The sequence below is a fragment of the Enterobacter cloacae complex sp. ECC445 genome, from assembly GCF_021892025.1.
GTDB classification, from domain to species: domain Bacteria; phylum Pseudomonadota; class Gammaproteobacteria; order Enterobacterales; family Enterobacteriaceae; genus Enterobacter; species Enterobacter chengduensis.
The window spans coordinates 1-57,262 of record NZ_JAKLRZ010000027.1 but is presented as its reverse complement, the minus strand read 5'-3'; the positions used below and the strand labels follow the sequence as shown (position 1 = coordinate 57,262).

53 protein-coding genes and 1 pseudogene (1 of these 54 cut by a window edge) are annotated in these 57,262 nt (G+C 57.2%); 25 read left to right on the top strand and 29 right to left on the bottom strand.

Annotation, left to right across the window (positions count from 1 at the left end):
• The 5 genes from L6R44_RS19480 to cysE form a co-directional block, all read left to right on the top strand.
• Positions 1-217 carry the 3' portion of a rhodanese-like domain-containing protein gene (locus L6R44_RS19480; RefSeq protein ID WP_023309913.1) on the top strand. The gene continues 215 nt to the left of window position 1, outside the view, so only the last 217 of its 432 coding nucleotides appear in the window; its start codon lies beyond the left edge, outside the window; it ends in the stop codon at positions 215-217.
• An 11-nt stretch (positions 218-228) separates the two neighbouring features.
• Positions 229-480, top strand: coding sequence for a glutaredoxin 3 (gene grxC, locus L6R44_RS19475; protein WP_032644430.1), 252 nt, complete (start codon positions 229-231; stop codon positions 478-480).
• A 32-nt stretch (positions 481-512) separates the two neighbouring features.
• The gene (gene secB, locus L6R44_RS19470; RefSeq protein WP_003860835.1) at positions 513-980 is read left to right on the top strand and encodes a protein-export chaperone SecB; all 468 of its coding nucleotides are present in this window, start codon (positions 513-515) and stop codon (positions 978-980) included.
• Complete coding sequence (gene gpsA / locus L6R44_RS19465) at positions 980-1,999, top strand: NAD(P)H-dependent glycerol-3-phosphate dehydrogenase (RefSeq protein ID WP_032644431.1); 1,020 nt, start codon at positions 980-982, stop codon at positions 1,997-1,999. Before secB ends, gpsA begins: the two co-directional genes overlap by 1 nt.
• 74 nt (positions 2,000-2,073) lie before the next feature.
• Positions 2,074-2,895: a serine O-acetyltransferase gene (gene cysE, locus L6R44_RS19460; protein ID WP_008502718.1), complete on the top strand. Its 822-nt coding sequence runs from the start codon at positions 2,074-2,076 to the stop codon at positions 2,893-2,895.
• A gap of 32 nt (positions 2,896-2,927) precedes the next feature.
• Here the strand turns inward: cysE and trmL are convergent, their stop codons facing one another.
• The 9 genes from trmL to L6R44_RS19415 form a co-directional block, all read right to left on the bottom strand.
• On the bottom strand, positions 2,928-3,398 hold the full coding sequence (trmL, locus tag L6R44_RS19455) for a tRNA (uridine(34)/cytosine(34)/5-carboxymethylaminomethyluridine(34)-2'-O)-methyltransferase TrmL (RefSeq protein ID WP_237425156.1): 471 nt from the start codon (positions 3,396-3,398) through the stop codon (positions 2,928-2,930).
• Between the two features lie 45 nt (positions 3,399-3,443).
• Positions 3,444-4,784, bottom strand: a complete 1,341-nt coding sequence (locus tag L6R44_RS19450) for an MFS transporter (protein WP_237425155.1) — start codon at positions 4,782-4,784, stop codon at positions 3,444-3,446.
• Between the two features lie 182 nt (positions 4,785-4,966).
• A complete protein-coding gene (gene lldD / locus L6R44_RS19445; protein ID WP_237425154.1) occupies positions 4,967-6,154 on the bottom strand; it encodes an FMN-dependent L-lactate dehydrogenase LldD in 1,188 nt (395 codons plus the stop codon).
• Positions 6,151-6,924, bottom strand: a complete 774-nt coding sequence (gene lldR / locus L6R44_RS19440) for a transcriptional regulator LldR (RefSeq protein WP_237425153.1) — start codon at positions 6,922-6,924, stop codon at positions 6,151-6,153. Before lldR ends, lldD begins: the two co-directional genes overlap by 4 nt.
• A complete protein-coding gene (gene lldP, locus L6R44_RS19435) occupies positions 6,921-8,576 on the bottom strand; it encodes an L-lactate permease (RefSeq protein ID WP_237425152.1) in 1,656 nt (551 codons plus the stop codon). Before lldP ends, lldR begins: the two co-directional genes overlap by 4 nt.
• A 275-nt stretch (positions 8,577-8,851) precedes the next feature.
• Complete coding sequence (locus tag L6R44_RS19430; RefSeq protein ID WP_237425151.1) at positions 8,852-9,214, bottom strand: YibL family ribosome-associated protein; 363 nt, start codon at positions 9,212-9,214, stop codon at positions 8,852-8,854.
• Between the two features lie 58 nt (positions 9,215-9,272).
• On the bottom strand, positions 9,273-9,863 hold the full coding sequence (gene mtlR / locus L6R44_RS19425; protein WP_032644438.1) for a mannitol operon repressor MtlR: 591 nt from the start codon (positions 9,861-9,863) through the stop codon (positions 9,273-9,275).
• A complete protein-coding gene (gene mtlD / locus L6R44_RS19420) occupies positions 9,860-11,023 on the bottom strand; it encodes a mannitol-1-phosphate 5-dehydrogenase (RefSeq protein WP_237425150.1) in 1,164 nt (387 codons plus the stop codon). The genes mtlR and mtlD overlap by 4 nt, the downstream gene beginning before the upstream one ends.
• 89 nt (positions 11,024-11,112) lie before the next feature.
• A complete protein-coding gene (locus L6R44_RS19415) occupies positions 11,113-13,020 on the bottom strand; it encodes a PTS mannitol transporter subunit IICBA (protein ID WP_047716359.1) in 1,908 nt (635 codons plus the stop codon).
• 652 nt (positions 13,021-13,672) lie between these two features.
• On the opposite strand from L6R44_RS19415, the gene L6R44_RS19410 reads away from it, so the two are divergent.
• The 6 genes from L6R44_RS19410 (at position 13,673) to aldB (ending at position 20,825) form a co-directional block, all read left to right on the top strand.
• Positions 13,673-14,029 carry a DUF3302 domain-containing protein gene (locus L6R44_RS19410; protein WP_032644441.1) on the top strand — a complete coding sequence of 119 codons (357 nt, stop codon included), beginning with the start codon at positions 13,673-13,675 and terminating at the stop codon, positions 14,027-14,029.
• Between the two features lie 2 nt (positions 14,030-14,031).
• Entirely contained in the window at positions 14,032-15,168 is a 1,137-nt protein-coding gene (locus L6R44_RS19405) for an HlyD family secretion protein (protein ID WP_077064254.1), read from the top strand.
• 90 nt (positions 15,169-15,258) lie between these two features.
• Positions 15,259-15,867 carry a glutathione S-transferase gene (locus tag L6R44_RS19400; RefSeq protein ID WP_237425149.1) on the top strand — a complete coding sequence of 203 codons (609 nt, stop codon included), beginning with the start codon at positions 15,259-15,261 and terminating at the stop codon, positions 15,865-15,867.
• 103 nt (positions 15,868-15,970) lie between these two features.
• A complete protein-coding gene (selA, locus tag L6R44_RS19395; RefSeq protein WP_237425148.1) occupies positions 15,971-17,356 on the top strand; it encodes an L-seryl-tRNA(Sec) selenium transferase in 1,386 nt (461 codons plus the stop codon).
• Entirely contained in the window at positions 17,353-19,200 is a 1,848-nt protein-coding gene (selB, locus tag L6R44_RS19390; protein ID WP_237425147.1) for a selenocysteine-specific translation elongation factor, read from the top strand. The genes selA and selB overlap by 4 nt, the downstream gene beginning before the upstream one ends.
• Positions 19,201-19,286: 86 nt before the next feature.
• Positions 19,287-20,825 (top strand): aldehyde dehydrogenase AldB, encoded by a 1,539-nt coding sequence (gene aldB, locus L6R44_RS19385; protein WP_237425146.1) that lies wholly within the window; start codon positions 19,287-19,289, stop codon positions 20,823-20,825.
• On the opposite strand, the gene L6R44_RS19380 is transcribed toward aldB, so the two are convergent.
• On the bottom strand, positions 20,822-21,784 hold the full coding sequence (locus L6R44_RS19380; protein WP_032644448.1) for a LysR family transcriptional regulator: 963 nt from the start codon (positions 21,782-21,784) through the stop codon (positions 20,822-20,824). The two genes, aldB and L6R44_RS19380, sit on opposite strands and share 4 nt — an antisense overlap.
• A 120-nt stretch (positions 21,785-21,904) precedes the next feature.
• On the opposite strand from L6R44_RS19380, the gene L6R44_RS19375 reads away from it, so the two are divergent.
• The 3 genes from L6R44_RS19375 to L6R44_RS19365 all read left to right on the top strand — a co-directional run bounded on the left by L6R44_RS19375 (position 21,905) and on the right by L6R44_RS19365 (position 23,459).
• Positions 21,905-22,645, top strand: coding sequence for a MipA/OmpV family protein (locus L6R44_RS19375; RefSeq protein ID WP_032644449.1), 741 nt, complete (start codon positions 21,905-21,907; stop codon positions 22,643-22,645).
• Positions 22,646-22,854: 209 nt separating this feature from the next.
• Entirely contained in the window at positions 22,855-23,040 is a 186-nt protein-coding gene (locus tag L6R44_RS19370; protein WP_072001253.1) for a type II toxin-antitoxin system HicA family toxin, read from the top strand.
• Positions 23,041-23,054: 14 nt separating this feature from the next.
• Positions 23,055-23,459 (top strand): type II toxin-antitoxin system HicB family antitoxin, encoded by a 405-nt coding sequence (locus L6R44_RS19365; protein ID WP_032644451.1) that lies wholly within the window; start codon positions 23,055-23,057, stop codon positions 23,457-23,459.
• Between the two features lie 55 nt (positions 23,460-23,514).
• On the opposite strand, the gene L6R44_RS19360 is transcribed toward L6R44_RS19365, so the two are convergent.
• Both L6R44_RS19360 and L6R44_RS19355 read right to left on the bottom strand, forming a co-directional pair.
• Positions 23,515-25,464 carry a glycoside hydrolase family 127 protein gene (locus tag L6R44_RS19360; RefSeq protein WP_237425145.1) on the bottom strand — a complete coding sequence of 650 codons (1,950 nt, stop codon included), beginning with the start codon at positions 25,462-25,464 and terminating at the stop codon, positions 23,515-23,517.
• Between the two features lie 10 nt (positions 25,465-25,474).
• The gene (locus L6R44_RS19355) at positions 25,475-26,875 is read right to left on the bottom strand and encodes an MFS transporter (protein WP_237425144.1); all 1,401 of its coding nucleotides are present in this window, start codon (positions 26,873-26,875) and stop codon (positions 25,475-25,477) included.
• Between the two features lie 225 nt (positions 26,876-27,100).
• Here L6R44_RS19355 and L6R44_RS19350 point away from each other — a divergent pair, with 225 nt between their 5' ends.
• Positions 27,101-27,910 (top strand): helix-turn-helix domain-containing protein, encoded by an 810-nt coding sequence (locus L6R44_RS19350; RefSeq protein WP_032644454.1) that lies wholly within the window; start codon positions 27,101-27,103, stop codon positions 27,908-27,910.
• Here the strand turns inward: L6R44_RS19350 and araD are convergent, their stop codons facing one another.
• The 8 genes from araD to yiaK all read right to left on the bottom strand — a co-directional run bounded on the left by araD (position 27,911) and on the right by yiaK (position 35,506).
• Positions 27,911-28,606, bottom strand: a complete 696-nt coding sequence (gene araD / locus L6R44_RS19345; protein ID WP_032644455.1) for an L-ribulose-5-phosphate 4-epimerase — start codon at positions 28,604-28,606, stop codon at positions 27,911-27,913. It abuts the gene before it with no gap.
• Positions 28,600-29,460: an L-ribulose-5-phosphate 3-epimerase gene (locus L6R44_RS19340; protein WP_237425143.1), complete on the bottom strand. Its 861-nt coding sequence runs from the start codon at positions 29,458-29,460 to the stop codon at positions 28,600-28,602. Before L6R44_RS19340 ends, araD begins: the two co-directional genes overlap by 7 nt.
• Before the next feature lie 2 nt (positions 29,461-29,462).
• Positions 29,463-30,116 (bottom strand): 3-keto-L-gulonate-6-phosphate decarboxylase UlaD, encoded by a 654-nt coding sequence (gene ulaD / locus L6R44_RS19335; RefSeq protein WP_237425142.1) that lies wholly within the window; start codon positions 30,114-30,116, stop codon positions 29,463-29,465.
• Positions 30,113-31,618 carry an FGGY-family carbohydrate kinase gene (locus tag L6R44_RS19330; RefSeq protein ID WP_237425141.1) on the bottom strand — a complete coding sequence of 502 codons (1,506 nt, stop codon included), beginning with the start codon at positions 31,616-31,618 and terminating at the stop codon, positions 30,113-30,115. The genes ulaD and L6R44_RS19330 overlap by 4 nt, the downstream gene beginning before the upstream one ends.
• A 95-nt stretch (positions 31,619-31,713) precedes the next feature.
• The gene (locus tag L6R44_RS19325; RefSeq protein WP_237425140.1) at positions 31,714-33,033 is read right to left on the bottom strand and encodes an MFS transporter; all 1,320 of its coding nucleotides are present in this window, start codon (positions 33,031-33,033) and stop codon (positions 31,714-31,716) included.
• Positions 33,034-33,077: 44 nt separating this feature from the next.
• Positions 33,078-34,004 (bottom strand): DUF4862 family protein, encoded by a 927-nt coding sequence (locus L6R44_RS19320; RefSeq protein WP_237425139.1) that lies wholly within the window; start codon positions 34,002-34,004, stop codon positions 33,078-33,080.
• Positions 34,005-34,030: 26 nt separating this feature from the next.
• On the bottom strand, positions 34,031-34,498 hold the full coding sequence (locus tag L6R44_RS19315; RefSeq protein ID WP_237425138.1) for a YhcH/YjgK/YiaL family protein: 468 nt from the start codon (positions 34,496-34,498) through the stop codon (positions 34,031-34,033).
• A 9-nt stretch (positions 34,499-34,507) separates the two neighbouring features.
• Entirely contained in the window at positions 34,508-35,506 is a 999-nt protein-coding gene (gene yiaK, locus L6R44_RS19310) for a 3-dehydro-L-gulonate 2-dehydrogenase (protein WP_237425137.1), read from the bottom strand.
• 224 nt (positions 35,507-35,730) lie between these two features.
• Between yiaK and yiaJ the strand changes: the two genes are divergently transcribed.
• Together yiaJ and L6R44_RS19300 are read left to right on the top strand one after the other, a co-directional pair.
• Positions 35,731-36,549, top strand: coding sequence for an IclR family transcriptional regulator YiaJ (yiaJ, locus tag L6R44_RS19305; RefSeq protein WP_021242452.1), 819 nt, complete (start codon positions 35,731-35,733; stop codon positions 36,547-36,549).
• Positions 36,550-36,552: 3 nt separating this feature from the next.
• Entirely contained in the window at positions 36,553-37,008 is a 456-nt protein-coding gene (locus tag L6R44_RS19300) for a 4Fe-4S dicluster domain-containing protein (protein WP_237425136.1), read from the top strand.
• Between the two features lie 4 nt (positions 37,009-37,012).
• Here L6R44_RS19300 and avtA read toward each other — a convergent pair whose 3' ends face one another.
• Both avtA and L6R44_RS19290 read right to left on the bottom strand, forming a co-directional pair.
• Positions 37,013-38,269 carry a valine--pyruvate transaminase gene (gene avtA / locus L6R44_RS19295; protein ID WP_032644464.1) on the bottom strand — a complete coding sequence of 419 codons (1,257 nt, stop codon included), beginning with the start codon at positions 38,267-38,269 and terminating at the stop codon, positions 37,013-37,015.
• Positions 38,270-38,458: 189 nt separating this feature from the next.
• Positions 38,459-40,489 carry an alpha-amylase gene (locus L6R44_RS19290; protein WP_237425135.1) on the bottom strand — a complete coding sequence of 677 codons (2,031 nt, stop codon included), beginning with the start codon at positions 40,487-40,489 and terminating at the stop codon, positions 38,459-38,461.
• 315 nt (positions 40,490-40,804) lie between these two features.
• Between L6R44_RS19290 and L6R44_RS19285 the strand changes: the two genes are divergently transcribed.
• A complete protein-coding gene (locus L6R44_RS19285; protein WP_032644466.1) occupies positions 40,805-41,629 on the top strand; it encodes a protein bax in 825 nt (274 codons plus the stop codon).
• A gap of 39 nt (positions 41,630-41,668) precedes the next feature.
• On the opposite strand, the gene xylR is transcribed toward L6R44_RS19285, so the two are convergent.
• The 4 genes from xylR to xylF all read right to left on the bottom strand — a co-directional run bounded on the left by xylR (position 41,669) and on the right by xylF (position 46,646).
• Positions 41,669-42,847, bottom strand: a complete 1,179-nt coding sequence (gene xylR, locus L6R44_RS19280) for a D-xylose utilization transcriptional activator XylR (protein ID WP_237425134.1) — start codon at positions 42,845-42,847, stop codon at positions 41,669-41,671.
• Between the two features lie 33 nt (positions 42,848-42,880).
• On the bottom strand, positions 42,881-44,062 hold the full coding sequence (gene xylH / locus L6R44_RS19275) for a xylose ABC transporter permease XylH (protein ID WP_032644467.1): 1,182 nt from the start codon (positions 44,060-44,062) through the stop codon (positions 42,881-42,883).
• Positions 44,040-45,581 carry a xylose ABC transporter ATP-binding protein gene (locus tag L6R44_RS19270; RefSeq protein WP_237425133.1) on the bottom strand — a complete coding sequence of 514 codons (1,542 nt, stop codon included), beginning with the start codon at positions 45,579-45,581 and terminating at the stop codon, positions 44,040-44,042. Before L6R44_RS19270 ends, xylH begins: the two co-directional genes overlap by 23 nt.
• A gap of 72 nt (positions 45,582-45,653) precedes the next feature.
• Positions 45,654-46,646, bottom strand: a complete 993-nt coding sequence (xylF, locus tag L6R44_RS19265; protein ID WP_237425132.1) for a D-xylose ABC transporter substrate-binding protein — start codon at positions 46,644-46,646, stop codon at positions 45,654-45,656.
• 371 nt (positions 46,647-47,017) lie between these two features.
• Between xylF and xylA the strand changes: the two genes are divergently transcribed.
• From xylA to L6R44_RS19245, 4 genes are all read left to right on the top strand, one after another.
• Positions 47,018-48,340, top strand: coding sequence for a xylose isomerase (gene xylA, locus L6R44_RS19260; RefSeq protein ID WP_086379673.1), 1,323 nt, complete (start codon positions 47,018-47,020; stop codon positions 48,338-48,340).
• A gap of 60 nt (positions 48,341-48,400) precedes the next feature.
• Entirely contained in the window at positions 48,401-49,855 is a 1,455-nt protein-coding gene (gene xylB, locus L6R44_RS19255; protein ID WP_237425131.1) for a xylulokinase, read from the top strand.
• 103 nt (positions 49,856-49,958) lie between these two features.
• Positions 49,959-50,498, top strand: a complete 540-nt coding sequence (locus L6R44_RS19250; RefSeq protein WP_237425130.1) for an isochorismatase family protein — start codon at positions 49,959-49,961, stop codon at positions 50,496-50,498.
• The gene (locus L6R44_RS19245) at positions 50,498-51,418 is read left to right on the top strand and encodes a GlxA family transcriptional regulator (RefSeq protein ID WP_237425129.1); all 921 of its coding nucleotides are present in this window, start codon (positions 50,498-50,500) and stop codon (positions 51,416-51,418) included. Before L6R44_RS19250 ends, L6R44_RS19245 begins: the two co-directional genes overlap by 1 nt.
• Here the strand turns inward: L6R44_RS19245 and L6R44_RS19240 are convergent.
• Positions 51,411-52,406, bottom strand: coding sequence for an acyltransferase (locus L6R44_RS19240; RefSeq protein WP_237425128.1), 996 nt, complete (start codon positions 52,404-52,406; stop codon positions 51,411-51,413). The two genes, L6R44_RS19245 and L6R44_RS19240, sit on opposite strands and share 8 nt — an antisense overlap.
• Positions 52,407-52,589: 183 nt before the next feature.
• On the opposite strand from L6R44_RS19240, the gene L6R44_RS19235 reads away from it, so the two are divergent.
• From L6R44_RS19235 to glyS, 3 genes are all read left to right on the top strand, one after another.
• Entirely contained in the window at positions 52,590-52,895 is a 306-nt protein-coding gene (locus L6R44_RS19235) for a YsaB family lipoprotein (RefSeq protein ID WP_237425127.1), read from the top strand.
• Between the two features lie 160 nt (positions 52,896-53,055).
• Positions 53,056-53,967: a glycine--tRNA ligase subunit alpha gene (gene glyQ / locus L6R44_RS19230; protein ID WP_003860141.1), complete on the top strand. Its 912-nt coding sequence runs from the start codon at positions 53,056-53,058 to the stop codon at positions 53,965-53,967.
• Positions 53,968-53,976: 9 nt separating this feature from the next.
• Complete coding sequence (glyS, locus tag L6R44_RS19225; RefSeq protein WP_237425126.1) at positions 53,977-56,046, top strand: glycine--tRNA ligase subunit beta; 2,070 nt, start codon at positions 53,977-53,979, stop codon at positions 56,044-56,046.
• Positions 56,047-56,139: 93 nt separating this feature from the next.
• Here glyS and L6R44_RS19220 read toward each other — a convergent pair whose 3' ends face one another.
• Together L6R44_RS19220 and L6R44_RS19215 are read right to left on the bottom strand one after the other, a co-directional pair.
• The gene (locus tag L6R44_RS19220) at positions 56,140-56,589 is read right to left on the bottom strand and encodes a hypothetical protein (protein WP_237425125.1); all 450 of its coding nucleotides are present in this window, start codon (positions 56,587-56,589) and stop codon (positions 56,140-56,142) included.
• Positions 56,556-56,702: pseudogene (locus L6R44_RS19215) on the bottom strand (ash family protein); the annotation flags it as partial. The pseudogene L6R44_RS19215 and the gene L6R44_RS19220, both read right to left, overlap by 34 nt.
• Between the last annotated feature and the right edge of the window lie 560 nt (positions 56,703-57,262).

The window sequence follows — 57,262 nt, the reverse complement described above, 5'->3', positions numbered from 1 at the left end:
CGCAATCAACCTGCTGCCAGCGGAAATCAAAGCGAACAACGTCGGTGAGCTTGAAAAGCACAAAGCCCAGCCGATTATCGTTGTGGATGCGACCGGCATGCAGGCACAGGAATCTGCCAGCGCGCTTCATAAAGCAGGCTTCGAAAACGTAACGGTGCTGAAAGAAGGTATTTCCGGCTGGAGCGGGGAAAATCTTCCTTTGGTGCGCGGTAAATAAGGAGTTCAGTCATGGCCCATATTGAGATCTATACCAAAGCGACGTGCCCGTTCTGCCATCGTGCGAAAGCGCTTCTGAACAGCAAAGGCGTTACGTTCCAGGAGCTGCCGATCGACGGTGACGCGATCAAACGCGAAGAGATGATTCAACGTAGTGGTCGTACGACGGTTCCACAGATTTTTATTGATGCGCAGCACATTGGCGGCTGTGATGACTTGTATGCGCTCGACGCCCGTGGTGGACTCGATCCGCTGCTGGGCTAAGAGACTTTAGGACAATTAAAAAGGGTATTTCCATGTCAGAACAAAACAACACCGAGATGACTTTCCAGATCCAGCGTATCTACACCAAAGATGTCTCTTTCGAAGCGCCAAATGCGCCACACGTTTTCCAGAAAGATTGGCAGCCAGAGGTTAAACTTGATCTGGATACCGCATCTACCCAACTGGCGGATGACGTGTATGAAGTCGTGCTGCGTGTGACCGTCACCGCTTCTCTGGGCGAAGAAACGGCTTTCCTGTGTGAAGTTCAGCAGGGCGGTATCTTCTCTATCGGCGGTATTGAAGGCAACCAGATGGCGCATTGCCTGGGCGCGTACTGCCCGAACATTCTGTTCCCGTATGCGCGTGAATGCATCACCAGCCTGGTTTCTCGCGGTACATTCCCGCAACTGAACCTTGCGCCAGTGAACTTTGATGCACTGTTCATGAACTATCTGCAGCAGCAGGCTGGCGAAGGTGCTGAACAACATCAGGATGCCTGATGAGCACTGTTAATGCGTCAATGACTGTGATCGGTGCCGGTTCATACGGCACCGCTCTTGCCATCACGCTGGCAAGAAATGGTCACGACGTGGTCCTGTGGGGCCACGACCCAAAACATATCGCCACGCTGCAGCGCGATCGTTGCAACGTCGCGTTTCTCCCGGACGTTCCGTTCCCTGACTCCCTGCACCTTGAAAGCGACCTCGCGACCGCGCTGGCGGCCAGCCGCAACATTCTGATTGTGGTGCCGAGCCATGTTTTTGGCGACGTGCTCCGTCAGATTAAGCCGCTGATGCGCCCGGATGCGCGCATTGTCTGGGCGACAAAAGGACTGGAAGCCGAAACCGGACGCCTGCTGCAGGACGTTGCCCGCGAAGCGCTGGGCGATGCGATCCCGCTGGCAGTCATTTCCGGCCCGACCTTTGCCAAAGAGCTGGCCGCTGGCCTGCCGACGGCAATTTCACTGGCCTCAACCGATCCGGCTTTCTCCGACGATCTCCAGCAGTTGCTGCACTGCGGCAAGAGCTTCCGCGTTTACAGCAACCCCGATTTTATCGGCGTGCAGCTGGGCGGCGCGGTGAAGAACGTGATTGCGATTGGCGCCGGGATGTCCGACGGCATTGGTTTTGGTGCCAACGCCCGTACGGCGCTGATCACTCGAGGGCTGACCGAAATGTCGCGCCTGGGCGAAGCGCTGGGTGCCGATCCGTCCACCTTTATGGGGATGGCGGGCCTGGGCGATCTGGTGCTGACCTGTACCGACAACCAGTCTCGTAACCGCCGCTTTGGCATGATGCTCGGACAGGGCAGCGATGTAAAAGGCGCGCAGGAGAAGATTGGTCAGGTGGTTGAAGGCTACCGCAATACCAAAGAAGTCCGCGAGCTGGCGCACCGTTTTGGTGTCGAAATGCCAATAACCGAGGAAATTTATCAGGTATTGTATTGCGGAAAAAATGCGCGCGAGGCAGCATTGACCTTATTAGGTCGTGCGCGCAAGGACGAGCGCAGCAGTAACTAGTCGGAAACGTTGTCACCTGAATGACCCAGCCAGCGCAGAACTGGCTGGTCATTAACTATCGTCTGGAGTAAGCAATGCCGTGTGAAGAACTGGATATCGTCTGGAACAATATAAAAGCCGAAGCCCGGGCGCTGGCCGACTGCGAGCCTATGCTGGCCAGTTTCTACCACGCAACGCTACTCAAGCACGAAAACCTCGGCAGCGCGCTAAGCTACATGCTTGCCAACAAGCTGGCGTCCTCAATCATGCCTGCTATCGCCATTCGTGAAGTGGTGGAAGAGGCTTACGCCGCTGACCCGGAAATGATCGCCTCTGCCGCCTGTGATATCCAGGCCGTACGCACCCGTGACCCGGCGGTCGATAAATATTCTACGCCGCTGCTGTACCTGAAAGGCTTCCACGCCCTGCAGGCTTACCGCATCGGCCACTGGCTGTGGAATGAAGGCCGCCGCGCGCTGGCGATCTTCCTGCAAAACCAGGTTTCCGTGACCTTCCAGGTCGATATTCACCCGGCGGCGAAAATTGGCCGTGGGATCATGCTCGACCACGCCACCGGCATTGTTGTGGGTGAAACGGCGGTGATTGAAGATGACGTCTCGATCCTGCAGTCGGTTACCCTTGGCGGTACCGGTAAAACCAGCGGCGATCGCCATCCGAAAATTCGTGAAGGGGTGATGATTGGCGCGGGAGCCAAAATCCTCGGCAATATCGAAGTCGGACGCGGCGCGAAGATTGGCGCAGGGTCGGTTGTGCTCCAGCCGGTGCCGCCGCACACCACCGCCGCTGGCGTACCGGCGCGCATCGTCGGTAAGCCAGACAGCGATAAGCCGTCCATGGATATGGATCAGCACTTCAACGGCATTCACCATACCTTTGAGTATGGTGACGGCATCTGAGATTTTGCCCGGTGGCGCTGCGCTTACCGGGCCTACCTTAATACGGCGCCGGGATACCCCAGCTGGCGCCAGGCTTCATACACCACCACCGACACCGCGTTCGACAGGTTCATGCTGCGGCTGTCCGGCATCATCGGAATACGAATTTTCTGCTCGGCGGGCAGGGCATCCAGAATCGTGGCCGGCAGGCCGCGGGTTTCCGGGCCAAACATCAGATAATCACCTGCCTGATAGCTTACGGCGCTGTGCGCTGGCGTGCCTTTGGTAGTCAGGGCGAACATGCGCTGCGGCTGCTCGGCTTCCAGAAACGCGGCGTAATCGCGGTGGCGAACCACGGCGGTAAATTCATGATAATCCAGCCCCGCGCGGCGCAGGCGCTTGTCGTCCCACGTAAAGCCCATCGGCTCAATGATGTGCAGGCGAAAGCCGGTGTTGGCGCACAGGCGGATGATGTTGCCGGTGTTCGGCGGAATTTCTGGTTCGAATAAAACGATGTTAAGCATGCTGCCCCCTTAATTGCGGGGGCAGAATAGCAGAAAAGAGCGGAACTACGCGACGCCGGGCTCCTGCGAGCGGCTGTACAGCATTTTGTAGACGGTTGCCGCTGCGGCCACAAGAGCGGGTACGCTGAGGATCATTAAAATACTGTCTGCCTGCCACTGCATGGAAAGCAGCTGGGCGCTGGTCATGGTGCCCGCCACGCCGCCAAAGCGGCCGATCCCCTGCATCCAGGCGATGCCCGTCGCGCGGCACTCGGTAGGGTAGAAGGTGGCGGCCAGGGTCTGCATGCCCGACTGCGCGCCGTTCATCGCGATCCCCATCAGGAAGATCAGCCCGCCAAACAGGGCGATATGATTATGCTCAATGCCCAGTAGCAGGATAAGGCCCATCGTTAGCACAAAGCCACCCGCGACCACTTTGTGTGCCTCCCAGCGATCCATCATCCAGCCCGCGAGCAGAATGCCTGCGGTACCGCCGAAGGTGAACAGCGAGGTGAGCCAGGCGGATTCCGCCAGGGCATAGCCCATCCCCTGCATCAGCGTCGGCATCCAGCTCAGCAGGACGTAGTAAATGACCAGCCCCATAAAGTAGGTTACCCACAGCATCAGGGTACCGGGCAGCCAGGGCATGGAAAACAGCTGCGACACGCTCCCTTTTTTAGAGGCGACCTTCTCCTCCGCCAGGAAAAAGCCCGTGACGCTCTCCAGGGTGCTGCGGGCGAAGCGGCTGGCAATTCGGCGGACCTGCATGACGTCCTTCCCGCGCTGCACCAGAAACTTCACCGACTCCGGCAACAGCAGCGCCAGCAGCAGCGTTAAAATCAGCGGGGCAATCGCGCCGGTCAGCAGCACGCTTCGCCAGCCGTGGTGGGGGATAAGCCAGGACGAGATCGCCCCGCCGCCCGCCGCACCGAGAGGGAAGCCGCAGTACATGGTATTAATCGCCATGGCGCGGCAGCGCTGGGGGGCGAACTCGGAGATAAGCGTGATGGCGTTCGGCATGGCGGCACCGAGCCCCAGGCCCGTCAGAAACCGCCACAGCGTCAGGGTATTCAGGCTTTGCGCCCAGGCCGTCCCCAGGCTTGCAAGACCGAAGAACAGGCAGGAAAAGACCAGCACGCGCTTGCGTCCGATCCGGTCCGATACCGGACCGGCGACCAGCGCACCCAGCGACAGCCCCAGCAGCGCCGCGCTCAGCACCGGGCCCAGATCCTGTTTGTGGATCCCCCATTCCGCCGACAGCGTAGGCGCGATGTAGCCCATTGCCGCCGTATCAAAGCCGTCGATCGCCAGAACCAGAAAGCCCAGCACAATGAGCAGCCAGTGAAACCCCGAAAAGGGGCTCTCATCGATTACCTGCTGAATATCCACCTTGCCTGAATACGTCATACGCTCCCCTTCGATGTGATGTTGTTTTTGTGTTCTTGTATTTGCTTGTCTATACAATTGCGGACGGCAGGTGGATGTCAAATTTTCTTATCTAATATGTTATCTGGATGTTATTTTCGACATAAAAAAAGCGCCCGAGGGGAGATCGGACGCGTAAGAAAGAGGGGTTAACGAGGGGAGATTTAAGCCGCGTTTCCCTGAGCAAGCGGGGCCAGCGCCGCCGGTAATTTGCTTAACTCCTGCACCAGAGAGTCTTTGCTGATTTCGCTAATCGTCTTCGCGCCGGTCAGCGTCATCGCCACCTTCATCTCTTTTTCGATCAGGTTAAGCAGGTTCGCCACGCCTGCCTGACCCGCCGTCGCCAGCGCGTACAGATACGCGCGTCCCAGCAGCACGCTGTCGGCGCCGAGCGCAATCATGCGCACCACGTCCAGTCCGCTGCGGATCCCGCTGTCGGCCAGGATGGCGATATCGCCTTTCACCGCATCGGCGATGGCCGGCAGGGCGCATGCGGAGGAGAGTACCCCGTCAAGCTGGCGTCCGCCGTGGTTTGAGACCACAATCCCGTCTGCGCCAAAGCGTACCGCGTCGCGGGCATCTTCCGGATCGAGGATCCCTTTGATCACCATCGGGCCGTCCCAGAATTCGCGGATCCACTCCAGGTCTTTCCAGGAGATGGACGGATCGAAGTTGTTCGCCAGCCAGCCGATGTAATCTTCCAGCCCGGTCGGTTTACCGAGGTAAGCCGAGATATTGCCCAGATCGTGCGGACGTCCGTTCAGACCCACATCCCACGCCCACTGCGGATGCGTCACCGCCTGCCAGTAGCGGCGCAGGGCGGCGTTCGGGCCGCTCATGCCGGAGTGCGCGTCGCGATAGCGCGCGCCGGGGGTTGGCATATCAACGGTAAAGACCAGCGTGGAGCAGCCCGCGGCTTTGGCGCGCTCGAGCGCGTTACGCATAAAGCCGCGATCGCGCAGCACGTACAGCTGGAACCACATTGGCCGCTTGATGGTCGGGGCGACCTCTTCAATCGGGCAAACCGAGACGGTAGAGAGGGTAAACGGAATGCCTTTGGCATCTGCCGCCGCTGCCGCCTGAACTTCCCCTCTGCGGGCATACATGCCGCACAGGCCTACGGGCGCGAGCGCCACGGGCATGGCAAGCGTTTCGTTAAACAGTTTCGTCTCAAGGCTCAGGTCAGACATATTCTTCAGCACGCGCTGGCGCAGAGCCACCTCAGACAGATCTTCCACGTTGCGGCGCAGGGTGTATTCGGCATACGCCCCGCCGTCGATGTAGTGGAACAGGAACGGCGGCAAAATGCGCTGCGCCGCGGCGCGATAGTCACTGGCTGCTGAAATAATCATGCTTTGTTCTCCCTGGAAATATCACTGTCGCCAGGCAGACGGGTAATACGCGCCTGTCGGGCCTGGTCTTCATCGAATCGTTTAATGGTGGTGTGCACGAAGCCGAGATGCGCCATCATCGCTTTGCGCGCGGCCTCAGTATCACCGGCCAGAATGGCGTTGAGCACCGCCTCGTGCTGTTCGGTCAGCTGGGCAAACACCGGCGGAACCAGATACATGCGCTGGCGGCTCTGCTTCACGGAGGATTGCAGCAGGTCGAAGAACCCGCGCATGGTCTGGAGCAGCACCACGTTGTGCGACGCCTCGGCAATCGCCAGGTGAAAACGGACGTCCGCCTGGGAGGCGATATCCGGGTCGCTGCTTTGCGTGGCCTCAAAGCAGGCGATGAGTTTCTCCTTGTCGGCGTCGGTTGCCCGCATGGCCGCGTGCCAGGCGGTGCTGGTTTCGATGGCGTGACGCGCTTCAAGGATGTCGAAGCTGTAGTCCGGGTCGTTCTCCATCAGCGTTTTCAGCGGCTGAACGATGTTTTGCTCGGACCAGTCGTCATGCTGCCAGCGCACAAAGGTGCCGCCGCCGCGACGGCTTACCAGTACCCCTTCACTGACCAGCGTCGCCAGCGCCTCACGCAGGGAATTGCGCGACACGCCAAGCTGGGCGGCGAGCTGGCGTTCGGCGGGCAGCTTCATGCCCGCTTCCAGCTGTTGTTCTTCAATCAGCGCCCGCACGCGAGAGGCAATCTCGTCGGACAGGCGTCTGGGCATCACTATCATGGGATCATCCAGGTTAAGACATAGGCCTGCAGGGTGGTGATCGCCCCGACCATGCAGGTGAATATCAGGCTGTGCTTCACGGTAAAGCGGAACAGATCCGACTCTTTACCGACCAGTCCCACCGCCGCGCAGGCAATGGCGATGGATTGAGGAGAGATCATTTTTCCGGTCACGCCGCCGGTGGTGTTCGCGGCCACCAGCAGGACGTCCGACACGCCAATCTGCTGGGCCGCCGTGGCCTGCAGCGCGGTAAACAGGGCGTTAGACGAGGTATCGGAACCGGTCAGGAACACCCCCAGCCAGCCGAGGAACGGCGAGAAGAAGGTGAAGGCGTGGCTGGTATGCGCCAGCGCCAGTGCCAGCGTCGATGACAGGCCGGAGTAGTTGGAGATAAACGCGAACGCCAGCACCATGCCGATGGAGTAAATCGGCAGCATCAGCTCTTTAACGGTCGCCGCAAAGGTCTGCACCGCGGCGGCAGGCTTCATGCGCAGCCACACTACGGAAAGGATCGCGGCAAACAGGATGGCGGTCCCGGTGGCGGAGAACCAGTCGAATTTATAGACCGCGGCATACGGCGTGGCGGCGTGCACCACCGGCGGCATGCGGGCAACCATCTTGTCGAGGAACGGCACGGAAATATTAATCACCATGTCGTACAGCGCCCCGCCCGGCGCAAACAGGGCCTTAAACGGCGGGATGCTCCACAGGGTGACCGTTGCGGTCAGGAACAGGAACGGCGACCAGGCGCGGATCACCTGCCTAGCGGTATAGCCCGTGCGCGCCAGGGTTTGATCGACCTGCGAGGCGCCCATGTCGGCGAAGCGGAAAATACGCACCGGCTGCCAGCGCTTCAGGAACAGCGTCAGACAGACCAGCGAGACCAGCGAAGAGATAATGTCCGGCAGCTCCGGGCCGAGGAAGTTTGAACTCAGGTACTGGGCAATCGCGAACGAACCGCCCGCCACCATCACCGCAGGCCAGGTCTCCTTCACGCCGCGCCAGCCGTCCATAATCGCCATGATCCAGAACAGCACGATAATGGTCAGGAACGGCAGCTGACGGCCAACCATCTGGCCGATCTCGAAGCTGTCCAGCCCGGTAACCTGTCCGGCCACCAGAATCGGAATACCCATCGCGCCAAACGCCACCGGGGCGGTGTTCACAATCAGGCACAGGCCCGCGGCATACAGCGGGTTAAAGCCCAGGCCCACCAGCAGCGCGGCGGTGATCGCCACCGGTGCGCCAAAGCCTGCCGCCCCTTCCAGAAACGCCCCAAAGGAGAAGCCGACAATCAGCATCTGCAGGCGCTGGTCCGGCGTGATGGAGAGAATCGACGAGCGGATGATGTCGAACTGCCCGGTTTTCACCGAGATTTTATAGACAAAGACCGCCGCGATGATGATCCACGCAATCGGCCACAGGCCGTAGAAGAAACCGTAGACGACGGAGGCCAGCGCGCGATCGACCGGCATTTTGTAGAAGAACAGCGCCACCAGCAGGGCGATGGCAACGGTATACGTCGCGGCGAGATAGCCCTTCAGCTTGAGCTTAATCAGCGCAAAGAAGAAGAACAGGATCGGAAGCGATGCGATCAGGCTCGACAGCCAGATATTACCGGCCGGGTCGTAGTTTTGTTGCCAGAGGCTCATGCAGGTCTCCTGGGGACCAGACAGCCTGCGCTGCGGGTGAGTCTCCGCTCAACTCTGCGTCACAGTCTGTGTAAAAGTGGTCCTGCCAATGTTGTGTTGTAGGGTTAATGACAATGAATGGTTAATCAGATGTTATGGGCTGGCAATGGTTTTGTGAGCGGAAATAATGGAATTGTGAACAAGGGAAGGATTGGTTGTGCTATTGGTTGGACCAATTAACGTGAAGGTACAAGAGGAAGGTAGGCCGGGTAAGCGCAGCGCCACCCGGCATGAAATCAGAACGCGGTCTTACAAAAGCCCGTCATCTCTTTCAGGCCCATTTCGCGGCCAAGCTCGGTCATCGGGTGTACCACCACCAGGCCACGGACGCTTTTCTTCAGCTTGCCCATGTCGGCCTGCTCTTTTTTGGTGATCGCACGGCGGTGCGGCATGCCCATCAGCTTCTGCGCTTCTTTGCTCAGCTTCTGGCCTTTCACCTCGCGCAGGCGCTCGATTTCTGTTTCCAGCGTGGCAACCTCTTTTTCCAGCTCGGCGTACTTCTCGGCGGAATCGACCAGCGACAGGCCCGCCATCTGGTGACGGATCAGATCCAGGCGGTCGCTCAGGCGTTTAATTTCGTTCTTTTCGACTTCATTCATGACAAATAACTCTGAAAACGGGGAATTTACAGGGAAGGATACACCAATGTGAGCAGGCTTACTTCTGAAACGCTTTTTTTAAGCTGATTCGTGAAATCAGCTCGGTCAGGGAGAGAACCATCGTGGAGCGGACAACCTGCTGATAACGCAGCTTTTGCATCGCGTACAGCTCAGGATCGCTATTATCAAAATGCGGAGCAGGGGGCAGCGCGGTAACGCAGTGCAGCTCGCCAAACGGCCCCAGGATCTCATCGTCGGTAAACGTGTACTCGTTGCCGTCATGATTGAGCTCTTCGCGCAGCGCCATTAACAGCTCAGCGTCTTCATACTCTTGTCGGTTCAGCACGCCAAGACCATAAATCAGCTTCAGACGCACGGAGAGATCGCCCAGCGGTCCATCGCCGTCCAGTAACGGTTCTACAGCATATTTTACCGCGTAGTCGTCTTTGCGAAACACCTGAAGCACCAGGATATTCACCGCCTCGGTTAACAGCTCGACAGCGGCAATCAGGAAGCTTCGTACGGTTTTGCCAGCATTCAGACGCTCAAGCACACGATTTTCAAAGGCCTGGGTTTGTTCCATTATTGCCTGCATATCTGACAATCTATAATCTGGGCGCAGGTTAACCTGCGCCGCACTGTGCATCATTTGGTTGCGTTGTATGCGTTAACCGCCTCCACAACCACGTCGCTGTTGGCGTCCAGACCGGAAATCTGCGCCAGCGCAGCCTGCGCGCCTTTGGTGTCAATCAGCTGAGCCAGCTCAATCGCCTGCGGATCCTGCTCGCTGCGGTAGTGCATGGCAGCGGCAATGCCTTTCACCAGGTTGGCGTGCGGCAGGCCGTATTCCAGCGTGCCGAGCAGCGGCTTAATCAGACGGTCGCCCGCGCTCAGCTTACGCAGCGGCTGACGGCCCACGCGCTCAACGTCATCTTTCAGATACGGGTTTTCAAAGCGACCGAGGATTTTCTGGATGTATGCTGCGTGTTTATCCGCATCAAAACCGTAGCGTTTGATCAGCACCGCGCCGCTCTCTTCCATTGCCCCTTTTACCACCGCGCGGATCTTCTCATCGAGGATCGCGTCACGAATGGTCTGATGACCGGCCAATTTTCCGAGGTACGCGGTTATAGCATGCCCGGTGTTCAGCGTGAAGAGTTTGCGTTCGACAAATGCCATCAGGTTATCGGTTAATTCCATGCCCGGAATGGTCGGCAGCGCGCCCTTAAACTGGGTCTTATCGACGATCCACTCGCTGAAGGTTTCCACGGTCACTTCCAGCGGGTCGCTGGTGGCGGATTCTGACGGCGGCACGATGCGATCGACAGCGGAATCCACGAACCCGACGTGCGCTTCAACCCAGGCTTTGTCTTCTTCAGCGACCGCGTTGAGTACGTGGCCTTTCAGCTGCGTGGTGCCGCGCACCATGTTTTCGCAGGCGATGATGTTCAGCGGGGTGTCGATACCCTGCGCTTTACGTTTTGCCAGGCCTTTCGCGACCGCAGGGGCGATACGCTCGAGTACAACCGGGCCCACGGCGGTGGTGATGAGATCGACGCTGGCGATCAGGTCAATCACGTCGTCACCGATGCTGCTGACCGCGCTGACGCCGGATACCGTCTCAACCTGCTCGTTTTCGCCCACCACGTGCACCTGATAGCTATGACGGGCATTCAGGGCATCCAGTACGACCTGATTCACATCGGCGAACGTCAGCGTAATGCCCGCGTCTGCCAGCAGTTTGCCGATAAAGCCACGACCAATGTTACCTGCGCCAAAATGTAATGCTTTCATAGTGTTAACCTTCATCAATGTTTTTACCCGAGAGGGCTGGGGTGAGGAGCTTTCTCCCCCTCACCCTAGCCCTCTCCCCGGAGGGGAGAGGGAAGAGAGCGGACTTACTTGTTCAACAGCGCCAGCACTTCTTCTACGCTGGTGGTATTGGCCAGACGCTCAATAACCGTTTCGTCATCCAGCGCGTTGGTCAGGCTGGTAATCACCTGAATGTGCTCGTTATTGCGAGCGGCGATACCAATCACCAGGCGGGCGATGTCGTCTTCTTCTTCACCGAAGCGCACGCCCTGCGGATACTGACAGAATACGACGCCGGTTTTCAGAACGCGATCTTTCGCTTCAACCGTACCGTGCGGCACCGCGATGGATTCGCCAAGGTAGGTTGGCGTCAGTTTTTCACGTTCCAGCATCGCGTCGACGTATTCAGGCTGAACGTAGCCGCCTTTTACCAGCTGCTCACCGGCAAAGCGAATCGCCTCTTCTTTGGTAGCCGCGGTACGACCGAGGAAGATGTTTTCCGCACCCAGCTTGAACAGGTGGGCATTGCTCTCGTCAAAACTGTCCTGCAGGCTGGAGCGCACCTTCACTTCGTTTTCTTCGTGACGCTGTGCGGCAACCAGACGTTCGGTCAGGCTGCTGTACAGACCGCTGTCGAGGAAGTTGGTCAGCGAAATGTGCTGTGCCTGCGGCACCTGGCGCATGGCGCGCTCGGTCAGATCGCGGTGCGTGATGACCAGGTCAACGTCCGGCGGCAGGCTGTTAATGGCGCTGTTGGTGACGGAGATGTTGGTCAGGCCCGCATCCTGCACTTTCTTACGCAGCACGCCTGCACCCATCGCGCTGGAACCCATACCGGCATCGCAGGCAACGATAATTTTACGCACGTGGCTCAGGTCGTTAGACACTTCACCCGCCGCCAGCGGGGTTGCGCCCTTGGATTCGGCTTTCATGTCGTGCATACGGCGGGTTGCCGCTTCGATATCGTCATCTTCTTTCACTTTGCTGGTTTTCAGCAGGATAGAAGAGACCACGAAGGAGACCGCCATGGCCGCACAGATGGCCGCGATGTTCGCGAAGTACGCCCCTTTTGGCGTCATCGCCAGTACCGCAAGGATAGAACCCGGAGAAGCAGGGGAGACCAGACCGCCGCCCAGCACGCTCAGGGTGAACACGCCGGTCATACCGCCAAGGATAACGGCCAGAATCAGACGCGGGTTCATCAGCACGTACGGGAAGTAAATTTCGTGGATACCGCCCAGGAAGTGGATGATCGCCGCACCGCCAGCAGACTGTTTCGCGCTGCCGCGACCAAAGAACATATACGCCAGCAGGACGCCCATACCCGGACCCGGGTTCGCTTCAATCAGGAAGAAGATGGACTTGCCGAGATCGTGAGACTGCTGAATGCCCAGCGGCGAGAAGATACCGTGGTTGATGGCGTTGTTGAGGAACAGGATTTTCGCCGGTTCAACGAAGATAGAGGCCAGCGGCAGCATGTCGTGCGCCACCATGAAGTTAACGCCCGCCGCCAGAATTTTGGACAGGACTTCAACCGCAGGGCCAATGCCGAGGAACGCCAGAATCGCGAGGATCATCCCGATGATGCCCGCAGAGAAGTTGTTCACCAGCATTTCGAAGCCGGATTTGATCTTACCGTCAACCCAGACGTCGAATTTCTTAATCGCCCAGCCGCCCAGAGGGCCGGCAATCATGGCGCCGAGGAACATCGGCATATCCGCACCGACGATCACACCCATTGTGGTGATGGCACCCACAACGCCACCACGGTCACCGCCTACCAGACGACCACCGGTGAAACCGATCAGCAGCGGCAGGAGATAGGTAATCATTGGGCCAACAAGTTTCGCCAGCGTTTCGTTAGGCAACCACCCTGTCGGAATGAACAATGCGGTGATAATACCCCACGCGATAAACGCGCCGATATTTGGCATCACCATGTTGCTGAGGAAACGACCAAAGCTTTGAACTTTGATCTTGAAATCGGATGACATAAAACACCCCTTCTTCTGTTTACGCTTAGGCTTGCGGCCCGAGGTTTATTGTTAATGAGGCGGCAGAGGTAGCCGGACCCTGTTCTGATGCTGTGAAATCTGGCACTGAATCGTTCAACTGTCCAGACGGGGGAAAATTGTGTGATGCACGTCACGTAAAGGTAGGGGGTGCGGATATCAATGAGGTGATCTCAATCACAAAATTGGTGGGCAAAAAAAATACGATGGCGAGAAAAAAAGCAAAATCCACCCTTTTGTGTGACTGTTGTCACGTTTTTCTCTGGTGTGTTTGTTTCTGGATTGTGACTGATTTCACAAAATATTTTTATGCAGATTTCTCTGGCTGCGATCGCCAGCAAACTCTGCATTGCGGACATGGGCCAGGATTAACGTCACACGAAAAGCTAAAAAAATGCGTCACGAATGTCGTATGGCAAAAAGGATAAACCTGGATTACGCTCATATTGTAAGGTTACGTCTTTTATTATTCAGGATATATTTTGACACGCTTATAAACTTGCGCGGAGATATTATTAAAAACGATACTCCCCGGCTCTGAAATAGTAAGCACAAATTCGTGTTTATATAAATTAATTAGGCTGCATACCATTCTATTAATTTAATGAGTTGACGTTGTTTAAGTGAGGAGAATATGTTTCTCAACTATTTTGCGCTGGGCGTATTGATTTTTGTATTTCTGGTTCTCTTTTACGGAATCATCGCTATTCATGACATTCCTTATAACATGGCCAAAAAGCGTAACCATCCGCATGCCGATGCCATTCATACGGCAGGCTGGATTAGCCTGTTTACGCTCCATGCCATCTGGCCGTTTCTGTGGATCTGGGCCACGCTGTACCGCGAAGATCGCGGCTGGGGTATGCAGAACCACATCACAAAGCCTGATGAGGTTCCGGGTATGGATGCGCTGGCCAAACGCGTGGCCGAACTCGAACAAAAGCTGGCAGCGGCACAGCCCGCTGCTGATAAAAACACGCTGGAGCGCTAATCATGGATCTGTTGATTATTTTGACCTATGTGGCGTTTGCCTGGGTAATTTTTAAAATATTCCGCATTCCGGTAAACCAGTGGACGCTTGCCACCGCAACGCTAGGCGGGGTATTTATTGTTGCCGGACTGATTCTGTTAATGAACTATAACCACCCGTATACCTTTACGGCGCAAAAAGCGGTTATTTCTATTCCGATTACGCCGCAGGTGACCGGAATAGTTAGTGAAGTGACCGATAAAAATAACCAGCTTATTAAAAAAGGCGACGTGTTATTTAAACTGGATCCGGGCCGCTACCAGGCGCGTGTCGACAGACTCCAGGCCGACCTGGTCACCGCGACGCACAATATTGACAGCTTGAAGGCGCAGCTTGCAGAAGCCGTCGCCAATACCACCCGCGTCTCCGCCGAGCGTGACCGCCTGTACAAAGATTATCAGCGCTACCTGAAAGGCAGCCAGGCAAAGGTGAATCCGTTCTCTGAAAGCGATATCGACAACGCGCGGCAGAACTATCTGGCTCAGGATGCGCTGGTGAAAGGCTCCGTGGCTGAACAGACGCAAATTCAAAGCCAGCTGGACAGCATGGTGAACGGCGAACAGTCGCAGATTGCCTCCTTACGCGCCCAGCTTGCCGAAGCGAAATACAATCTGGATCAGACCGTGGTGCGTGCGCCGAGCAATGGCTATATCACTCAGGTGCTGATTCGTCCGGGAACCTACGCCGCCGCGCTGCCGCTGCGTCCGGTGATGGTCTTTATTCCGGAACAGAAGCGCCAGATCGTGGCCCAGTTCCGCCAGAACTCGCTGCTGCGTCTGAAGCCGGGCGATGAGGCGGAAGTGGTGTTTAACGCGCTGCCGGGCCAGGTGTTCTCCGGTAAGCTCACCAGCGTTCTGCCGGTGGTGCCTGGCGGGTCGTATCAGGCGCAGGGGGCGTTGCAGGCATTGACCGTCACGCCGGGTACGGATGGCGTCCAGGCGCTGATTGAGCTGGAGCCTAACGCCGACGTCGATGCGCTGCCGGACGGCATCTATGCCCAGGTGGCGGTCTATTCAGACCATTTCGCCCACGTCTCGGTGATGCGTAAAGTGCTGCTGCGCATGACCAGCTGGATGCACTACCTCTACCTCGATCACTAATCTTCCAGGGGCAGGAATGCGACACGCATACCTGCCCTTTTTTCATCGCCTGATCCATACTGACCTTTTTCCGGCATCAAGGATCAGGCAATGAAACTCATCGGTAGCTACACCAGTCCCTTCGTGCGAAAAATCTCGATTCTCCTGCTGGAGAAAGGGATTGAATTTGAATTCGTCAATGAACAGCCCTACAGCGCCGAAAACGGCGTCGCGCAGTACAACCCGCTGGGGAAAGTCCCGGCGCTGGTGACGGACGAGGGGGAATACTGGTTCGATTCTCCGATTATTGCGGAGTATATCGAGCTGCTGGGCGTGGCCCCGGCGATGCTTCCGGCCGACCCAAAAGCGGCGCTGGCGGTGAAGCAAATTGAAGCCCTGGCCGACGGCATTATGGATGCGGCGCTGACTTCCGTGCGCGAGCAGGCCAGGCCCGCCGCACAGCAGTCAGAAAACGAACTGCTGCGCCAGCGGGAAAAAATCAGCCGCAGTCTGGATATGTGCGAAAAGCGCATCCGGGAAGGAAAAATTCACACCGACAGCCTGAACCTGGCCACCATCGCCATCGCCTGCGCCATCGGCTATCTCAACTTCCGCCGCGTCTCCCCGGGCTGGTGCGTTGACCGTCCGCTGCTGGTGAAGCTTGCTGACACGCTGTTTAGCCGCGAGAGCTTTGCCCGTACCGAACCGCCAAAGGCTTGACGCGGGTTATAACACTTCGTTGCAGGAGGCGGTACAATCCCTCCACATGTTAACTCCCTCTCCCGTCGGGAGGGGGGAAGATATTTACTCGCCAGGCGCTTTCATGACTACTCATCATTCGCTCTACAGCCAGATCCCCGCTACCGACCGCCTTCTTCGCGATCCCCGCATTCACGCTGTTGTGGAGCGTTTCGGCCATACCGCGACGGTTGCGATGTTACGCCTGCTTCAGGACGAAGCACGATGCGCCATTCAGGCAGAAAATAGCTTGCCCGACTGGTGTACCGCGTGGGAGCTGGAAGTGGAACATCGGCTGGACAAGAACGCGCAGAGCGCGTTACGCCCGGTGATCAACCTGACCGGTACCGTGCTGCATACCAATCTGGGCCGCGCGCAGCAGGCGGAAGAGGCGGTTGCTGCGGTCGCGCAGGCTATGCGTGCGCCGGTCACGCTGGAGTACGATCTGGACGGCGCCGGACGCGGGCATCGCGATCGTGCCCTGGCGGATCTGCTGTGCCGGCTCACCGGCGCGGAAGATGCCTGTATTGTGAATAACAACGCCGCAGCGGTGCTGCTAATGCTGGCGGCCACCGCCAGCGGCAAAGAGGTGGTGGTTTCCCGCGGCGAGCTGGTGGAAATTGGTGGGGCGTTTCGCATCCCGGACGTGATGCGCCAGGCGGGCTGCACGCTGCATGAGGTGGGCACCACCAACCGTACCCACGCGAAAGATTATCGCGCAGCGGTGAACGAAAACACCGCCCTGCTGATGAAGGTCCACACCAGCAATTATCAGATTGAAGGCTTCACCAAAACGGTTGATGAGGCCGAGCTGGCGGCGATGGGGCGCGAGCTCGATATTCCGGTGATTGCCGATCTCGGCAGCGGTTCGCTGGTCGATCTGAGCCAGTACGGCCTGCCAAAAGAACCGATGCCGCAGGAGATGATTGCGGCGGGCGTCAGCCTGGTCAGCTTTTCCGGCGACAAGCTGCTGGGCGGGCCGCAGGCCGGGATTATCGTCGGCAAGCGCGAGCTGATTGCGAAGCTGCAGCAGCATCCGCTCAAGCGCGCCCTGCGCGCCGATAAAATGACCCTTGCCGCGCTGGACGCCACGCTGCGGCTCTATCTCCATCCGGAGAAGCTGGCCGACCGCCTGCCTGCGCTGCGCCTGTTAACCCGCGATGCCGCCTCGATTCGCGCCCAGGCCGAACTGCTGCTGCCGCGCATTGCCCCGCATTACCCCGATTTTGTCGTTCGCATTGAGCCCTGCCAGTCCCAGATTGGCAGCGGTTCGCTGCCGGTGGACAGGCTGCCGAGCGAAGCGCTCACCTTGACCCCGCGCGACGGGCGCGGCAGCCACCTGGAAGCCCTGTCGTTGCGCTGGCGCGGCCTGGCAACGCCGGTTATCGGGCGGATTTACGATGGCCGAATGTGGCTGGATCTGCGCTGCCTTGAAGATGAAGCGCGATTTCTGGAGATGTTGTTGAAATGATTATTGCCACCGCCGGTCATGTCGACCACGGAAAAACCACGTTGCTGCAGGCCATTACCGGGATAAACGCCGACCGCCTGCCGGAAGAGAAAAAGCGCGGGATGACCATCGATCTGGGCTATGCCTACTGGCCCCAGCCCGATGGCCGCGTGCTGGGCTTTATTGATGTTCCAGGGCATGAAAAGTTTCTGTCCAACATGCTGGCGGGCGTCGGCGGCATCGATCATGCCCTGCTGGTGGTGGCCTGCGATGACGGCGTGATGGCGCAAACCCGTGAGCACCTGGCGATCCTGCAGCTGACCGGCAGCCCGCAGCTGACCGTGGCGCTGACCAAAGCCGATCGCGTGGATGAAGCCCGCGTCAGCGAGGTGCGCGAAACGGTACAGGCGACCCTGCGCGAGTATGGCTTTGTCGACGCACCGCTATTTGTCACCGTGGCGACGGAAGGCCGCGGTATCGACGAACTTCGCCACCACTTGCAGCAACTTTCACCGCGTGACCATGCCAGCCATCACCGCTTCCGTCTGGCGATTGACCGCGCATTTACCGTTAAAGGCGCGGGTCTGGTGGTCACCGGTACCGCCTTGAGCGGTGAAGTGAAGGTGGGAGATAGCCTGTGGCTGACGGGGGTGAACAAGCCGATGCGCGTGCGCGGGCTGCACGCGCAAAACCAGCCCGCAGAGCGCGCTCATGCCGGGCAGCGTATCGCGCTGAACATCGCCGGGGATGCAGAAAAAGAGCAGCTTAACCGCGGCGACTGGCTGCTGGCCGACGCCCCGCCTGAACCGTCTGAACGCGTGATTGTCTCCCTGCAGGCCAACGTGCCCCTGACCCAGTGGCAGCCGCTGCATATTCACCACGCGGCCAGCCATATCACCGGGCGCGTGTCGCTGCTGGAAAACGATCTCGCCGAGCTGGTATTCGATTCACCGCTCTGGCTGGCAGACAACGACCGTCTGGTCCTGCGGGATATCTCCGCGCGGGAAACGCTGGCCGGGGCGCGGGTGGTGGCGCTTAACCCGCCGCGGCGCGGCAAGCGTAAGCCGGAATATCTGCAGTGGCTGGCCGCGCTGGCACAGGCGCCGGATGATAGCGCCGCGCTGCGGGTGCATCTCGATCGCGGTGCGGTAAGCCTGAGTGATTTTGCCTGGGCACGCCAGCTGAGCGGGGAAGGGCTGCGTCAGTTAACCGGAGAACCGGGCTTTATTCAGGCCGGGAACAGCCTGCTCAACGCTCCGGTTGCCGCACGCTGGCAGCGTAAGATACTGAACACGCTGGCGACGTATCATGAACAGCATCAGGATGAGCCAGGCCCGGGCCGCGAGCGCCTGCGCCGCATGGCCCTGCCGATGGAAGACGACGCGCTGGTGCTGCTGCTGATCGAAAACATGCGTGAAAGCGGGGTGATTAAAAGCCACCACGGCTGGCTGCACCTGCCGGATCACAAGGCCGGGTTCACCGCAGAGCAAGAGGCGATATGGCAAAAAGCGGCCCCGCTGTTTGGCGATGAGCCGTGGTGGGTTCGCGATCTGGCTCGGGAAACGAACACCGACGAGCAGGTGATGCGTCAGGTATTGCGGCACGCGGCGCAGCAGGGGCTGATAGTCGCGATCGTGAAAGATCGTTATTACCGTAACGATCGTATTGTGGCGTTTGCCAGCCTGATCCGCGAGCTGGATCAGGCGCGCGGCTCAACCTGCGCCGCCGATTTCCGCGACCGGCTGAACGTCGGCCGCAAGCTGGCGATCCAGATCCTGGAGTATTTCAACCGCATCGGCTTTACCCGCCGTCGCGGCAACGATCACCTTCTGCGAGATTCGCTATTATTTCCTGAAACTCCGTGACCCCCGTCGTAAACGCCGTTACCGGCTGGCGAGAAAATCGCCAGCCGGAACTACCCTTGTTGTACACCAACAGCAAGGAGACGGTCATGACAAACAATCCTCCCTCATCGCGTATCCAGCCCGGCGAGTATGGTTTTCCCCTCAAGCTGAAGCCCCGTTATGACAATTTTATTGGCGGCGACTGGGTCGCTCCCGTCGACGGCGAATACTATCCCAACCTGACCCCGGTTACCGGCCAGCCGCTGTGCGAGATTGCCAGCTCCGGCAAGCGTGACATCGACCTGGCGCTGGATGCGGCCCACAACGCGAAAGAGAAATGGGCTCACGCCTCCGTGCAGGATCGCGCGGCCATTCTGTTCAAAATTGCCGACCGGATGGAGCAGAATCTGGAGCTGCTGGCGACGGCGGAAACCTGGGATAACGGCAAGCCGATCCGGGAAACGATGGCGGCAGACGTGCCGCTGGCCATCGACCACTTCCGCTATTTTGCCTCCTGTATTCGCGCTCAGGAGGGGGGGATCAGCGAGGTCGACAGCGACACCGTGGCGTATCACTTCCACGAACCGCTGGGCGTGGTAGGGCAAATTATTCCGTGGAACTTCCCGCTGCTGATGGCGAGCTGGAAAATGGCCCCCGCGCTGGCGGCCGGAAACTGTATTGTGCTCAAACCGGCGCGTCTGACCCCGCTCTCGGTTCTGCTGCTGATGGAAATCGTTGGCGATCTGCTGCCACCGGGCGTGATTAACGTGGTGAACGGTGCGGGCGGTGAGATAGGGGAATATCTGGCGACCTCAAAACGGATCGCTAAAGTGGCGTTTACCGGGTCGACGGAGGTGGGCCAGCAGATCATGCAGTACGCCACGCAGAACATCATCCCGGTGACGCTGGAGCTGGGCGGGAAATCCCCGAACATCTTCTTCGCGGACGTGATGGAGGAAGAAGATGCCTTCTTCGATAAGGCTCTGGAAGGGTTTGCGCTGTTTGCGTTTAACCAGGGCGAAGTCTGTACCTGCCCAAGCCGCGCGCTGGTGCAGGAGTCTATCTATGAGCGCTTTATGGAGCGGGCCATTCGCCGCGTTGAGTCTATCCGCAGCGGTAACCCGCTCGATAACGTCACGCAGATGGGCGCGCAGGTCTCGCATGGGCAGCTGGAGACTATCCTCAACTACATCGACATTGGTAAGAAAGAGGGGGCGGATATTCTCACCGGAGGGCGTCGTAAGATGCTCGGCGGGGATCTGCAGGAAGGCTATTACCTTGAGCCGACGATCCTGTTCGGTCAGAACAACATGCGCGTCTTCCAGGAGGAGATTTTCGGACCGGTGCTGGCGGTGACGACCTTCAAAACGATGGAGGAGGCGCTGGAGATTGCCAACGACACGCCGTATGGCCTGGGGGCTGGCGTCTGGAGCCGCAACGGTAATCTGGCCTATAAAATGGGCCGGGGCATTCAGGCCGGGCGCGTCTGGACCAACTGCTACCACGCCTATCCGGCACACGCGGCATTTGGCGGTTACAAGCAATCGGGCATCGGGCGTGAAACCCACAAGATGATGCTGGAGCATTACCAGCAGACGAAATGTTTGCTGGTCAGCTATTCCGATAAACCGCTGGGGCTGTTCTAATCGCCCAGCTCAGGCCGTCCATGGGCGGCCTGAGCAATTTGCTGGCGCAGGCAGTTCAGGACGCCATCCAGAACGTATTGCACACGCCAGGGCTGGTAGTCGCGCTTGCGGAAAATCGCCGTCAGATCGAGCCACCACTCTTCCTGGTGCGGGAAGCAGGGGACCAGCATCCCGTGCGTTAATTCTTTTTTCAGACTCTCTTTTGGCGCAAAAACAATCCCAAGATTATTTCTCGCCAGTTCCAGGGCCGTTTGCGTATTGTCGCAAATATAATTACCGGTCACCCGGTAATCATGCACTTCTTCACTGCCATGCATCCTAAAACGCCAGATGTTGGCATCATCGACCAGCATGGAGTCAATGAGAATACAGGAGTGATGAATTAAATCTTCAGGTCCGGTTAAGGGATGGTTATTTAAATATTCGCGCGTTGCGAATGCCGTAACGGAATATTGCGTTAACACGCTGGCGACCAGGCTTTCGTCTTTCGGTTGCGCATAGGTAATTAAGATATCGCAGTCATCCGGAAAGGACACGCCTTCTGAAAATTCATTCCGATCCAGGTTGTAGGTTTTCAGGGAGATGCGGATGTCACCGATGTCTTCTATCTGGTGGATCACGTGTCGCGCGAGGTAGGTCACGATACCCGTTGGGGCATAGATCGTCACTTTTCCGCGCTTTTCATGCTTATAATCAGCAATGAAATTAACAAGCTGGCTGTTCTTATCCAGCGTGGCATTCACGTAGGGGAGTAGCGCTTCACCAAACTGGGTCAGGGAGAGCTGGCGCGTAGTGCGCTCAAAAACCTTGAGTCCGACTCGCGTTTCAAAATCAGAGAGATATTTACTGACGTTGGCCTGCGCCATGCCCAGCAGGGCGGCTGCATCACCAATGCTGTGGGTGGCGGCAATGACGGAGATAATTTTTAATTCCCGTGGTTTTAGCTGTAGTTTACTCATTACGCGCACCCATCTATATGATTTTATATATAATATTATATAAACCGCAGCGTTGCATTGGCAAATTTGTAACCATTATTATGCGCCTCGCTTGTTTGGCATTTAAATGGATTACATAGAATGACTATTAAATACAACTTACTCATCGCTGCCACGTTATTTGCATCAACGTCTGCCATGGCCGGTGAATTTTCACTTGGAGCGGGGGCTGTATTTAATGAGTCTCCTTACAAAGGCTATAACGAAAATACAACCGCAGTACCGTTAATTAGCTACGAAGGCGATCGTTTCTATATTCGCCAGACCACGGGCGGATGGGTTCTGTGGAAAGATGCAAAAAATGAGTTGAGCCTGACCGCTACGTGGATGCCGCTGCATTTTGATCCTGATGACAACGACGACCATCAGATGAAGAAGCTCGATGAACGTAAGGCGTCCGCATTCCTCGGCGGCGCGTACTACCGCCACGAACGCTGGGGTTCGCTGAAAGTGGCCCTTTCTGGCGATGCGATGGATGAAAGCGGCGGCGTGGTGGGCGAGATATCTTACTTCCACCCAATCAGAATGGAACGCCTGACCCTGACGCCTTCTGCTGGCGTGTTCTACAGCGACGAAAGCTATAACGATTACTACTACGGTGTCTCCGGCAGCGAGTCCCGACGCTCAGGACTGGATCAATACACCGCCGGTGACAGCTGGACGCCATACGTTGGCCTGGCGGCTAAGTATCAGCTAACCGAGAAGCTGTACCTCAATGCCAGCGCGGTCTATACCGTGTTGCCTGACGACGTGAAGAACAGCCCGATGATCGACCGCGACGACAGCTTCGCGCTGATGACCGGGCTGACCTGGCGCTTCTGATGTGGTAAAGCCGGGTGGCGGCTTCGCCTTACCCGGCCTACGATCGTGCCTGCATTTTTATCTGCAATACAACGTTTTCCTTTTTCATTTCTCGATGCCTCTTCCTGTTTCGTCAAAACACGACTGCATTGATATTCCTTATGCGCTAATGTGATTCGACCCGATAGCGATGGTGTGTGTCGTGTGTATAATCATGGAAGGATTGGGATGTGAAAAGTGCGGATGTCATTACTGTTCTGCTCGGCCATGGCTGGAAATGCGTCAGAACGAAAGGAAGCCATCATCAGTTTCGCCATCCAGAACAGAAAGGGCTGGTTACTGTCCCACATCCTAAAAAGGATATTAAACCGGGCACTCTCGCCCAGATCTGGCGGCAGGCGGGAATTAAACACTGATATCAGGAGTAGTTATGTTTTATCCGGCGTACATTCATTCTGACTCCGACGGTAGCGCCAGCGGCTTTTTCCCTGACGTTCCAGGCTGTTATTTTGCTGGTGATTCCCTGGATGATGCATTTCAGGATGCACGTGATGCACTTACAGCACACTTCGAAGCGCTGTTTGAAATGGATGAAGCACTGCCTCTTCCGGGTAATGTGGAAGCGCATCTGGAAGGTCGTCCTGAGGATTTTATTGGCGGGCAATGGCTGTTGGTGGATATTAATATGAAGCAGTTCGACGGCAGGGCCGAGCGTATCAACATCACGATGCCTCGACGTTTGCTGGTCAAGATTGACTCCTTTGTCAGCGAGCATCCTCAGTTCGCTAATCGGAGCGCATTTCTGGCTGAGGCAGCACGTCGCGTGCTGCCATAGCGTTTGCCCTCTCCCCGTGGGAGAGGGTTGGGTGAGGGCAACAGGCTGCAGAAATTCAGCCTTCATCCACCCAGATCCGCATTTCCCCTTCTCCCCGGTTCGCCCAACTGAACCAGGGAATAAAGGTCAGCGTCTGGGGCTGACGCCGTACCGGCGAGCGGTCGTACTGCCAGAGCGCATCCGTCTCTTTCACGTGACAGCCCATCCCCTCCGCCTGTATCAACATTTTGTGCGCGAAAATGCCTTTCCCTTCAAAGACCCGGAACTCGACGTCGCGCGGCAAAGAAAGGTTATGCAGATTGGCACCGTTATCCGCCTCTTCCAGGCAATAAACCAGCGGTCCGCGCTGCAGCGCGACTTTCCCCGCCTGCTGACGTACCTGCGGATTGCCATACACACGGCGAACCGGCATAGGCAGCGTCAGCGTGATGACATCCCCTTCCTGCCAGGTACGAGTGAGATAGTGGTATCCACGGGAGATCTCGCCCGTGACCGTTTCTCCATTTAATAAAACGCCAGGCGCCGCACACCAGTCCGGTAGCCGCAAAGCCAGGGTATGCGTGACGGGAACAGGCGAGGTAATCTCGATTTTCACCTCTTCCTGCCACGGATAATTACCGCTGATCCGCAGCGCCAGGGTTTCATCGCCAACCGGAACGACGACATCGTTGCCGACGTAGAGGTTAATAAAAAGCGCATCCTGGCGAACGGTATAAATGTAGTGCCCCAGCGACGTCAGCACGCGGGCGATATTCGGCGGACAGCAGGCGCAGCCAAACCAGCGCTGGCGGACGGGCTTCACGTGATCGTAGATATGGTTGAACGCCAGCGTTTTCGGATGCACTTCCAGCGGGTTCACGTAAAAGAAATGTTTACCGTCCAGCGCCATCCCGCCCAGCACCGTATTGTACAGCGCGCGCTCCATCACGTCGGCATAGTGGCCGTCTGCCTCCATTTCCTGCATCCGCCGGGCAAACATCATCAGGCCGATGGAGGCGCAGCTTTCGGCATACACCGTATCGTTGGGCAGGTCGTAATCGCTGCTGAACGCCTCGCCGCTGCTTTGCGAGCCAATCCCGCCGGTAATGTACAGCTGGCGCTGCGCCATATTTTTCCACAGCCGCAGGCAGTCCTGCCGTTTCCCCTCGTCGTGACTCAGGCGCGCCAGATGCGCCATGCCCGCCATCAGGTAGACAAAACGCACCGCGTGGCCGATGGCCGTTTGTTGATCGGCAAGCGGCTGATGCGCCTGGCTGTAGGCTTTGTCCTTAACCATCCAGGCCGGGCCATAGGTGTTCCAGTATGACGTTCTGCCGCGTTTCTCGTATTCGATATCATAAAAGTGCGGCTGCGCGCCGCGTTGTTCAATGAAATATTTCACCAGAGCAAGATAGCGAGGCTCCTGCGTGACGTCGTACAGCCGCATCAGCGCCAGCTCGATTTCCGGGTGGCCCGGATAGCCGTGCAGCTGGCTTTCGCCCGGGCCAAACACGCTGTCGATATGGTCCGCCAGCCTGCAAACCACATCCAGCAGGCAGCGTTTCCCTGTTCCCTGGAAATACGCCACGCCCGCTTCAATCATATGACCGGCGCAGTAGAGCTCGTGGCATTCGGCCAGATTGGTCCAGCGCTCCTCAGGCGCTTTTACCGTAAAGTACGTGTTGAGATAGCCATCCTCACATTGCGCCGCCGCGATCAGCTCAATCACCTCGTCGGCGGTTTTCTCCAGTTCTGCATCAGGCTTCTGGCACAGCGACCACGCCACGGCTTCCAGCCATTTCGCCACGTCGCTGTCCTGAAACACCATGCCGTAGAATTCACCCTGCTCCAGGCCTGCCGCAATGCGGAAGTTGGTGATAGCGTGGCTGGGCTCGGCTTCCGCCACGCGGTCGTTCAGCGCATCCCACTGGTAGGGGATGACGACATCACGGGCCAGGCGTTGATACTGCCCGAGAAACGGGTCGTTGATTTTCAACTGGTGCAGATCGGGTTCCATTATGGTCATAGCGTTCTCCTCAGGACGATACGTGACGCTGGCGCAGGTCGGTGGCAATGCGCGACATCATAGGGTTGTTAAGCCTGCACCAGCGGATAGCGACAGCCAGCAGCAGGTGAAAAAGGGCGGGCAGCAATGTCTCCATGGCGGTGATGCCCTGTAACGAGGCTGGCGTCTGGTTGCCCACGCCCGGCTGATAGGCCACGGCGATAAACACCAGGCTGATGATCCCGGCGCTGGACGCCCACGCGAGCTTGATGAAAAACAGGTTGAAGGCGAAGTTCATGCCTGAAGAGCGCACGCCGGTTTTCCATTCGCCGTAGTCATCGGCAAAAGCCATCAGCGAAAAGTGCAGCGGCAGGGTGAAACCCAAAATTACGCCGTTACTTAAAATGACGATCAGCCAGAGTGTCTGCTGCGCCGGGCTAGCCGGCAGAAACCACATGCCCACCGCGAGCGCGGCGAGCACCAGGTTGGTGTAGTAGTAGAGCTTGACGGTATCAATACGGCGCGACAGCGGGCTGACGATAACCGCGCCCAGAATGGCGGCAAAGGTCACCATCGTGAAAAAAAGCGAGGTATAAGCCGTGCTGCCGTGAAGCACGTAGGTGATGAAGTACATATATCCACCACCGCGAATGTTGAAGACATTGATCAGCAAGAAGGACATCACCAGCATCAGCAGCAGCTGATCGTTTTGACGCAGACCGGCCAGATGCTCCCGCAGGGTGAATTTGCCCATCAGCGCCAGCGGGACGCGCTCGCGCACCCAGAAAAAGCAGCACAGGAACATCACCACGGCGATGGCGCACAGCACGCCGACGCCAAGCTGATAACCTTTCGCGGCATCTCCCTGGCCTAATTCAGCGACCAGCCACGGCAGGCCCACGGAGACCAAAAAGCCCGCCACGCCGCACAGCACGAAGCGCCAGGACTGGCAGGATATGACCTCGTTGTGACGGGTTGTCATGGTGTTGATTAGCGCGCAGTAGGGCACGTTGATGGCGGTGTAACCCACGGACAATAGCAAATAAGTGCCGAACGCCCAGGCGATTTTCACCCCCATACCGGCTTCCGGTACGGTGAAAGTCATCACTCCGATAATCCCTATCGGGAAGGCGATCCACAGCTGCCAGGGACGAAAACGTCCCCAGCGGCTCTGCGTACGGTCGGCAATGACGCCCATCACCGGATCGGAAATCGCGTCAAACACGCGAAGGGCAATAAACAGCGTGCCCACCAGCGCGGGAGTGAGGCCAAAGACATCGGTATAGAAAAAGGTCAGAAAATTCATAATCAGGCAGGTGATCACGGTGCCGCCCGCATCGCCCAGGCCGTAGCCCATTTTCTCGCGGACGGACAAGCGGCTATCTGTTGCCTCTTGCGTCACGTCTGATTCTGTCATCGGTGTGGAAGTCATGAAGTAACTCCTCGGTAATCGAATTTATTATCGTATTTGTGCAAGGTACGCATTTATTCTGCACCGAACGGAGAGGCCAACAAGGGAAGGGAAAAGTATAAAAAGATGACGATTCCGACCTGATGATAAAAATGTGATTCCGATCGGACAGTTATTCGAATATTGATTAATAATCAAAGCGTAAGTTGAATATAAACGGCAATAAAAGCGGAATGGTGAATATCCATGCTTGAATTATCCATAGCGCTTCCGATTAAGGTCCAAAATGGCGGGTTATTTATCTCCCGGGGCGTGGGCCGCCACCCTGCGCGAAAATTAACGTCGTGGGAGATTATTTTTGTCGAAAAAGGGACATTAACGATCCAGGAAGAAAATACGGTATTTGACGTGAAGGCGGGCGAGAGTTTGCTGCTTTGGCCTGGCAGGCGACATGTAGGCGTCGGCGACTTTCCTGCCGATCTTAAATTTTACTGGCTGCATTTTGAGGTTGAGCATCACCCGCCCCGATTACCCAATTTGGCAATAGAACAACATTGCCGAGTGAGGGATGCACAGTATGTGATTTCTCTTTTTCGCCAGTTCCTGAGTGAGCAGGAGAAATTACAGCGAAGCGTGGCGCTTGAAATCATTCTATTACTGATTTTGCAGCAAATTTCCATTTCATCAGGATATGAAGATAATGCTGATGAAGCCGGTGCGGCGATGGCGTGGAAGGCGAAGCAGCTTATTCGCACGCAGTTTCATTTACCCCTTTCGACGTCGCAGCTGGCAAAAGCGTTGCACTGCAATGCCGATTATCTCGGGCGCGTGTTTCGCCGGACGTTCCATTTAACCCTGACGGAGGCGATACATCGCCAGCGCGTCAGGGCAGCGGAAAAGCTGTTGCTGGATGGTTCTGCTTCGCTTACTGAAGTGGCAACCCGCTGCGGTTTTAATGACGTGGGGTATTTTCGGCAGATCTTTTCGAAGCATACCGGGCTAACGCCCGCCGTCTGGAAACGGCGGTACTGTAAAGAGCATATCAATTCCGGCTGATTACTGCCCGTAATAGGCATTCGCTCCATGCTTGCGCAGATAATGTTTATCGAGAAGTTCCTGCTGCATAACCGGAAGCTGTGGCGCGAGCTGGCGCGAGAACAGGCCCATATAGGCGCACTCTTCCAGCACGACGGCATTGTGGACCGCATCGGCAGCGTCTTTACCCCAGGCGAACGGGCCGTGGGAGTGGACCAGCACCGCCGGGATCTGCATCGGGCTTAAGTCGCGCTCCTCGAAGGTTTTGATGATAACTTCACCCGTCTGGTATTCGTATTCCCCGGCAATCTCTGCCGCGGTCATCGGGCGCGTGCAGGGAATGGACCCGTAGAAATAGTCCGCGTGCGTGGTACCCCAGGCGGGTAGGTCGAGCCCCGCCTGCGACCAGATAGTGGCGTGGCGAGAGTGGGTATGCACGATGCCGCCAATCTCCGGATAACGGCGATACAGCGCAAGATGGGTGGGCGTGTCGGAAGAGGGCTTTTTATTCCCCTCGACAACCTGACCCGTGGCGATATTCACCACCACCATATCCTCCGCCGCCATCACGTCGTACTCCACGCCGGAGGGCTTAATTACCATCATGCCGCTTTGGCGGTCCACGGCGCTGACGTTGCCCCAGGTAAAGGTCACCAGCTGGTGGGCGGGCAGCGCCAGGTTTGCTGCCAGCACCTCGGCTTTGAGCTGTTCTAACATGTCATGCCTCCTTCCTGCATACGGGCTTCAATCCAGCGGCGCGCCTGGATAATCTCCAGCACCGGCTCTTTTGCTTTTTCAGTCCACATTTCAATCAGAAACGCGCCGCGATAGTTCAGTTGATTCAGGGTGTTAAAGACGCCGACAAAATCGACGCAGCCTTCGCCAAACGGCACGTCGCGAAACTGTCCGGGGCTTTGCGCGGTAACGGGTTGGGTATCTTTCAGGTGAATCGCCGCAATGCGGTCAATGCCCAGCGTCAGCTCGGCGGTGACGTCGTTACCCCACGCGCTCAGGTTGCCGACGTCCGGGTAAACGCTGAACCACGGCGAGGCGAGCATCTCGTCCCATTTTTTCCATTTGCTGATGGAGTTCATAAACGCGGTATCCATGATCTCCACCGCCAGCATCACCTGTGCGCCGGCGGCCTGCTCCACGGCCCACGCCAGCCCGTCGGCAAAGCGCTGCTGCGTTCCCTCGTCATGCTCTTCGTAATAAACGTCGTACCCGGCAAGCTGGATGGTGCGAATGCCCAGGTCACGCGCCAGCCTGATGGCTTTGGTCATGATCTCCCGGGCGCGTTCTCGCACGGTTTCATCGCGGCTGCCAAACGGGAAGCGACGGTGGGCAGACAGGCACATGGATGGGATAGACACCCCCGTTTCCAGCATCGCTTCAACCAGAGAGGCGCGCTGCGCGGTGCTCCACTCGAGGCGTGACAAACGCTCGTCGGTTTCGTCGACTGACATCTCGACAAAATCGAACCCGCAGCTTTTCGCCAGTACCAGCCGTTCCGGCCAGGAGAGATCTTTTGGCAGCGCTTTTTCGTAAATCCCTAACGGATGCTGACGCATGGTTACGCTCCCCAGATGTCGCGAATGTTCGAATGGAATGCCTCAGCCACCTGCTGCGGATTGGCTGCGCCCGCCAGCGCGCGGCCGGCAATAAAGGCTTTAACGTTGATCTGCTTAAAGAGCGGCAGATCGGCGGGAGTGATGCCGCCGGTAATCGAAAGCTGTAAACCGATGTCGGAGAGCGCTTTCATTTTTGCGAGATCCGCCTCGCCCCACTGCTGGCCGCTCGCCTGCGCGTCGCGCCCGCGGTGATAAATGGCCTGCTTCACGCCAATGCGATGCCATGCGCGAGCATCGTCCAGCGTCCAGTTACCGAAGAGCTCCATCTGGATTTCTCCCCCGCAGCGCAGGGCCACCTCGTGGCCGCGTTCAACGGTCGCCAGCGGCGCGGCGCAGATGATGGTCATCCAGTTCGCACCCGCGCCAAACGCCTGCTCTGCCAGGGTTTCTCCGGCGTCGGCCACCTTCCAGTCCGCAACGATGATTTTATTCGGGCACTGCTCGCGCAGGGCGCGCACGGCGTTTAGCCCTTCGGTCAGGCACAAAATGGTGCCCGCTTCGACGATATCGACGCAATTCGCGAGCGTCGCGACATCGCGCTGCGCGGCCTGAAGAGAGGTATGGTCGAGCGCCAGCTGCAGTAATGGTCGGCTCATAGGTCGTACTCCTTAACTCGGGCGTGGTAGCCCTGAAGTGCTGAAATCAGTAACTGGTAGCGGTGATATTTGCGCTGGTAGGCCGCATGGGCGCGCATGTCGGGTGCAATGACGCGAATGTCGTGTCGGAGGGCGCTTTGCGCCGCATGGAAATCGGGATACACGCCGGTGCCGACGAGGGCGGCCAGCGCCGCGCCGGAACAGCCGGTCTCTTCCACCTGCGGCAGTTCAATCGCCAGCCCGCTGACGTCCGCGAGCATTTGCATCCACACGTCCGAATGGGCGGGACCACCGGTCACGCGCAGGGCATGAACGTGGGTAAAGCGTTCGAGCATGCGGTTGAGGTGGGTCATGTGGCTGAACACCACGCCCTCATAAACCGCCTGCAGCAGGTGCGCGCGGGTGTGTAGCGCCTGCATCCCGTAGAAACCGCTGGTCATCTCCAGCCCGGCGTTGCTGCCATAGAGGAACGGCAGGAAGAACAGGTCGCTTCCGGCCTTCGGCTGGCTGGCAACCGCGCGGTTGATCTCATCGAATGACATGTCGCCCCATTGCGCGGTGAGCCACTCAAGGTTGCCGGACGAGGTCGGGCTGGCTTCGTGAACGATATACTGCTGCGGGTGCACGTAGCGGCCATAGACGTACGGGAAGGGTTCGTTGCTGCGAAGCGCACTGGCTATCCCGCTGGTGACGGCCCAGGTGCCCATCACGGCGTTTAGCGTGTGTGGGTCTTGCAGCCCGGCACAGACTGCGGTGGAAACCACGTCAAACAGTCCACCCACGACGGGCGTGCCCGCCGCGAGACCGGTAAGGGTGGCTGCCTGAGCGGTGATTTCCCCGCAAATTTCTGCTGAACCGACAATTGGCGGCAGGGCGTCGTCAATTTCGCCGATCCCGAGCCAGCGCGTTAGCTGGGGGTCGTATTTCCCGGTATTCATGTTGTAGAGGTTGGACTCGGAGATGTTGCTATCCTCGCAGCCTTTCACGCCGGTCAGGCACCAGCGCAGATAGTCGTGCGCCATCATCACGCAGCCAATCTGCTGGTACCGCTGCGGTTCGTTCTCTTTGACCCAGCGCAGAAGCGAGGCCGGGTGCCCGGTCCACAGGGTCTGGCGCGTATGCGGGTAGAGCTTTTCGGGAATGCCGTCCTGCTGCCAGCGCTGCACAATTTCCAGCGCCCTGCGGTCAGAGGAGAGTATGGCGTTGCCCAACGGTTGGTTCTGTTTATCAAGCAGAAACAGCCCTTTACCTTGCGCAGATATACCGACCCCTTTGATCTGGTTGCCGTTTACGCCTGAACGCTTGAGCAGCACGGCGAGGGTTGCGTGGCAGTCTTGCCACAGATGATGCATGTCCCGCTCGGCGTAGCCCGCTCGCGGGCTGAGCGTGGCAACGGCGCGGCGCTCGATGCAAACCTCTTTACCCTGGCTGTTGTATAAACCGGCTTTCAGATAAGTACCGCCACAATCGATACCCAGCCAGAAGGGCTCTTTTTCACTCATCTTCGTCTCACTTATTCGCCGGGTGGCGCTGCGCTTACCCGGCCTACGGTTCGGTTTTCTCCCTCTTCCCGTGGGAGAGGGCTGGGGTGAGGGAATCAGGCCGCACGCTTGTGCGGATTTACCGTGGGGTTAGGCTCTGCCCCGGCATCGCACTTCGCCGGTAACAGCAGGGCCAGCAGCGACGCCAGCGCCAGAGAAACGGCCAGGCAGTAAACGCCCGCGTCTTTGCTGTACAGGGTGATCAATACCCCAACCGCATACGGGCCGCAGAAGCCACCGAGGTTACCCAGGGCGTTGATCACGCCGCGCGCGCCGCCCGCCATTTCTGCGCTGAACAGACGCGCCGGAATGGTCCAGAATACGCCCGCGGCGGATTGCAGGAAGAACCCACAGCCCACCAGTGCGGCATAGGCCAGCCAGGTGTTTGCTTTTAGCGCCACGGAGAGGAACATGCAGAGCGCAAAACCGATCAACGGCAGGGAGACAAACATCTTGCGCTTGCCGGTGCGGTCAGAAAGCGTAGAGAACAGGAACATCCCCGCAATGGCGCCGATGTAGGGCAGGATGGCGAGCATCCCCACCTGGCCGATGCTGGTGTGCGTCAGCTCCTTCAGAATGGTGGGCAGCCAGAGGGTGTAGCCGTAAATCCCGGTCTGGTAGAAGAAGTTCAGGGCGATCAGCTGCCACATGGTTTTGTCGGACAGCACGGCGCTGAGCGAGGCATTTTTCACCTCTTTTCCGGCGATGGCCTGCTGTTCAGCCGCCAGGGTTTTCACCAGATAGTTTTTCTCGGCCTCTGAAATCCAGCGGGCTTCCTGCGGACGGTCGTAAACGGTAAATGCCCAGAGCACCAGCACGACGACGGACATCAGGCCTTCAATGATGAACAGCCAGCGCCAGTCGAGTGCGGTAATAATCCAGCCCGATAGCGGGGCGGTGATGATCCCGGCGATGGGCACGAACATGATCACAATCGCGTTGGCGCGACCGCGCTCGGCATCCGGGAACCAGTTGCTGATCATGGTGAGCACTACGGGCAGCATCCCGCCTTCCGCCACGCCGAGTAAGAAGCGCAGCACCAGCAGCTGGTACTGATTCGTCACAAGACCCGTGAGCACCGAGATCGCCGCCCAGGCGACCAGCGACCAGCCGATAAATTTCTTGCCGCTGCCGTGCACGGCAATCTTGCCGCCGGGAACCTGCAGAAACAGATAGCCGATAAAAAATATCCCGCCCGCGAGGCCTGCCATGGTCGCGGTAATCCCTAATTCTTCATCCATCCCCCCCGGCATCGCAAACGCGATATTCACGCGGTCCATATATGAAATAATGCAGGCAATAAGAATAGGAGGAATGATTCTTAGCCAGCGCTGGCGCGGAATGTCCGCATGTAGAGTTTGAGTAGAAATATTCATCGTTAATCTCTCAGTAAGGTAACCGGAATAAACTTTTATTATTGTTATTGCGTTGCTTTATTCATTTGGCTAATGCCGTCGCGCAAAATGGCGATGCGATGACTGACGTCAGCATTAGCATTTATTTCCAGTAATTTAATACCGGAGAATTTCAACCTTGCGGCGCTCGCCGCAGTAAAGAGTGCTTTTGCCTGTTCGGTTGACAGTAAACTGTCGGCGCAGAACGAGGAAAATGGCGCGTGCAGATCCTGCCATTCACCGTACTCCCCGCCGGGAGCCGTGCCCGAAAACATCAGCGCACCCAGTTTTCCGGCCTTAAGCGCGGCCTGAACATGGTCAAGGGGAAGGGTAGTGTTACGGCCTTCGATGGCCGACCGCGCCCAGTTGATGCAGACGCTGATATCCGTCTCTTTCACCACCTCCAGCACCTGCTCTAAGGGCAGGAAGCCTTTACGGGGTGCGGCGCCGGTCATGGCATCGCAGTGTTCCAGCACCAGATCGCAGCCCCAGTCCCAGCGTGCTATTTCACGGATGGAGCGGGAAAACGCCTCGGTGGCTTGTTCGACCGAGGCATTGCCCGCCTGCGGTGCGGCCTGCATCTCAAGCGCCATCACTTTCCCCGGGAAGCGGGTATTCACAGCGTTAATTTTATGGTGCAAATGCCGGTAAAATTCGACACACGCTTTACGCTGCGCCTCGTCGGCAGATGCCAGGCCAAACGCGCCGTTGATGCCGCGACGGCGCATGGTTTCCATGACCGCCGTGACCACAATTTGCCAGTCCCCCGGCGTATGGCGAAACAGCCATTCATCGCCAAGGGGATGGAGATTTTCAAGGCACGGCTGTTCCAGCCCGCGAATATTTGGCGTGTCGGAAAGTTCCCGCCAGAAGGCGTATTCTTCCTGTTCCCCTTTCTGGTGAAACGAGGGTGCGCAGGGGTACGCACCAATAATAAAACCGGTGTTGGTCATTTCGCATTCCTGTATTTATCAGAAAATTAATCTAATTCGCTGATTGCCACTTTCACCACAATTTTACGAATTGTGGTTTCCTTGTTTTTAATACAGGCAGGACGGTGCACATCCTGCGGGAAAAATAGGGCATAGCTGCCGGGAGTCATGTCGATAAACGATTCGTTTTCACTGTCGTGATAAAAAATAATATCGCGCTGTTCCAGCAGTGATTCGCTTATTTCGTTATTGCCGGTATCAATCGCGATACCGATTTTCTCTTCGCCCCAGGCCAGGAACTGTATATCCAGATAACGGCGATGCACTTCCGGCCGGTTCTCGTGCGGTTCCTTTGTGGTGAGATCCAGAACCTGAGCAAAAATGTTACGCCCTTCAATTTCTACTACGCCTGGCGCCAGGGTGGTGAAATCCGTCGTGCGCAGAAAATTAAGCGCTTTTTCAATCCCCTGCGGCAGGCGACACGGATTTGGCTGGGAAATATGTCCGAATATCATGGCCCCTCCTTACAGAGACTGGATTTTCGCCCACACGCTGTCGTCAACCGTGATGCCGTTGCGGCGGTTCTCTTCCAGCAAACGGGTGAACTCATGCCCCGGCAGGCGGACGGCGACATTCTCATCCGCGCGTTCGGCCGTGGTGATGAAGTCCATGATGCGCTGCAGTTTGGCATCGCGGGTTGGGCCGTCGATCAGGCGATCCACCTCGATGGCGATGAAGATCTGCGATACGCCGTACTCGTCGCTGTTGTCCTGGGTGACTTCCGCGACGGACGATCCGTTCGAGAGCAGGGTGGCGATCATGTCGAGGACGATGGATAAGCCGGACCCTTTCCAGTAGCCCATGGGCAGAATTCGGCGGTTTTTCTCGATCGTGCCCGGCTCTCGGGTGAGGTTGCCTTCGTCGTCGAAGCCGCCATCGACCGGCAGCTCGCGCCCGGCCAGGCGATTCACCTCCAGCATGCCGTAGGAGAACATCGACATCGACATGTCGACCATGGTGATCGGGTTAGAGGGAATAGCCACGATCAGCGGGTTGGTGCCGATGCAGCACTCTTTTGATCCCCACGCGGGCATCACGGCAATGGAGTTGGTCCAGCAAATGCCGATATAGCCCTTCTCCGCCGCCTGCCAGCCGTAGCTGCCGCCGCGCATCCAGTGGTTCGCGTTACGCAGTGCCACCAGACCAATGCCGTGATCGGAGGCCAGCTCGGTGGCGCGATCCATCATCTTCTTCGCCGTCAGGTTGCCGATGGAGCGCTGCGCATCCCACTGTTCGATGGCGCCTAACGTCATCACCCGTTTGGGCTGGGCGTCAGGAATGATATCCCCTGCATCAAGCTGCTGAATAAAGCGCGGGAAGCGGTTCACGCCGTGTGAATAGACGCCGGATTCCGTGGTGCGGGCAAACATCTCGGCGCAGGCGTCTGCGGCTTCCGCCTTCACGCCGCGATCGAGCAGAACCCGATTGAACGCCGCTTTCAACTCTTCAAAGGTCACTTTCATCCCTGTTCTCCTGTTCTTTTAAGGGCAAGTGCGAGTGCTTTTTTATCGCTAAATTTCACTATACGAAATCTGATTTCAAATATAGCGATCAAAATTTGTCAGATCAACGACATTCATGTTTTTCAAAATCGATTAAAATCAAACGGTTGTGTTTTTTCTGTTGAGATCGTGAACTGACCCACACTTTGCGCTACCATCAGAGCGCGATAAAAAGGAGCCATGTAATGAGCATGAAAGAGAGCGAAATGACGCAAGAAAAAGAGAGGCCCGCAGGTAGCCAGAGCTTGTTTCGCGGCCTGATGCTGATTGAGATCCTCAGCAACTATCCGAACGGGTGTCCGCTTGCGCATTTATCGGAACTGGCGGGGTTGAATAAGAGTACCGTGCACCGGCTGTTGCAGGGGTTGCAGTCATGCGGGTACGTCACGCCAGCACCCGCGGCGGGCAGCTATCGCCTGACCACCAAATTTATCGCCGTCGGGCAAAAGGCGCTGTCGTCGCTGAATATCATTCACGTGGCGGCGCCGCACCTCGAAGCGCTGAATATTGCGACCGGCGAAACGGTGAACTTTTCCAGCCGGGAAGACGACCACGCGATACTGATTTATAAGCTCGAACCGACAACCGGCATGCTGCGCACGCGCGCCTATATCGGCCAGCATATGCCGCTCTACTGCTCTGCAATGGGTAAAATCTACATGGCGTTTGGCCATCAGGATTACGTGGCGAGCTACTGGGAAAGCCATCAGGAACAGATCCAGCCTTTGACGCGCAACACCATCACCGAGCTGAGCGCCATGTACGATGAGCTGGCGGAAATTCGCGATCGCAGCATGGCGATGGACAAAGAAGAGAACGAGCTGGGCGTCTCCTGTATTGCCGTGCCGGTGTTTGATATCCACGGCCGCGTCCCGTATGCCATCTCTATCTCACTATCAACGTCGCGCATGAAGCAGGTGGGCGAGAAGAACCTGCTCAAGCCGCTGCGCGAAACGGCCGAGGCTATCTCCAAAGAGCTGGGTTTTAACGTGCGCGAGGCGTAACCGATGAACCGATTTATCATGGCGGATGCGGAAAAATGCATCGGGTGCCGCACCTGCGAAGTGGCCTGTGCGGTGGCGCATCAGGACGACTTCACCGCTCAGATTTTCACCTCCCGCCTTCGGGTGGTGAAAGGGGACGCCTGCACAACGGCGGTGGGGTGTCATCAGTGCGAGGACGCCCCCTGTGCCAACGTCTGTCCAACCCACGCCATCAGCCGCACGGCGGGTGCCTGGCTCGTGGATCGGCGGCGCTGCATTGGGTGCAAAAGCTGTATGGTAGCGTGTCCGTTTGGGGCGATGCAGATACGGCTGGTGGGAAACAGGGCGCAAGCGCTGAAATGTGATTTATGCAGTCATCGCGAAGGCGGACCGGCCTGCGTGGAGGCCTGTCCAACCCACGCGCTGCGCTGCGTAGATCCCGCCAGATTACGCGCCGACCGGCTGTATAATCTGGGGTAAGAGCTTACTGACCGTTTTCGCGCCAGGCTTTTTCGATCTCTTCGGCCAAAATTTTGACACCCGCTTCGATTTTTTCCGGATCGGGCACGTAGTTCATGCGCATGCACTGGTGCGTATGCGGCCACGGCTTATCCAGACCCGGGAAGAAATAGTCCCCCGGCACCATCAGTACGCCGCGCTTTTTCAGGCGCTGATAGAGCAGTTCGGTGGTGATAGGTAAATCCTTAAACCACAGCCAGAGGAAAATCGCGCCTTCCGGTTTGTGGATCAGGCAGCGTTCTTCCGGCAAATAGCGACGAAGCGTCGCAATCGTCTCCTGAACGCGCTGGTAATAGAAAGGCTTGATCACGTCATTCGACAGACGCAGCAGGTCCTTGCGTTTGATCATTTCGCACATCATCGCCGGACCGATGCCGCCCGGTGAAAGGCTGATAATGCCGTTCATGTTGGTAATAGCGGTGATGATTTTCTCGTTGGCGATGATGATGCCGCAGCGGCTGCCCGGCAGGCCCAGCTTGGAGAGGCTCATGCACAGGACGATGTTCGGGTTCCACAGCGGGCGTGCTTCGCTGAAGATAATGCCCGGGAACGGCACGCCGTAGGCGTTATCAATCACCAGTGGGATGCCGTGCTGATTTGCCAGCGCATCCAGCTTCATCAGCTCGTCATCGGTGATCACGTTGCCCGTTGGGTTAGTTGGGCGCGATACGCAGATCATGCCCGTCTCTTCACCGATATGCAGGTGTTCAAAATCGACGTGATATTTGAACTGGCCTTCCGGCAGCAGCTCTATGTTTGGGCGCGCGGAGACGAACAGATCCTCTTCCAGGCCGGAATCGGCGTAGCCGATATACTCCGGAGCCAGCGGGAACAGCACCTTTTTGGTCGTGCCGTCGGCGCGACGTCCTGCGAACAGGTTAAACAAGTAGAAAAACGCGCTCTGACTGCCGTTTGTTAGTGCAATATTCTGTGGTTCGATATCCCAGCCGAGCTCGTCACGCAGCATGTCGGCGAGGAGCGCCAGCAGTTCGGTTTTACCCTGCGGGCCGTCGTAATTGCAGAGCGCGTCGGTCGCTTTGCCGCTTTCCAGCATCTGAGCGAGCAGCGTCTGGAAATAGGTATTCATCTCCGGGATTTGAGCCGGGTTTCCGCCGCCGAGCATGATTGCGCCCGGTGTGCGCAGCCCGTCGTTGAGGTCCTCCATCAGGCGAGTAATGCCTGAATGGCGGGTGAATTTGTCGCCGAAAAGTGAAAACGTCATAGCAGGTGATCTGTCGAGCTTATTTTGAAAGTGGGTAACCATAACGCTAGCACCGTGCTGGTGCAAATCGGGTGATGTGGTCGGATTTGTTGTTTTATCTGGCGGGAGTGGATTTATGTAGTGAATAGTTCTGGTTGATTTCCCTCACCCTAACCCTCTCCCATAGGGAGAGGGAACTGGAGTGTGCCGTTATTGATTACCTGCCCATACCACCATCACCTTATCGTCCTTGTGCTCGCGCACAAAGCCATACCCCTCTTTCAGCGACAGCGTGGTTTGCTTGCCTTCACCTATCGCCGGATGGCGGGCGCGGAACTGACCCAGCGTTTGCCAGTGGGTGACGGTTAAGGCCTGCTTGCCCGTGACGTCCTGCCAGTTCATATCCGAACGGGTGCCCTGCAGCGGGTCGGAGCCAGTCGGCCCGAACGGGCGCTCGGACTCATCCCCGTAATAGATTTGCACGCTGCCCGGTGCCAGCAGGAGCAGCTCCGCCGCGCGCTGGCCCCCTTCACGGAACAGGCGCGTATCGTGTGACGAGAGGTAGCTCAGCACGTTGAAGCTTTGCAGCTTCTCCGCCATCTGCTGCCAGGTGAGATCCATATCGGCCAGGCAATCCACCGCTTTTGCCGCCTGCTCCTGATAGTCAAAGTTAATCATCGCGTCAAAACCGTGGCGGTAATAATCGCTCTGCATCACCCCGTGGCCCCAGGATTCTCCGGTCATCCAGAAAGGCGCGTTGTCGAGTTTTTTGTCCGGGTTCGCCATTTTCCAGGCGGCCAGGGCCTGGCTCGCCTGGTCTTTCAGCTGTTGCCAGGCCGCAAGCTCAACGTGTTTCGCGGTATCGACCCTAAAGCCGTCGATGCCGTAGTCACGTACCCACTGGCTGAGCCAGTGGGTCAGATAATCGCGCGGGGTATAGCCCGGAATAGCTTTCGCGTGGGTATCGGGTTTGTGTTGATAGAAATTGGGTAACCCGGAAGGGACGGTGGATTCCGTTTTCAGGTCGGGCAGGAACGCCAGCGACATCGTCAAATCGTCAAAGCCGGGGTTGTCGTAATCACCGATGTCGGTACGGATCCATTTTTTGCCCCACCATTTTTCCCATGCGGCTTTGTCGCTGAAGTTAATGTAGTCATTAAAGCTGTGCCAGCTTTGGCCCGCGCCCGGCTTCCAATCGGTCCAGCGTTCTCCCAGCGTCTTTTTCAGCTCATCACCCTGCAGGTACAGGGCACCAAACTGATATTCCTGCATGTCCGCAAGCGTCGCGTAGCCCGTGTGGTTCATGACGATATCGAACAGGATGCGGATCCCGCGCTTGTGCGCTTCATCGACAAGCTGGCGCAGGTCATCCTCCGTCCCCATATTGGCGTCGAGCTTCGTCCAGTCCTGGGTGTAGTAGCCGTGATAGGCGTAGTGAGGGAAATCCCCTTTGGTACCGCCGCCTACCCAGCCGTGGATTTGCTCAAGCGGGGAGCTTATCCAGAGCGCGTTGACCCCCAGCTGCTGTAAATAATCGAGCTTGCTGGCGAGTCCCTTGAGGTCGCCGCCGTGGAACGTCCCGATCTCCTGCATACCGTCTTTATGGCGTCCGTAGCTGTTGTCGTTGCCCGGATCGCCATTTACGTAACGGTCGGTCAGCACAAAATAGACGGTGGCGTTTTGCCAGCTAAACGGCGCGGGCTTGTCGGTTTCGGCGCGCTCAAGCAGCAGCAGGCCGTTACTGTTGGCGGCTGGCTGCAGGGTAATTTTTCCATTCTGCACCGTCGCCGTCTGTTTACTGTAGTAGTCGCGCACGACGGAGCCTTCCGGGAAGGTACTGCTGACGTCGAGCGTCAGCGGCTTACCGTCCCACGTCGGGCACTGACGGATGACGTTTGCAACCGGCTGTTCTGCGGCACTTTGAATCGTCAGGAGTAGTGTGGGCGTGCCGGAGCGGGTATCAATCCGCATCTGGTATTCACCGTCGCGGAAAAGGCGCCACTGCGGCGGTGTGCCGTCACAGGGCTTGAGCGATAGCATCTCATTGAGTTTTATCGCGTCCGTAGGCTGCCAGCACGTCTTGTCAAAACTCAGCGTAAGAGGACGCGTACCCTTCGCAAGCTTTGCCTGGCTGGTGAAGATTCCGGTGCCTTCAGCGTGAAATGCGCTAAACCCCGGCGATGTCCAGTCAGCATGTGCCAGTGCGGGTAACATCAGAAAGGCGAGTGCGGTGCGTTTCATTCCTGGTTCCTGTCGCGGTATTTTTGGCCAGTGTGCCATCTGAGGCTGGGCAAAAACTCATCCCCTGTCGCTTTCTGCCGGGAGGATGCGTGAGGATGAGTGATCTCGCGCAAAATTAGGCAGTTATCTGCGATAGTGAACACAGTTTTTGTAGAATTGTTTTTTTTATGAGCAAGTTTCAGGTGACATAGTTTCGGAATTGGACTATTTCTATACGTGCTCTTGAAGTCTATTTTTGATATGATTTGAGATTCCGCTCTCAAATTTGTGAAAAAAATAAGGTGTTAGGATGATTACATCCGACCAGGAGACCTAATGATATCGACTCCCATTCGACGATATGGGGCTGCGATACTCATGTTACTCACCACGGCATTTTCGGGTGAGGTGCTTGCGAAGACGCACACGGATACAACGAGTAAGAAAGCCCACGTAATAAAGACGACAAGTAGTAAGGTTAGCAGTAAACAAGAGTATTCTCGCAATAGTGCAAAGAGTAGTTCACTTCCTGATTTGCGAAAATACCCTTCCGGGACACCAAGGAAAAAAGCGTTTCTCCGGACGGTAATGCCTTACATCACGAGTCAAAATGCCGCGATTACTGCGGATCGTAACTGGCTGATTTCTAAACAGTACGATAGCCGCTGGTCGCCGTCTGAACGCGCGCGTCTGAAAGATATCACTAAGCGCTATAAGCTGAGCTGGAACGGTAACACGCGTCGTGTGCCGTGGAATGCTCTCCTTGAGCGTGTCGATATCATCCCGAATAGCATGGTTGCGACCATGGCGGCAGCCGAAAGCGGCTGGGGTACGTCAAAGCTGGCACGCAGCAACAACAACCTTTTCGGCATGAAATGCGTGAAAGGGCGTTGTAACAATGCGCCAGGCAAGGTGAAAGGCTATTCGCAGTTTGAATCCGTGAAGGATTCCGTGAGCGCCTACGTGGTGAATTTGAATACGCATCCGGCCTACTCATCGTTCCGTAAATCACGCGCTCAGCTGCGTAAAGCGGATCAGGAAGTGACGGCCACCACGATGATCCACAAGCTGAAAGGTTATTCGACGAAGGGGCAGAGCTATAACAACTACCTGTTCGCCATGTATCAGGATAACCAGCGCTTAATCGCCGCACACATGTAATCTCAAAAAACGCCTTCTTATTTGAAGGCGTTTTCTTTTCTAAATCAGCACCTCGCTGTGGCGATCCCGGTACTCTTTTGGCGTGGTGTCATACTCTTTGCGGAACACCGAGTAGAAATATTGCAGCGACGGGTAACCGCACATCTGCGAGATTTCATTGATCGACAGCGATGTGGAGATGAGCAGGCTGCGGGCTTTCTCCAGCTTCTCCGCATGGATGACGGCATGGATGGTTTCGCCCACCTCTTCTTTAAAACGCTTCTCCAGATTCGAACGCGAAATGCCCACCGAATCCAGCACCTGATCGACCTTTATCCCTTTGCAGGCGTGGTTGCGAATATAGTGCATGGCCTGAATGACGGCCGGATCGCTTAAGGAGCGATAATCGGTTGAGCGGCGTTCTACGACGCGGACAGGCGGCACGAGCAGGCGCTGAAGCGGCAGAGATTCTTTATCCAGCAGACGATGCAGCAGCTTCGCCGCCTGATACCCCATCTGACGCGTGCCCTGCGCAACGGAGGAGAGCGCCACGCGGGAGAGATAGCGGGTAAGCTCTTCGTTATCAATGCCAATCACGCACAGCTTTTCGGGCACCGGTGTGTGTAAATGTTCGCAGACCTGCAGCACGTGGCGCGCGCGCGCGTCCGTCACGGCAATAATCCCGGTTTGTGGCGGCAGAGTTTGAAGCCAGTCAGCGAGGCGGTTTTGCGCGTGCTGCCAGTTTTCCGGTGCCGTTTCCAGCCCCTGGTATACCACGCCGCGATACTTCTCCTGCGCGACCAGCTGGCAGAACGCGTGTTCACGCTCAACGGCCCAGCGCTTGCCGCTGGTGGCGGGTAAACCATAGAACGCGAAGCGGTGGACGCCTTTCTCTTTTAGATGGAGAAAGGCGGCCTCGACCAGGGCATGGTTATCGGTGGCAATATAGTGAACCGGCGGATAGTGTTCGGGGGAATGGTAGGAGCCGCCGACGCCCACGATCGGAACGTCGACGTCGGTCAGCAGCTGCTCAATGACGGGATCGTCGTAGTCGGCGATGACGCCATCCCCCAGCCAGTCTTTGATGTTCTCGAGACGAGTGCGGAAATCCTCTTCAATAAAGATATCCCACTCAGATTGCGACGCCTGCAAATATTCGCCAACGCCTTCTACCACCTGACGGTCGTAGGCTTTGTTGGCATTGAATAACAACGTAATGCGGTGACGCTTTTCAAACATGGCTCACTTCCCAATTAAGTCATAATACCGTTATCAGGCCCGTCGCTTGGTGGCCGAGTCCATCCAGACTGCCAGTAAAAGAATGGCCCCCTTGACGATATACTGCCAAAACGTCGGGACGTCCATCATACTCATTCCGTTATCCAACGACGCCATGATAAATGCCCCCATCACCGCGCCCGCGACGCTACCGATACCGCCTGCGAGGCTGGTGCCGCCAATGACGCAGGCGGCGATTGCATCCAGCTCGGCGATGTTACCGGCGGAGGGAGATCCGGCCCCCAGACGCGAGCTGAGGATCAAGCCAGCGATAGCGACCATCAGGCCGTTAATGGCGAAGACCGCCAGCTTGGTACGCTCGACGTTAATACCCGAGAGGCGGGCAGCTTCAAGGTTGCCGCCAATGGCATAAATGCGGCGACCAAACGCGGTGCGCGTCGCCATAAACATGCCGCCCAGCAGTAACAGCGCCAGCAGCAGGACCGGTGTCGGGACGCCGCGATAGTCATTCAGGAGCCAGATGGCGCCCAGCACAATGACCGCCGTGAGCGCCTGACGCCCCACCACCGACGTTGACGCAGGGGAAGCCAGCCCCAGCGCCTGACGACGGACGCGTCCCCGCCACTGCCATGCGACAAACGCCAGCAACCCCACCACGCCGAGAGTAAAACCCACGCCATCCGGGAGGTAGCTCTGACCAATTTGCGACATTGCTGCACTGGTCGGTGAGACGGTGGTGCCGTTAGTGATGCCGATTAAGATCCCGCGGAAGGCCAGCATTCCCGCCAGGGTGACAATAAACGATGGCACCTTACGGTAGGCAACCCACCAGCCGTTCCAGGCTCCCAGTACCAGCCCCAATACCAGCGTGACCGCCACGGTCAGCGGCAGCGGCCAGCCGAGCCAGACGTCAAAAATGGCCGCCACGCCGCCGAGAAGCCCCATCATCGAACCGACCGACAGGTCAATCTCCGCGGAGATAATCACGAACACCATGCCCACGGCCAGAATGCCGGTGATAGCGGTCTGGCGAAGCAGGTTGGAGACGTTACGCGCGCTCAGGTATGAGCCATCGGTCATCCAGGTAAAGAACAGCATGATGACGATAATTGCCGCGATCATGACAAAAACCTGCAGGTTTAGCGCTTTGAGCCCTGCGAACGCACCGGGCGTCGGGACGGCGACTTTGATATCAGACGGATTGCTTTTCGACATGACGTTCGCTCCTTAAAGCGGCTTCCATCACCTGCTCCTGCGTCAGGTTCTGGTTAATCAGGTTGGCTTTCAGTTTCCCCTCGTGCATGACCAGCACGCGGTCGCTCAGGCCGAGCACTTCGGGTAGCTCAGACGAAATGACAATGACGGCAATCCCTTGATGTACAAGCTGATTAATCAGTTTGTAGATTTCATATTTGGCACCGATATCGATTCCACGCGTCGGCTCATCAAGGATTAAAATGCGTGGGTTGAGAAGCAGGCAGCGCGCCAGAATCGCCTTCTGCTGGTTGCCGCCGCTCAGGCGGCCGATCGCCAGTTCCGGTGAAGAGGTTTTGACCTTCAGCCGGGCCAGCGACTGAAGAATGCACTGCTGCTCTGCGGCATCGTCCAGGCAGCTCAGCGTGCCCGAGAACCGATCGAGTGCCGCAAGCGTAATGTTTTTCCCCACCGCCATGACGGGTACGATGCCGTCTTTTTTGCGATCTTCCGGCACCATAGCAATGCCGTGGGCAATCGCCTGCTGGCAGTTGTCAATTTTCACCGGCTGGCCGTCGATAAATATCGAGCCCTCCCAGCGCCCCGGCCACACGCCAAACAGACACTGCACGGCCTCCGTGCGCCCGGCGCCGACTAACCCGGCGATACCGAGAATTTCGCCGCTGTGAAGGGAAAATGAGACGTTATTCACGCGCTTGATGTGGCGGTTAACGGGGTGCCACGCGGTCAGGTTTTCCACGCGCAGGACTTCATCGCCCGTTGCGTGAGGTTCACTCGGGTAGAGCGCCGTCAGCTCGCGGCCCACCATCATGGTGATGATGTCATCTTCACTCATCCCTGCGGCTTCACGCGTGCCGATGTGTTGCCCGTCGCGGATCACGCAGATGGTGTCCGAAATGGCTTTCACCTCGTTCAGCTTGTGCGAAATGTAGATGCAGGCGATACCGTGGTTTTGCAGATCGCGAATGATATTGAGCAGAACCGCGGTTTCCTGTTCGGTGAGCGAGGCCGTGGGCTCATCAAGGATCAGCAGCCTGACCTGTTTGTTGAGCGCCTTAGCGATTTCGACCAGTTGCTGCTGTCCTAGCCCCAGGTCCCCCACGCGCGTATTGGGTGAAATGTGGAGACTGACCTGCGCCAGCAGCTTTTCACAGCGCAGCGTCATGGTGTCGTAGTCCAGCACGCCGTGGCGGGAAATTTCGGCTCCGAGGAAAATGTTCTCCAGCACGGTGAGATGCTTCACCAGCGCCAGCTCCTGGTGGATGATGGCGATGCCTTTACGTTCGGTATCGCGGATGTGTGTCGCCTGGATAACTTCACCGGCAAAGACGATTTCGCCTTCGTAGCTCCCGTGCGGGTAGATCCCGCACAGCACTTTCATCAGCGTTGACTTGCCCGAACCGTTCTCACCGCACAGCGAAACCACTTCACCGGGGTTCAACCGGAGGCTGACGTTGTCGACGGCTTTCACCGCGCCGAAGCGTTTGGTGATGCTTTTCATTTCAAGTAAATAAGGCATAACCGCTCCACATAACCCGAGGGAAGAACAGCACAACGTGATGCGCCCCCGCAGAGCAGGGGCCGCGCCGGATTACAGTTCGCTCTTCTTGTGGAAACCATCTTTGATGACGGTGGCGTCAATGTTCTCTTTATTGACTTCTATTGGCGTGAGCAGACGAGCCGGAACGTCTTTAAGCCCGTTATTCAGGGTCGCATCTGCTTTAGGTTGCTTACCATTACCCAGCTCCACGGCAATTTCTGCCGCCGTATTGGCAAGCTGGGTAATAGGTTTGTAGACCGTCATGGTCTGGGTGCCTGCGATAATACGTTTTACCCCGGCCAGATCGGCGTCCTGCCCTGAGATAGCGACTTTCCCCGCCAGACCCTGGGCGCTCAGCGCCTGAATGGCACCGCCTGCGGTGGCATCGTTGGAGGCCACGACCGCATCAATTTTGTTGTTGTTGGCCGTTAGCGCGTTTTCCATAATCTTCAGCGCGTTTTCTGGCAGCCAGCCGTCGGCCCATTGATCGCCGACCACCTTAATTTTCCCGTTATCAATGTACGGCTTAAGGACTTTCATTTGTCCTTCGCGGAACAGTTTGGCGTTGTTATCCACCGGCGAACCACCCATCAGGAAATAATTCCCCTGAGGCACTTTGTCGATCAGGCTTTGCGCCTGTAATTCGCCCACTTTTTCATTGTCGAACGAAATATAATAATCAATATCCGCATTATTAATCATGCGGTCATAGGCCAGCACTTTTATGCCTTCCTGCTTGGCCTCTTTCACTACGTTACTTAATACCTGGCCGTTATAGGGGATAATAACCAGCACATCAACGCCACGGTTAATCATATTCTCGATCTGCGACATTTGCGTTTCTTCGTTGCCGTTAGCCGACTGTACAAACACGCTGGCGCCGAGGGATTCTGCTTTCTTCACAAAAATATCGCGATCTTTTTGCCAGCGCTCCAGGCGCAGGTCATCAATGGCCATGCCAATTTTGACCTCTTTGGCCTGTCCTGCAAAGCTTGCAAGGAGGAGAGTAGTGCAGAGCGTTAGGGTCAGGTTCTTTATCTTCATAATTATTCTGCCTTTTTGTAGGGGGGTGTGTTGCTGAGATAAAAGAAACATTCACTGCTGAGACGCAGCAAATTTTTAACGCGGAACGGCGGGCTGGCAATTACAGATTTTTATCTTCTCATTACGATATTTGGTTTATTTCTGAATTTATGACCGCGATCGGATTTTAAAAAACGTAACGTCTTAATTACATTTGATTCTGGAATGTGCGCCGAAAAATAGTTCGTTTGCGCATTATTTTGCGAGCCAGCGCACAGTTATGCATTCTCTCAATAGCAGTGTGAAATAACGTAATTGAGCAACCCAAAATGTCTATTCACTATTACTCCTGTATCAACGACTCGCCGCATACCCTGATTATGGAGCTCAATATGCAAGCTTATTTCGACCAACTCGATCGTGTTCGTTACGAAGGCCCAAAAACGGCCAATCCTTTAGCTTTTCGTCACTACAACCCGGATGAGCTGGTGCTGGGTAAGCGCATGGAAGATCATCTGCGCTTTGCCGCCTGTTACTGGCATACCTTCTGCTGGAACGGTGCCGATATGTTCGGCGTGGGTTCCTTTGACCGCCCATGGCAGCAGCCGGGCGAGGCTATCGAGCTGGCAAAGCGCAAAGCCGATGTGGCATTTGAGTTCTTCCACAAGCTGAACGTGCCGTACTACTGCTTCCATGACGTGGACGTGTCGCCGGAAGGCGCGTCGCTGAAAGAGTACCTGAACAACTTCGCACAGATGGTAGACGTGCTGGCGGCGAAACAGCAGCAAAGCGGCGTGAAGCTGCTCTGGGGTACGGCAAACTGCTTCACCAATCCTCGCTACGGCGCGGGTGCAGCAACTAACCCTGACCCAGAGGTATTTAGCTGGGCGGCTACGCAGGTGGTGACGGCCATGAACGCCACGCATCAGCTGGGCGGCGAAAACTATGTCCTGTGGGGCGGCCGTGAAGGTTATGAAACCCTCCTGAACACCGACCTGCGTCAGGAGCGCGAGCAGATTGGCCGCTTTATGCAGATGGTTGTCGACCACAAGCATAAAATCGGCTTCCGCGGCACGCTGCTGATTGAGCCGAAACCGCAGGAACCGACGAAGCACCAGTATGACTACGACGTGGCGACGGTGTATGGCTTCCTGAAGCAGTTCGGTCTGGAAAAAGAGATTAAAGTTAACATTGAAGCTAACCACGCAACGCTGGCGGGCCACTCATTCCATCACGAGATTGCGTCTGCGATTGCGCTGGGCATCTTCGGCTCTGTGGATGCGAACCGAGGCGATGCGCAGCTGGGCTGGGATACAGACCAGTTCCCGAACAGCGTGGAAGAGAATGCGCTGGTGATGTATGAAATCATCAAGGCGGGCGGTTTCACCACCGGCGGCCTGAACTTTGACGCCAAGGTGCGTCGTCAGAGCACCGACAAATACGATCTGTTCTACGGCCACATTGGCGCGATGGACACCATGGCGCTGGCGCTGAAGGTGGCGGCTCGCATGATTGAAGACGGCGAGCTCGATAAACGCGTGGCGAAGCGCTACAGCGGCTGGAACAGTGAGCTGGGCCAGCAAATTTTGAAAGGCCAGTTATCGCTTGCGGACATCGCGAAGTACGCTGAACAACATCAGCTGGCACCGCAGCACCAGAGCGGGCACCAGGAGCTGCTGGAAAATCTGGTCAATCACTACCTGTTCGATAAATAACACCTTGTAGGCCCGGTAAGCGCAGCGCCACCGGGCATTTTCAGTTAAGGAATCCACTATATGTACATCGGGGTCGATCTTGGCACATCGGGTGTGAAAGCCATCCTGTTAAGCGAGCAGGGCGACGTGTTAGCCACGCAGACGGAAACGCTGCAGGTTTCACGTCCGCATCCGCTGTGGTCGGAACAGGATCCGGAGCAGTGGTGGCAGGCGACGGATCGCGCAATCAAAGCCTTAGGTGAGAAACATAGCCTTCGTAACGTGAAGGCGCTGGGCATTGCCGGACAAATGCACGGCGCTACGCTGCTGGATAGCCAGCATCGCGTGTTGCGTCCAGCGATCCTCTGGAACGATGGCCGCTGTGCGGAAGAGTGCGCGCTTCTTGAGACGCGTGTACCCACGTCGCGTGAGATTACCGGCAACCTGATGATGCCCGGCTTTACCGCGCCCAAACTTCTGTGGGTGCAGCGACACGAGCCGGAGATTTTCCGTCAGGTGGCGAAAGTCCTGCTGCCGAAAGATTATCTGCGCTTTCGCATGACGGGCGATTTTGCCTCTGACATGTCCGATGCCGCCGGCACGATGTGGCTTGACGTGGCGAAACGCGACTGGAGCGAGGCGATGCTGGATGCCTGCCATCTGACCCGCGGACATATGCCCGCGCTGTTCGAAGGTAGCGAGGTGACGGGCACGCTGCTGCCAGCCGTTGCTGAACGCTGGAACATGCCTGCCGTACCGGTGGTGGCCGGGGGCGGCGATAACGCGGCGGGGGCTGTCGGCGTCGGCATGGTTGAGGCAGGGCAGGCGATGCTTTCGCTGGGAACGTCTGGCGTCTATTTTGCCGTCAGCGACGGGTATCGCAGCAACCCCGAAAGCGCTGTGCACAGTTTCTGCCATGCCCTTCCGGGGAAATGGCATTTGATGTCAGTGATGCTCAGCGCGGCGTCCTGCCTGGACTGGGCGGCAAAACTCACCGGCATGGCCGACGTGCCGTCGCTCATCTCTGCGGCGCAGCAGGCGGATGACGCTGCGGGCACGGTCTGGTTTTTACCGTATCTTTCCGGCGAGCGAACGCCGCACAACAACCCGGAAGCGAAAGGGGTGTTCTTTGGCTTAACCCATCAGCATGGCCCGTCAGAGCTGGCGCGTGCGGTTCTTGAGGGCGTAGGCTATGCGATGGCTGACGGGATGGACGTGGTGCACGACTGCGGCCTGAAACCCACGAGCGTCACCCTGATTGGCGGCGGTGCGCGAAGCCCTTACTGGCGACAGATGCTGGCCGACATCAGCGGTTTGCAGCTCGATTTCCGCACCGGAGGGGATGTCGGGCCCGCGCTGGGCGCCGCGCGGCTGGCGCAAATCGCCATGAACCCCGAAAAACCGCTTTCAACGCTGTTGCCGCAGCTCCCGCTTGAACAGGCGCACTTGCCTGATGCGGCGAGCCATGCGCGGTACGCACAAAGGCGCGACGTGTTCCGTAAAATCTACCAGCAGCTGCTGCCGCTGATGTCGTAAATTCGTTTGTCCGACAGAGGCACGAGGATGTCCTTTTTTGGTCTGTGCGTGCCTTCATTTCCTTGCCAGTATGGTGTTACACCCACTGGCGAGGAGATTCATCATGTCACGTACTGCATTAATCAACATCGATACCCAGCAGTCATTTCACCATCGAAATTACTGGCAGGAAGGCGATATTCCCGCCTTTCAGCAGGCGATGCTGGGGCTGATTGAAGGCTGCCAGGCGCACGGTATTCCGGTCGTGGATATTTTTCATGTCGACGAAGACGGCCCCTTCACGCTGCAAAGCGGCTATGTCAAACCGATGGCCTTTTTGCGTCATCAGCCGGATGTGGTTTTCCAGAAACACGTCCATAATGCCTTCACGGATACCGGGCTTGACCGCTGGCTGCGCGAGCGTGATATCAACAACGTGATTATCTGCGGCATCCGCACGGAACAATGCTGTGAAACCACCGCTCGGGTGGCATCCGATCTGGGGTATGCTGTGACCTTTGTGAGTGAGGCAACGCTGACGTTTCCCATGACCTACAAGGGCATTACCCTTAGCGCTGCGGAAATTCGCCATCGTACCGAAACGGTCCTGGCCGGGCGATTTGCCGATATTAAAACGGTAGCGGAGACGCTGGAGTCACTGTAATGCGCATCGACGTCTGGTTCGTGATGTTGCCCGGGGTGCTGTCATTAGACATGACCGGCCCGGCAGAAACCTTTGTGCTGGCGGGCGACGCGTTTCGTCTGCACTACATTGGGCCGCAACCGGACGTTCCAACGTCGATAGGCCTGACGATGAGCGGCATCCAGCCGCTGCCGGAGCGTCTCCCGGCAGGTAGCCTGCTGGTATTACCCGGCGTCAGCGACTCCCGTACTCAGTTTTCCACGCCGCAGGCGCAGCTGATCCAGCACTGGCTGATGCGCCTGCAGCCGCAGATCCAGCGCCGGGACATCACGGTGATGTGCGTCTGTTCAGGCGCGCTGCTGGCGGCGAAATCGGGCCTGCTGAACAACCGGCAGTGCACAACCCACCATGACGTTATCAGCCGTTTACGCACCGCGGCCCCGACGGCGACGATCAAAGAAAACCGCATCTTTGTGCAGGATGAGAACATCTGGACCAGCGCGGGGATCACCTCGGGTATCGATCTGGCGCTGCACATGATTAACCGCCTGTGCGGCCCCGAAAAGGCGCTGGCCGTGGCGCGTGAGATGGTGGTGTGGTTCCGCCGTTCCGGTGACGATCCCCAGCTTTCGCCGTGGCTACGCTACCGCAACCATCTTCACCCGGCGATCCATCGGGCGCAGGACGCGCTCACCGCCGAGCCGCAAAAAGCGTGGAGCGTGCCTGACATTGCCGCGCTGGCGCACGTTAGCCCGCGCCATCTCACCCGGCTGTTTCAGTCACATTTAGGCATTAGCGTTCGCGACTATCTGGAACAGCTGCGCCTGGCGGTGGCGGAGCAGTGGCTATTGCAGGGGCGCGGCGTGGAACAGGCTTCACTGGCGGCAGGGTTTTCCTCCCCACGCCAGTACCATCGCGCCCGCCAGCGAACCGTTAGCTGACGAAGCGGCGAGTATCTATTTTTTGCAGCAGCATCGACAGCAGCAGGCTGATCGCCAGCGTGGCGGCAAAAATCCAGACAATATCCAGCACCGGCCAGCTCTTTAGCTCAACGCCTCGGGTGCGCAGGGCGTGGATCACCAGCGCGTGAAAACCATAAATTCCGAGGGAGTGCCGCGAAATCACGCTCAGTAAAGGGAGTGGCCGCGCGTTGAGCGTGTTTTTAACGAGCGTAAGCAGCGAGACGGCACAGATAAAGACCATCGGCCCACAATACAGGTACCAGGTATCGGCAAAATTGCCGCGCCACTGCAGTTCATGCAGCGTCCCGCGTGAAATCACCGCCACGCCAGCGATAAACAGCGCTCCGCAGAGCCAGCTCAGACCGCGTTTTTGCGTGTCCATCATCCCGATGGCGCGCCCCAGCATGCCGTAAAGCATGTAGTAGAAGGTATCGCCGTTGATATAGAGATTGATCGGCAACCACTCAAATCCGTCGATTTTCTGTGAGACCGTATTTGGGTTGGCGATAATGCCTATCACCACCATCAGGGCCAGCAGCATTTTCCCGCTGACGTTTTTCACCTGAATAAGGGGAGAAACCAGGTAGATAACGATAATGGCGAAGAAGAACCACAGGTGGTAGAACACCGGTTTTTGCAGCACGTATTTGAGCGATAGCCCGGCGTTAATGGAGGTGAACAGGGTGATGTAAATCAAGGCAATGGCGCTGTAAAACCCCAGGCAGGCCGCGATGCGGATAAAGTGCCTCGGCTGCGCGCTGCGCTCGCCAAAAAAGAGAAAGCCGGAAATCATAAAGAACAGCGGCACGCTGACGCGCGACGCAGCGTTGAGAATATTGGCGATATCCCAGTTAACGGGGCTGACGCTGTGGGCATTCGTGACGTACCAGGTCGTCGTGTGGATCATGACCACCATCAGACACGCTATTCCTCGCAGGTTATCAATCCAGTTAATTTTTGACTGCATCAGTTCCTCGTTTTCCCTGTAAATTGAGTGTGACTGCCATTGTCCAAAAGTCTTCGCCTGGAAAACTCTGAGTTTTATTCTGCAGGCTTGTCGGGAGACCGCGAGATTCGCAGAATGCCGGACCATAATCTATAAAAGCGTTGATACTAAAAATAACAGCCGCTGACCAGGACGGTAATAAAAATGATGATGAAGCGTGTGGCGTCACTCTTTCTGCTGGTAATCCTGGTGGGATGCAGTGCGCCGCAAGAAGCACCTGTGCAAAAAGCGCAGCAGGGTAAAATGAGCCCGGAACGTTCGCTGAATATGGAAGCGCTCTGTAAAGATCGCGCCGCTCGCCGCTATAACTCGGACGTGCAGAAAATTGACGTCACCGGGTTTGAGCGTTTTCAGGGAAGCTATGAGCTGCGGGGCCATACGTCGCGCAAAGAGGGCTTTGTCTGCTCGTTTGATGCGGACGGTCAGTTTTTACACCTCTCCATGCGCTAGCCTGCTCGTATAATCAGCAGCCAGACGCCGTCAGCGTTCTGGCCGGAAGGCTTATTTCCCAATTTTCCCTAAACAACCCCGTTTCGTACTGTATATCTTGCAGCCAGCGGGTATACTGGTCCCTTCCATTTAAAACCACACGTATCCAGCACGAAATACTATGCAAAAGTTTGATACCAAGACCTTCCAGGGCCTGATCCTGACCTTACAGGATTACTGGGCTCGTCAGGGCTGTACCATTGTTCAACCTTTGGACATGGAAGTCGGCGCCGGCACTTCACACCCGATGACCAGCCTGCGCGCGTTGGGGCCTGAGCCAATGGCGACCGCGTATGTGCAGCCTTCACGTCGTCCGACCGATGGTCGTTACGGTGAAAACCCGAACCGTCTGCAGCATTACTATCAGTTCCAGGTGGTGATTAAGCCATCACCCGACAACATTCAGGAACTGTACCTCGGGTCGCTGAAAGAGCTGGGTATGGATCCCACCATCCACGACATCCGTTTCGTGGAAGATAACTGGGAAAACCCAACGCTGGGTGCCTGGGGTCTGGGTTGGGAAGTGTGGCTGAACGGTATGGAAGTGACCCAGTTCACTTACTTCCAGCAGGTGGGTGGTCTGGAATGTAAGCCGATCACCGGTGAAATCACCTACGGTCTGGAACGTCTGGCGATGTACATTCAGGGCGTAGACAGCGTTTACGACCTGGTCTGGAGCGACGGCCCGCTGGGTAAAACCACCTACGGCGACGTGTTCCATCAGAACGAAGTGGAGCAATCCACCTATAACTTCGAATACGCGGACGTGGACTTCCTGTTCACCTGCTTCGAGCAGTACGAGAAAGAAGCGCAGCAGCTGCTGGCGCTGGAGACTCCGCTGCCGCTGCCTGCCTACGAGCGTATTCTGAAGGCCGCCCACAGCTTCAACCTGCTGGACGCCCGCAAAGCCATCTCCGTGACTGAACGTCAGCGCTACATTCTGCGTATTCGTACCCTGACCAAAGCCGTTGCAGAAGCTTACTACGCGTCCCGTGAAGCCCTTGGCTTCCCGATGTGCAACCGAAACAAATAAGAGGCGGCCATGTCTGAGAAAACTTTCCTGGTGGAAATCGGCACCGAAGAGCTGCCACCAAAAGCCCTGCGCAGCCTGGCTGAATCTTTCGCTGCGAACGTGACCGCCGAGCTGGATAACGCTGGCCTGGCGCACGGTAAAATTGAGTGGTTTGCCGCGCCGCGCCGTCTGGCGCTGAAAGTGGCAAATCTGGCGGCGTCTCAGCCGGATCGCGAAGTCGAAAAACGTGGCCCGGCGATTGCCCAGGCGTTCGACGCGGAAGGCAAGCCGAGCAAAGCGGCGGAAGGCTGGGCGCGCGGCTGCGGCATCACCGTCGATCAGGCCGAGCGTCTGACCACCGACAAAGGCGAATGGCTGCTCTATCGTGCCCATGTGAAAGGCGAAAGCGCAGAAGCGCTGCTGCCGGACATGATTGCCACGTCGCTGGCGAAGCTGCCAATTCCTAAGCTGATGCGCTGGGGCGCGTCCGACGTCCACTTCGTGCGTCCGGTTCACACCGTGACCCTGCTGCTGGGCGACACCGTTATCCCGGCGACCATTCTGGGCGTCGCGTCCGATCGCGTGATCCGCGGCCATCGCTTTATGGGCGAGCCAGAGTTCACCATCGACAATGCCGACCAGTATCCGCAGATCCTGCTGGAGCGCGGCAAGGTCATTGCCGACTACGAACAGCGTAAAGCGAAAATCAAAGCGGACGCCGAAGAAGCGGCGCGCAAGATTGGCGGTAACGCCGATCTTAGCGACAGCCTGCTGGAAGAAGTGACCTCGCTGGTGGAATGGCCGGTAGTGCTGACCGCGAAGTTCGAAGAGAAGTTCCTGGCCGTTCCGGCAGAAGCGCTGGTCTACACCATGAAGGGTGACCAAAAGTACTTCCCGGTCTATGCCAACGACGGCAAGCTGCTGCCAAACTTTATCTTCGTGGCAAACATCGAATCGAAAGATCCGATCCAGATTATCTCCGGTAACGAGAAAGTGGTGCGTCCGCGTCTGGCGGATGCCGAGTTCTTCTTCAATACCGATCGTAAAAAGCGTCTGGAAGATCACCTCCCGCGCCTGCAGACCGTGCTGTTCCAGCAGCAGCTGGGTACGCTGCGCGACAAGACCGACCGCATTGCGGAGCTGTCCGGCTGGATCGCTCGTGAAATCGGTGCCGACGTTAACCACGCGACCCGTGCGGGCCTGCTGTCAAAATGCGACCTGATGACCAACATGGTGTTTGAGTTTACCGACACCCAGGGCGTGATGGGCATGCACTACGCGCGTCACGATGGCGAAGCGGAAGACGTGGCGGTTGCCCTGAACGAGCAGTATCAGCCGCGCTTTGCGGGTGACGAACTGCCGTCCAACCCGGTTGCCTGCGCTGTCGCCATTGCCGATAAGATGGACACCCTGGCGGGTATCTTCGGTATCGGCCAGCATCCGAAAGGCGACAAAGACCCGTTTGCGCTGCGTCGTGCCGCGCTGGGCGTGCTGCGTATCATCGTTGAGAAGAACCTGAACCTCGATCTGCAGACCCTGACCGAAGAAGCGGTGCGTCTGTACGGCGACAAGCTGACCAACGCGAAGGTTGTGGATGACGTGATCGACTTTATGCTCGGTCGTTTCCGCGCGTGGTATCAGGACGAAGGTTACACCGTTGACACCATTCAGGCGGTGCTGGCGCGTCGTCCGACCCGTCCGGCTGATTTTGATGCGCGTATGAAGGCGGTGTCCCACTTCCGCACGCTGGAAGCGGCATCTGCTCTGGCCGCGGCCAACAAGCGTGTCTCCAACATTCTGGCGAAATCCGACGAGACGCTGAACGAGCGCGTGAACGCCGCGACGCTGAAAGAGCCGGAAGAGATCGCCCTGGCGATGCAGGTTGTGGTGCTGCGCGACAAGCTCGAGCCGTACTTCGCGGAAGGCCGCTACCAGGAAGCGCTGGTGGAGCTGGCGGAGCTGCGTGACGTGATTGATGCGTTCTTCGAGAAAGTGATGGTGAACGTAGAAGACAAAGAGCTGCGTATTAACCGTCTCTCCATGCTTGAGAAACTGCGCGAGCTGTTCCTGCGCGTGGCGGATATTTCGCTGCTGCAGTAATGTGCCCGTTGTGACAAATGCTAAAAACCCGCTTCGGCGGGTTTTTTTATGGGTCTTTTGTAGGCCGGATAAGCGCAGCGTCATCCGGCAGGTTTAGCCGATCGCGATTGTGCCTTCGTCTGTCTGCAGCCAGCGCGGTGCCTTCAGCGTATCGGTAAAGTAGCCGACCAGTTCACACAGCAAATCTTCCATCACGATTTCAGACTGTAGCGGCAGTGAGCCGTTCATCAGCAATTGCGTAATCTCCTGACAGTAGCGCCCCAGCTGATCGCATTCGGGTTCGAAAGCCGGAACGCGTGACGGGAGTTCTTCCACGGTCAGGCTGGCTTTTAAATGTTCTGGAATAGCGTCCAGCAGCGTCGGTTGCAGAAGCGCCAGACAGGCGGAGAGTCGGCCGTAGAGCGCCATTTTTGGGGCGGGCTCTTCGCAATCTACCAGTGCGTCGATAAAACGTTCGCAGTTATCCGCCAGTTCGGTGAAGTCGGTGGCGTGGTTGAAGGGCAGAGTGATTAAAGAATGAACTTGGGTTGGGGTAGTAGCCATATTGGCAGCCTCCGATAAGTGATAAAGCGTCCACCACCGGAAATGCTAACTTCGCTGGTGGTGGACTGAACAGAGTTAGCATTACCGGCCTTATCGGATACCGGCGCATCTTTCGATGCCCCTGCTCAGCCCACCATTGAGATGTAGCAAAGCATGCTGCACATAATGTGCCGCCGATAAGATAAGCCAGGATGCTAAACCCGACACCTGATTTTGCAGGTGCGAAGAGAACTTACTGCTCATCAAAACAGGCGGCAACAGATTTTAGCTATGCCACTGAGGATATTACCATTTCTGGAAAGAGACTCGCAAAATTACCGCAATGAAAAGCATACTGCGGGCAGAGGTCTTACAGCGACGCTATGGTCCGGCTGTAAATCGCTGAGGCGTTTCCTGCAGGCCGGGTAGCCAGGGTGGTGGCGACTGAGCCACCCTGGCACGTTCACGGGTATTGTCATTACAGAGTAGCAAGGAACATAAAGTGAACGGAATGACCACCAGAGCCGTATGCTTCCCCTCACCCTAACCCTCTCCCCATGTACAGTCCGGGGACATAGTGAACACTTGTTCGGGGACATGGTAGACACTTACAACTTAGGCATAAGAACCCGCTAATGGAGTCGCTTATGCCCTGGGATGCGAGAGATACCATGTCATTACGTACCGAGTTTGT

Coding starts and splice junctions, on each gene's coding strand:
- L6R44_RS19290 (WP_237425135.1), bottom strand. CDS start 40,489: ATGAAACGCACCGCACTCGCCTTTCTGATGTTACCCGCACTGGCACAT.
- L6R44_RS19240 (WP_237425128.1), bottom strand. CDS start 52,406: ATGCAGTCAAAAATTAACTGGATTGATAACCTGCGAGGAATAGCGTGT.
- L6R44_RS19365 (WP_032644451.1), top strand. CDS start 23,055: ATGTTTTATCCGGCGTACATTCATTCTGACTCCGACGGTAGCGCCAGC.
- L6R44_RS19250 (WP_237425130.1), top strand. CDS start 49,959: ATGTCACGTACTGCATTAATCAACATCGATACCCAGCAGTCATTTCAC.
- L6R44_RS19375 (WP_032644449.1), top strand. CDS start 21,905: ATGACTATTAAATACAACTTACTCATCGCTGCCACGTTATTTGCATCA.
- selA (WP_237425148.1), top strand. CDS start 15,971: ATGACTACTCATCATTCGCTCTACAGCCAGATCCCCGCTACCGACCGC.
- L6R44_RS19300 (WP_237425136.1), top strand. CDS start 36,553: ATGAACCGATTTATCATGGCGGATGCGGAAAAATGCATCGGGTGCCGC.
- xylR (WP_237425134.1), bottom strand. CDS start 42,847: ATGTTTGAAAAGCGTCACCGCATTACGTTGTTATTCAATGCCAACAAA.
- mtlD (WP_237425150.1), bottom strand. CDS start 11,023: ATGAAGGTTAACACTATGAAAGCATTACATTTTGGCGCAGGTAACATT.
- L6R44_RS19330 (WP_237425141.1), bottom strand. CDS start 31,618: ATGAGTGAAAAAGAGCCCTTCTGGCTGGGTATCGATTGTGGCGGTACT.
- L6R44_RS19270 (WP_237425133.1), bottom strand. CDS start 45,581: ATGCCTTATTTACTTGAAATGAAAAGCATCACCAAACGCTTCGGCGCG.
- L6R44_RS19315 (WP_237425138.1), bottom strand. CDS start 34,498: ATGATATTCGGACATATTTCCCAGCCAAATCCGTGTCGCCTGCCGCAG.
- ulaD (WP_237425142.1), bottom strand. CDS start 30,116: ATGAGCCGACCATTACTGCAGCTGGCGCTCGACCATACCTCTCTTCAG.
- L6R44_RS19380 (WP_032644448.1), bottom strand. CDS start 21,784: ATGAGTAAACTACAGCTAAAACCACGGGAATTAAAAATTATCTCCGTC.
- glyS (WP_237425126.1), top strand. CDS start 53,977: ATGTCTGAGAAAACTTTCCTGGTGGAAATCGGCACCGAAGAGCTGCCA.
- L6R44_RS19355 (WP_237425144.1), bottom strand. CDS start 26,875: ATGACTTCCACACCGATGACAGAATCAGACGTGACGCAAGAGGCAACA.
- selB (WP_237425147.1), top strand. CDS start 17,353: ATGATTATTGCCACCGCCGGTCATGTCGACCACGGAAAAACCACGTTG.
- grxC (WP_032644430.1), top strand. CDS start 229: ATGGCCCATATTGAGATCTATACCAAAGCGACGTGCCCGTTCTGCCAT.
- yiaJ (WP_021242452.1), top strand. CDS start 35,731: ATGAGCATGAAAGAGAGCGAAATGACGCAAGAAAAAGAGAGGCCCGCA.
- lldR (WP_237425153.1), bottom strand. CDS start 6,924: ATGATAGTGATGCCCAGACGCCTGTCCGACGAGATTGCCTCTCGCGTG.
- L6R44_RS19350 (WP_032644454.1), top strand. CDS start 27,101: ATGCTTGAATTATCCATAGCGCTTCCGATTAAGGTCCAAAATGGCGGG.
- xylA (WP_086379673.1), top strand. CDS start 47,018: ATGCAAGCTTATTTCGACCAACTCGATCGTGTTCGTTACGAAGGCCCA.
- L6R44_RS19320 (WP_237425139.1), bottom strand. CDS start 34,004: ATGACCAACACCGGTTTTATTATTGGTGCGTACCCCTGCGCACCCTCG.
- L6R44_RS19325 (WP_237425140.1), bottom strand. CDS start 33,033: ATGAATATTTCTACTCAAACTCTACATGCGGACATTCCGCGCCAGCGC.
- xylH (WP_032644467.1), bottom strand. CDS start 44,062: ATGTCGAAAAGCAATCCGTCTGATATCAAAGTCGCCGTCCCGACGCCC.
- mtlR (WP_032644438.1), bottom strand. CDS start 9,863: ATGATGCACAGTGCGGCGCAGGTTAACCTGCGCCCAGATTATAGATTG.
- L6R44_RS19285 (WP_032644466.1), top strand. CDS start 40,805: ATGATATCGACTCCCATTCGACGATATGGGGCTGCGATACTCATGTTA.
- aldB (WP_237425146.1), top strand. CDS start 19,287: ATGACAAACAATCCTCCCTCATCGCGTATCCAGCCCGGCGAGTATGGT.
- L6R44_RS19245 (WP_237425129.1), top strand. CDS start 50,498: ATGCGCATCGACGTCTGGTTCGTGATGTTGCCCGGGGTGCTGTCATTA.
- L6R44_RS19220 (WP_237425125.1), bottom strand. CDS start 56,589: ATGGCTACTACCCCAACCCAAGTTCATTCTTTAATCACTCTGCCCTTC.
- trmL (WP_237425156.1), bottom strand. CDS start 3,398: ATGCTTAACATCGTTTTATTCGAACCAGAAATTCCGCCGAACACCGGC.
- yiaK (WP_237425137.1), bottom strand. CDS start 35,506: ATGAAAGTGACCTTTGAAGAGTTGAAAGCGGCGTTCAATCGGGTTCTG.
- L6R44_RS19415 (WP_047716359.1), bottom strand. CDS start 13,020: ATGTCATCCGATTTCAAGATCAAAGTTCAAAGCTTTGGTCGTTTCCTC.
- L6R44_RS19360 (WP_237425145.1), bottom strand. CDS start 25,464: ATGACCATAATGGAACCCGATCTGCACCAGTTGAAAATCAACGACCCG.
- lldD (WP_237425154.1), bottom strand. CDS start 6,154: ATGATTATTTCAGCAGCCAGTGACTATCGCGCCGCGGCGCAGCGCATT.
- xylB (WP_237425131.1), top strand. CDS start 48,401: ATGTACATCGGGGTCGATCTTGGCACATCGGGTGTGAAAGCCATCCTG.
- L6R44_RS19405 (WP_077064254.1), top strand. CDS start 14,032: ATGGATCTGTTGATTATTTTGACCTATGTGGCGTTTGCCTGGGTAATT.
- L6R44_RS19410 (WP_032644441.1), top strand. CDS start 13,673: ATGTTTCTCAACTATTTTGCGCTGGGCGTATTGATTTTTGTATTTCTG.
- avtA (WP_032644464.1), bottom strand. CDS start 38,269: ATGACGTTTTCACTTTTCGGCGACAAATTCACCCGCCATTCAGGCATT.
- araD (WP_032644455.1), bottom strand. CDS start 28,606: ATGTTAGAACAGCTCAAAGCCGAGGTGCTGGCAGCAAACCTGGCGCTG.
- L6R44_RS19400 (WP_237425149.1), top strand. CDS start 15,259: ATGAAACTCATCGGTAGCTACACCAGTCCCTTCGTGCGAAAAATCTCG.
- cysE (WP_008502718.1), top strand. CDS start 2,074: ATGCCGTGTGAAGAACTGGATATCGTCTGGAACAATATAAAAGCCGAA.
- xylF (WP_237425132.1), bottom strand. CDS start 46,646: ATGAAGATAAAGAACCTGACCCTAACGCTCTGCACTACTCTCCTCCTT.
- gpsA (WP_032644431.1), top strand. CDS start 980: ATGAGCACTGTTAATGCGTCAATGACTGTGATCGGTGCCGGTTCATAC.
- L6R44_RS19235 (WP_237425127.1), top strand. CDS start 52,590: ATGATGATGAAGCGTGTGGCGTCACTCTTTCTGCTGGTAATCCTGGTG.
- glyQ (WP_003860141.1), top strand. CDS start 53,056: ATGCAAAAGTTTGATACCAAGACCTTCCAGGGCCTGATCCTGACCTTA.
- L6R44_RS19430 (WP_237425151.1), bottom strand. CDS start 9,214: ATGAATGAAGTCGAAAAGAACGAAATTAAACGCCTGAGCGACCGCCTG.
- L6R44_RS19450 (WP_237425155.1), bottom strand. CDS start 4,784: ATGACGTATTCAGGCAAGGTGGATATTCAGCAGGTAATCGATGAGAGC.
- secB (WP_003860835.1), top strand. CDS start 513: ATGTCAGAACAAAACAACACCGAGATGACTTTCCAGATCCAGCGTATC.
- lldP (WP_237425152.1), bottom strand. CDS start 8,576: ATGAGCCTCTGGCAACAAAACTACGACCCGGCCGGTAATATCTGGCTG.
- L6R44_RS19340 (WP_237425143.1), bottom strand. CDS start 29,460: ATGCGTCAGCATCCGTTAGGGATTTACGAAAAAGCGCTGCCAAAAGAT.